Source organism: Pseudomonas sp. CFBP2511, assembly GCF_030209255.1.
GTDB lineage: Bacteria > Pseudomonadota > Gammaproteobacteria > Pseudomonadales > Pseudomonadaceae > Aquipseudomonas > Aquipseudomonas avellanae.
Genome location: NZ_JARVSI010000010.1, coordinates 115,344 through 170,496 on the forward strand (window position 1 = coordinate 115,344; position 55,153 = coordinate 170,496).

Below are 55,153 nucleotides of genomic sequence, written 5' to 3' on the forward strand. Positions count from 1 at the left end.
AGCGAAACGGAACTGACCTGCAGCGAAGCGGGTGTTATCGGGCCGCTGGTGGGGCTGGTTGGCAGCTTGCAGGCGCTGGAGGCGTTGAAACTGCTGGCCGGTTTTGGCGAGCCAATGGTCGGGCGCCTGCTGTTGATCGATGCCTTGAACACGCGTTTTCGTGAGCTGAAGGTCAAGCGTGACCCTGCCTGTAGCGTGTGTGGGCCCATAAACGGGCAGGGCGAACATGCCTGACGTTCCCGTGATTCAGCCTGTGCTTCAGAACTGCGATGCACCGGTCGGGGTTTTCGATTCCGGCGTTGGCGGCCTTTCTGTCCTCAATGAAATCCGCCAGACGCTGCCCAACGAGTCCCTGCTGTATCTGGCTGACTGTGGCCATATTCCCTACGGCGAGAAAACTCCTGAATTCATCATCGAGCGTTGCCTGATCATTGCCGATTTTTTTCACGGGCAGGGCGCCAAGGCGCTGGTTGTAGCATGTAACACCGCAACTGCTGCAGGCGTGGCGCACATACGGCAACGCTACCCCGACTGGCCCATCGTGGGCATGGAACCCGCAGTAAAACCTGCCGCCGAGGCCACTCGCAGTGGCGTCGTCGGTGTACTGGCAACCACCGGAACATTACAAAGCGCCAGGTTCGCGGCCTTGCTCGACCGGTTTGCCAGTGACGTAAGCGTCGTGACACAACCGTGCCCGGGGCTGGTCGAGCTGATCGAGACCGGCGATCTGGTCAGCCCTCAGATTCGTCAACTGTTACAGCGTTACGTCGAGCCTCTGCTGGCGGCGCGCTGCGACACCATCATTCTGGGCTGCACGCATTACCCCTTTCTCAAGCCATTGCTGCGCGAAATGCTCCCCGCGTCGGTCACCCTGATCGACACCGGGGCAGCGGTCGCGCGTCAATTGCAGCGTCTTTTGTCCCGTTCCGGCCTGCTTGCCAGCGGCCCCGCACGAGACACTTTGTATTGGTCTAGTGACATACCGGACAATTTCGGAAAAATCCTACCTTTTCTGTCGCAAATGTCTGGCAATGTGAGAAGCTTCCGTTTGTAAAAAAAATGTGAAAAAAAGGCGTTTAGGGGCTGAACTTACCTTGCGTCGCTGGCTTCTATAATTGCAGTTAATGAATTCCAACACTTTCTTACAAACTCATACATTTTAGGACGTTTCTCATGAAGAGACTCTTTTGTCTGGCCGTGCTTTCGGCCCTCATGGCAGGTCAGGCTTCCCTGGCGCAGGCCGACGGCGTTGAATTTTCGGTTGGACAGACCGGCGAATCCACCATGACTTATCGTCTTGGCGTGCAGTTCGACTGGGATAAAAGCTGGCTGCAAAGCGACATCGGCCGTCTGACCGGTTACTGGGACGGTGCCTACACCTACTGGGATGGCAAGGACTACAAGGATAACCACAGCCTGTCGTTCTCCCCGGTGCTGGTCTACGAGTTCGGCAACGGCAACGTCAAGCCTTACGTAGAAGCCGGTATCGGCGTCTCGGTGTTCTCCAACACTCAGGTTGAAGATCGCAAGTTCGGTTCGGCCTTCAACTTCGAAGACCGCGTTGGTTTCGGTCTGCGCTTTGCGGGCGGACATGAAGTCGGCATCCGTGCGACTCACTACTCCAACGCCGGCATCAAACAGCCGAACGACGGTGTAGAAAGCTACGCGCTGCATTACAAGATGCCGTTCTGATTTGACTGGCACTTGTGCCAACGCTCCGCGTCACATCTGTGCTGCAGCACCACGTCATGCGTTGCCCGCAGTTATTGCACATAAAAGAAAGCGCTCTTTTATCGCGATGGTACTGACGACGCAGAGTGCGACGTAAGTGACGGCTGAGTCCTGTCACTGATCCGGGGGCCCCCGGATCAGTGACAGGGCGCCGTAAGGGCGCAAAGGTGACCTGAGTCAGAAACAAACATCACTGGCATCGCAAAACCGCTGTGTGACGCAGAGCGTCACGAAATGCATTACCACGCGAGCGTGGGAACGATAATGATGGTCATCACAGATCAAAGATAAGCCGTCGCAATCCCTTTACGTTCTGTCAGGCAATCTTCCGCACCCGCTTCAAACTCGCGACAGATCAATGGCCGTTTTTCGTAGATGGTGCACATCATGGTGTTGCGATCCAGCGCTGCACACCAGCCGTCATCCAGGCGCAACATAACCTCGCCACCCCATTCGTCGGTATCGATGTAGCGCTCAGGCACGCCCGTGTCGGTGATAAGCATCACTTCCAGTTGGCAACAGCAGGCTGCGCAGGTCGAGCAGGTGACTTCCGTTTCGCTGTGAATTTCTGCGAGCGGAATAAGTGTGGCGTTCAGAGCGTGTCTCCCGGTTATCTGGCTGACGGGCCTGGTGCGCGGGCGGCCAGCCATTGCAGCAGCGGGAATACACCCGCCCAGACCAGCCCCAGCAGCACCATGCTTGGCCAAAATCCAAGAGGAAGATGAACCTGCGCCAGTTGCGAGCCGGCATAGTACGACATCGGCCCGCCAATAGCGCCCAGTACGGCAGCGCGCCAGATGGGCTTGGCGGTCCATGCCAGGCAGTGATTGAGCGTGGTGCCCATGACCGCCCACAATAACGCCAGCCACAACGGAAGCAGATAGCCGCCGGTCTCGAAGTCGAAAACACCGAGCACCATCAACAGGCTGTCGAGTACCACACCCACCAGCGTGACGCTCACAATCAGCTTGCCTTCAGCTGTCCATGAACTGACCCACGCAAAGTGCACCACCAGCACGCCCACGGCGATCAACAGCCAATAGCTGTTGCCACCCAGCACGCAGGCGAACCAGCCGATCTGGAACAACAGCGCATTGGCGATTGATTTAAGCATTGAAGCGCCCAAGCAGTGGCTCACGCAGTGCATCTGGTTTGGCCAGCAGCAATTGCGCGGTGCCAATCGTTCGCTCCAGAAAGCCACCTTCGCAGTAACACAGGTAGAACTCCCAGAGGCGCAGGAAGTAGTCGTCGTAACCCAGTTCGGTGAGTGTGCCGTGAGCGTGCTTGAAGTTGTCGTGCCACAAACGTAGCGTGCGCGCGTAATGCAGGCCGAAGTCTTCCATGTGCAGCAGGTTCATGTCGGTGTCGCTGCCGACGATGTCGAGCATCTTCGCCACCGAGGGCAGGGCGCCGCCCGGGAAAATGTAACGCTGGATGAAGTCCACATTGCGTTTGGCCTGTGCATAACGCTGCTCGCGAATGGTGATCGCCTGCAGCAGCATCATGCCGTTGCTTTTGAGCAGGCTGGCGCATTGCTTGAAGTAGGTCGGCAAAAACCGGTGGCCGACCGCTTCGATCATTTCGATGGACACCAGCTTGTCGTATTCACCGGTCAGGTCGCGATAATCGGTCAGCAGCAGCGTGACGCGGTCCTGCAGGCCCAGTTTGATCAGCCGTTGCTCGGTGTAGGCGAACTGTTCTCTGGACAGGGTAGTGGTGGTCACGCGGCAGCCATACTGCTGCGCGGCATAAATGGCCATGCTGCCCCAGCCTGTGCCGATTTCCAGCAGGTGATCAGTGGGTTTCAGGGCCAGCTTCTGGCAAATGCGCTCCAGTTTGTTTAACTGAGCCTGCTCCAGGGTGTCGTCATTGCTGAGGAACTGTGCGGCCGAGTACATCATGGTCGGGTCGAGAAACTGCTCGAACAGCGTGTTGCCAAGGTCGTAATGGGCCGCGATGTTTTTCTGCGAGCCTTTGCGCGTATTGCGATTGAGCCAGTGCAGGCTGTGAATCAGCGGCCGGGTCAGGCGCGCCATGCCGCCTTCCATCGCGTCCAGTACTTCCAGGTTGCTGACAAATACACGCACCACTGCCGTCAGGTCCGGCGTGGTCCAGTAGCCGTGGATAAACGCCTCACCAGCGCCGATTGAGCCGGTGCTGGCAATCATGCCCCAGGCGGCCGAGTCGAGAATATGCACTTCGGCGTGGATCTGCGCGCTGGCCTTGCCGAACACATGACGTTCGTCGCCTTCGATAACCACCAACTGGCCATTGCGCAGGCTGGCGAGCTGACGCAACACCCCTTTGCGCAGGATATTTGCAGTCAAACCATTGGTACCCAGATTGGCAGAAAAACTACTGCTACTGCTTTTCATGGCGTGAATCCTTCGGTTGCGCGGCGGCAGCACGGTAATCGCCGTCGGCGGCCTGATGGGAAAAAATGGGGATGCGTTTGACCAGCAGGCGCATGGCCTGCCAGTAAATCGCCAGACAGGTTTTTGCAGTCATCCACGGATAAGCAATCAGGTAGCGGTGCAGCGTCTTGCGGCTGAGCTGCTGGCGCGTGAGGTTGAGCGTGGCGTCAAACATCTTCAGCTCGCCTTGCCAGTCAGCCATGTGCACGCCGATACGCTCGGCGGGCTGGCTGAAACTCATGCGGTATTCAAGGTCACGCGGCAGGAACGGAGAAACGTGAAAGGCCTTGGCCACGGCAAAATGCTGATGGCCTTCGCCGGTGGCTGGCAGTACATAACTGTAACGCTCGCCCCACGGGGTGTTGGTGACTTCGCAAAGGATCGCCGCCAATGTGCCGTCGGCCTCGTGGCAGTAGAAAAAACTCACCGGGTTGAACGACAAGCCCCAGCTGCGCGCCTGGGTCAGCAGGCAGACGCGACCCAGTGGCATGTGCCCCAGCGCTTTACCGACCAGTTCGCGTGCCGCTTCTATCAGCGGCACGCCGCGCCCGGTCAGTTGCGGCAGGTAGTCGCGCTCACGGAATGAAAAGGGTGCGAAACGCTTGCTGCCCGCCAGCGGCGAAAGGCCCATCACGGCGTCCTGCTCATCCAGGTCCAGATAGAGCAGCCCGATTCGATAGGTGAACGCATGGGCGCGCGGTGAAAAGCGCCGATGGCTGATCCAGCCGCTGTAAAGGGCGCTGTTCACAGCGCTTCACCGAAGGCTTGGGCAACGCGCAAGCCGCTGACCACACCGTCTTCGTGAAAGCCGTTGGCCCAGTAAGCGCCGCAGTACCAGGTGTTATCGACACCGTTTATTTCCTGCCAGCGCGCCTGCGCCGCGATCGCCTCAAGGCTGTATTGCGGGTGCGCATAGCGGTAGCGACCGAGAATCTTCGTCGGGTCGATGGCATCGGTCTGGTTCAGGCTGACGCAGAACGTGGTATCGCTCTCGATCCCTTGCAGGATGTTCATGTCGTAGGTGACGGCGGCCAGTTGCTGCTCGCCGCCGCCAAGCCGGTAGTTCCAGCTGGCCCAGGCCAGGCGGCGGTCAGGCAGCAGGCGTGTATCGGTGTGCAATACCACATCGTTTTCGGCATAGCGCAGGGCACCGAGCACCGACTGCTCGGCACTGGACGGCTCTGCCAGCATGGCCAGCGCCTGATCGCTATGACAGGCGAACACCACTTGATCGAAACGCTCGCTGCCTTGGGCACTGTGCACCGTCACCCCTTCGCTGTCGCGTTCCACACGAGTGACCGGGCAGGACAGGCGAATGCGCTCTCGAAACGATGCCGTCAGCGGCTCGATATAGCTTCTGGAGCCACCTTCTATCACGCACCATTGCGGGCGGTGGGTGACGGAAAGCAGGCCGTGGTTCTTGAAGAAGCGCACGAAAAATTGCAGTGGAAATCCGAGCATGTCCGCCAGCGACATGGACCAGATCGCCGCACCCATCGGCACGATGTAGTGGTCAATGAAGCACTGGCCATAACCACCGTTTTTCAGGTATTCGCCCAGCGTGGTGTCGGCCGCGATACGCTGGTTTTCCAGGTCGTCTACCGATTGACGATTGAAGCGCATGATATCGCGCAGCATGCCCCAGAACCTGGGCGACAACAGGTTGCTGCGCTGGGCAAACAGGCTGTTGAGGTTGTTGCCGTTATATTCGACGCCAGTGCGTGGGTCGCGCACCGAAAAGCTCATTTCGGCAGGCTTGAAACCCACGTCCAGCTGGCCCAGCAATTTGATGAAGTTCGGGTAGGTCCAGTCGTTGAACACAATGAAGCCGGTATCGATGGCATAGGCGCGGCCTTCGACCTGCACATCAACCGTGTGGGTATGCCCGCCGATCCAGTCGGAGGACTCGAAGACTGTCACCTCATGCCCGCGATTGAGCAGATAGGCGCTGGTCAACCCGGCGATACCGCTGCCAATGACTGCAATTTTCATTGAGTGTCCTTATGGCCCGTTTCGCTACGGGCCATGCGCTTGCCGATGGCGAATCTGACGCGCACCGGAAGCAGGGCCAGCAGTTTCATACTGAGGATGAAAGCCGTCGGGAAGGCAATTTCAAGCGGTCGTCGCACACGCTTGAGGTTATCGGCAATGTAGCGGGCAGCTTTTTCAACGGGCCAGCGCATCGGCATAGGGAAATCGTTTTTCTGCGTCAGGGGTGTATCGACAAACCCTGGGCTGACAATGGTCACGTCAATATTTTCGCTGGCCAGATCAATGCGCAGGGCTTCAAACAGGTAACGCAGGCCAGCCTTCGAGGCACCGTAGGCTTCTGCGCGAGGCAGTGCCAGGAAGGTGACGGCGCTGGCCACGCCGACCAGATGCGGCTGATTGCCCTTGCGCAACAGCGGCAGGGCTTCCTGAATGCAGTAACTGCTGGCGAGCAGGTTGGTGCGCACGACGCGCTCGACCATCGCCGCCTCGAAGTGGCGGGTGTCGATGTATTCACAGGTGCCCGCATTGAGGATCGCGGTATCCAGCGCCCCCCATTCCTGGGCGATGCGGTCGGCCATGGCGGTCACTTGCAGGCCGTCGGTGATGTCGCCGGTGACCAGCAAGATCTGCTGCGGATGACTGGCGGCCAGGTTCTGCAGGGGCTCCAGGGTTCTGGCGGTCAAGGCCAACCGATGTCCGGCGGCGAGCAATTCCTTGGCCAGCGCCAGACCTATGCCGCTGCTTGCCCCGGTCAACCATATGCGTCGTGCAACGGGAGTGTTCATCCTAACCTCTTCTTCAGCCAGTGGATGGCTCGACCCATGATGGGCAAGTGTTCGTAGAGCAACGCACCGGCATCGAAGTAGTCCCGATGGCGGTAAACCTTGTCGCGCCATTTCAGGTGCGAACAGCCCTCTACACGAATCGTCCGGCCACCGGCCAGGCGCGGGTGCGAGTAGCTCATGGTCCAGACCAGATAGCCTTCACCCGGCCGGACCTCGTCAAAGGCATGAAAGTCGAAATGCAGATCGCGCACATTGGCGTACAGCTCGGCGAAGTAGCGCTGCATGGCGGCAAGGCCGTGGATATCGTGCATCGGGTCACTGAATGACACGTCTTCGCTGTACAGCTCGGCGACCTGATCAAGGTTGTCCTTGTTCAGCGCCGCAAAGCCTTGCGCAAAGCGATGCAGGAACTCAGCCATTGTCAGCTCCCGCAGCGGGTTGGCGAGTCGGGAGTGCCTTGAAGGCAGCCAGCGCGCGGGCGCGGCTTTTGCTCAGGTCGACGATCGGCTTCGGGTAATCGGCGACGCCGAACAGGCCGCCGACAGAAGCGGGATCGTGTATCTGTTTTTTGTTCAGGTCAGCCAGCTCCGGCAGCCAGCGTTTGATGAACACGCCTTCGGGGTCGAATCGTTCCGATTGCGACAGTGGGTTGAAGATACGGAAGTAGGGGGCCGAATCGGTGCCTGTGGACGAACTCCACTGCCAGCCGCCGTTATTGGCCGCCAAGTCGCCGTCGATCAGGTGGCGCATAAAAAAGCGCTCGCCTTCCCGCCAGTCGATCAACAGGTTTTTAGTGAGAAACATCGCCACGACCATCCTTAGCCGATTGTGCATCCATCCGGTTTCCAGCAACTGACGCATGGCCGCGTCAATGATCGGCAGCCCGGTGCGGGCTTCTTGCCACGCCAGCAGTTCTTCGGGGGCGTCGCGCCATTTCAGCGCTTCGGTCTCCGGCCGAAATGCACGGTGACGCGAAACGCGCGGGTAGCCTACCAGCGTGTGCTTATAGAACTCTCTCCACAGTAGCTCATTGATCCAGGTCACGGTTCCGACATCACCGGTTTCAAATTCGCCCTGATTGCTGGCCAGCGCGGCATGCAGGCACTGACGGGGCGAAATAACGCCTGCCGCCAGATAGGCCGACAACTGGCTGGTGCCGGGCCTGGCCGGGAAGTCGCGTTCGTCTTTGTAGTAACTGATCTGTTCGCCGGCGAACGCTTCGATCCGGCGGCTTGCCTCGACCTCACCTGCGGGCCACAGGTCACGCAGGGTTTTCGACGGTGTGGAAAAGCCCTTCACCTGATCCGGGATCGCGTCACTTTTTATCGACAGCGGTTGCTGCGCTTCGGGCGTGTGCACCGTCCGCGGCATGGCTTGGTGCAGGCGGGTGTAACAGACCTTCTTGAACTGGGTGAACACTTGGAAATAGTTGCCGGTCTTGGTCAGGATACTGCCCGGCTTGAACAGCAATTGATCAAGGTGGCTGGTGAAGTGAACACCGTCCGCCTGCATTGACTGCTGCACGGCCTGATCACGACGGGTTTCGTTGATGCCGTATTCTTCATTAAGGTGCAGCCCCTCGACCTTGAGCTGTTTGCACAGCGTCGACAGCACCTCAGGTGCCTGATCCCAGGTATCGGCTTCGCGAATCAGCAGCGGCACGTTCAGTTTGCCAAGGGCTTTTTCCAGCTCCACCAGATTGCGCAGCCAGAAGTCCACTTTGCAATCGGCGTCGTCGTGGTTGCGCCACTGCGTCGGGCTGAGCAGGTACACCGCCAGCGTCGGGCCGCGCTGCATGGCTGCCGTCAGGGCGGTATTATCGTGAACGCGCAGGTCACTACGCAGCCAGATCAGTTGCATGAGAAATCCTTAGATAAGTCCGAGCTTGCCCAGCTCGGTCTGAGCGCTGAGCGCATCATGGACGAGGGTCAAACCCGCTATCTCGTTTGCCTGTACGAGCAGCTCGGCGTTATGGATCTTCACCGTTGGTCCGCCGAGCACTACAGGGCAGGTAATATTGGCCAGCAAGCGGGGTAGCTGGCCGACGTTCAACGCTTTGCTGGAGTAGAGCAATATGCCACGTGGCTTGAGGTATTCAGCCGCCAGCGCCAGCTCGCCAACCGGCAGCGGCCAGTCGAACACTTCCACCGGGCAGTCGGCGCTGCTCACCAGCCAGGCGGCCAGCCACAGGTGCGGTTCAAGCGGCAGATCGGACTGATTGACCAGCAGCAACGGGCTGCCACTGAGCTGGCGGTTGTTGTGGTAAATGCGCGCGCCGAACTTGCTGCGTAACCACGAGTAGAAGAACGTGCGCTCCAGTTGCGCGCCGAACTTGCCCTGCCAGCGTTGCTCCAGTTCAGCGAGCAGCGGCAGCAGCAGTTGTTCGCACAAGGTGCGTGGCGGGTACAGCGCCATCGCCTGATTGAACACGTCGTCGACCCGGCGCTCGGCCAGTTCGCCGATGGCAATCAGCAGCGTCTGGCGCAGCGCGTCCCAGTCGCTGGTCGGCGGCAGGGCGTCCTGAAGGTTGTCATCGATCAGGCTTTTGACCTGGCTGACAGACACGCCCCGATTGAGCCACGTGAGGATCTTCATGACCCGCTGCACGTGCTCGTCCGAGTACAGCCGATGGCCTTTGGCCGTGCGGTGCGGGACGATCAGCCCGTAACGGCGTTCCCACGCGCGCAGGGTGACGGCATTGACGCCGGTCTGCCGCGCGACTTCCCGGATCGGCAGCCAGTCGCCCGGCAGCTCGGTATCTGTTTGTGCTTCATTCATGGGGATCAAATCGCATTTCGCAGGCTGAGGTTTTCCGGATGAGGCTGCATGTACACCTGCAGCGCTACATAAGGATCCGGGTGTTGGCGAAAATGATGCTTGAGCAGGGTCAGCGGTACGATCAGCGGCACGATGCCCTGATGATACTGGCCGATCACTTCCTGAATTTCCTGCTTGTCCTCGGCACTGATGGTTTGTTTCAGATAGCCGCACAGATGCTGCAGAACGTTGGTGTGGGTGCGCCGGGTCGCGCACTTTTTCAGGGCGGCCATCAGTTCGCTGAAATACAGCGGGGCGATTTCATTGGGGTCGCTGCGGCCCATGCTGCCCAGCATCTTGCCCAGCGCTTTGTACTGCACCGGGTCGTTGGCCATCAGTTGGTATTTGTAGCGCGAGTGAAATTCGGTCAACGCTCGACGGGTGATGCCGTCTTTCAACAATTGTTGCCAGGCCGCGTAGGCAAACACACGGGTCACGAAGTTTTCGCGCAGCACGGCATCGTTCAGACGCCCGTCTTCTTCGACCGGCAGGTTAGGGTGACGCTCGCAAAAGGCCTGCGCATAGATGCCGCGCCCCCCGCCGTCAACCGGCGCGCCGTTTTCACGGTAGACCTTGACCCGCTCCAGACCGCACGACGGGGACTTCTGCATGAAAATATAACCGCAGATATCACCCAGCTCGTCCGCCATCTGAATGCCGTAATCGGCCAGCGCCTGAGTAACATCCAGCTCACGGTTGACCGTGCCCAGCGCCTTGGGGTGTTCAGCGTCGCCCACCAGCCTGATCGGCTCACGGGGGATACCCAGGCCGATCGCGACTTCGGGGCACGCCTGAACAAAATCGAAATACTTGCTCAGCGCCTGCGTGCACAGATGAGACTCCTTATGCCCGCCATTGAAGCGAACCTCGGCCCCCATCAGACACGCACTGATCCCGAGTTTGGGTTTTTCGATTGCAGGCATTGGCATCCGTCACCTCTACAGAAGACTTGTACAGATTAACTGTGCTGTACAACTTATCCTCATCATAGGGGGATAGGTGTACAAGTCAAATTCTTTGTAGAGGGTTTTGAAGGCAGCGCCCAACTGGCTAGTGCCAATACTGCGTTAACATGCATTCAGAACTGCATGCGACGCGGAGCGTCGCACGATAGTTGATAATCAGAGGGCTTTTTGATCGCGATGGCACTGACGACGCAGAGTGCGACGTAAGTGACAGAGCATCGGCACGATTATCATCTGAATCCGCGCAAACCCGCTACTTCCAGCCCATCCGCCACGCATCCGCCTGCTGCAACACCTGCCAGGGCATGCGCTCACTGCGTTGAGTCAGCACGGCCTGCAGCTCTACCTCCAGCACCACGCCTTCTTCATCCTTGAACAGCTCGGTCACCAGAAAATGCTTTTCGCGGTTTTGCGGAGTGGCTGCCGTCCATTTTGACAGCAGCAGTTTACGTGGGTTGATCTGGTTCATTGAAGGTGTTCCAGCAGCCGGCGTGCCGCTTCCTGGCCGCTCAGCCATGCGCCTTCCACACGCCCCGACAGGCACCAGTCGCCGCACACGTAAATACCCAGATCGGCATCCGACAGCGCGCCCCATTCATGAGCGCCGGCAGGCCGCGCGTACAACCAGCGATGCGCCAGGCTGAACACCGGGGCGGGCATGGTGCAGTCGATCAGCTCTGCAAAAGCACCGTGCAAGTGCTCGATGACCTGTTCACGGGATGCATCAAGGTTTTGCCTGCTCCATTGACTGGTGGCGTGCAGAATCCAGGTATCGAGCGTGTCGTCGCGTTCCGGCTTGCTGCGGTTGCGGGCCAGCCAGTCGAGCGGACTGTCCTGCACGAAGCAACCCTGCATGGGGGTTTGCAACGGGGTTTCGAAGGCCAGTGCAACCGCCCAGGTCGGGTCCATCTTGACGCCCGCCACCACGCTGGCCAGCTTGGGTGCGGCAGCCAGCAGTGTGCTGGCCTGCGGGGCAGGGGTGGCGATGATGACATGGCTGAACGGGCCGTGATTTTGGCCCTCGGCGTCCAGCAGGTTCCAGTGCTCTTCGCCGCGAAACACCTCGGTGATGCGGCACGAGAATGACACCGGCATGTCGCCGCGCATGGCGCGGGTAATCGCGCTCATGCCGGGCTTGCCGACCCAGCGCACCTGTTCATCCGGCGACGGGCTGAGCCTGCCAGCGTGGAAGTTGTAAAGCAGGGGTGTCCACTCGGCAACGTGCCCCTGGGCTTGCCACTGCTTGACCGCAGTGGCGAAGCGTCGGTCACGCGCAGTGAAATACTGTGCACCCATGTCCAGCGCACCTGCGTCGCTGCGCTTGCTGGACATCCGACCGCCGCTGCCGCGGCTCTTGTCGAAAAGGTGCACCTGATGCCCGGCCGCTGTGAGCGCCTGAGCTGCTGAAAGTCCGGCGATACCGGTACCGATGATTGCGATAGGGACAGTCATAGGGGCCTCGTTACCTTGTCTGTACAGACTACGCCGTAGTTAAAACCTGTACAATCTTCTTGTTTGGTATAAGTTGCAGTGATTCAAGACACTGTGGGTTGAGTCACATTGCAACTTGCAGGGTCGAACCGGTCAGTCGCCTGAACAAGCGGTCAAAACTGCAGCTCATTCAGGTCTGGCCTATGGTTCTGGTGACAGTTTCGTTTTCCGGATAAACGTCACTGCCAGCGTCACTGGTAAAAATAAGACTACTCAATTGTCATGCACGCCACGCGAGGTTATCTGCCATGCACATATTGCTGACCGGTGGTACAGGTTTGATAGGACGAGCGCTCTGCCGTTTCTGGTCTGCTCAGGGGCATGAGCTGACTGTGTGGAGCCGAAAACCTGCTGACGTTGCCGAGCTGTGCGGCCCGTCCGTGCGTGGCATTGCCAGGCTGGATGAACTGGGTGAGCAGCCGGTGGATGCCATCGTCAACCTGGCCGGTGCACCGATTGCCGATCGCCCCTGGACCCGCAAGCGCCGTTTGTTGTTGTGGGAAAGCCGTGTCGGTCTGACCGAGCAGTTGCTCACATGGCTGGGCACCCGCACGCAAAAGCCTGCGCTGATGATTTCCGGTTCTGCGGTGGGCTGGTACGGCGACAGTGGCGAACGCGAAATCGATGAAGCCTCGCCCCCTGCCAAAGAAGATTTTGCCAGCCAGTTGTGCAACGCCTGGGAAGAAACCGCGCTGCGTGCCGAGTCGCTGGGCGTGCGTGTGGTGCTGATACGCACCGGTCTGGTGTTGTCGGATCGCGCGGGGTTTCTGCAGCGTTTGTTGCCGCCCTTCAAATTCGGCATGGGCGGGCCTATTGGTGATGGCCGGCAGTGGATGCCGTGGGTTCACATTCAGGATCAAATCGCGGCCATTGATTTTTTGCTGAATCTTAATGAAGCAAAGGGTCCTTATAATGTGTGTGCGCCATCACCGGTGCGCAATCGCCAGTTTGCCAAGACACTGGCAGGTATTCTGCATCGGCCTGCCTTCATGCCGATGCCGGCGCTGGCCCTGAAAGTGTTGCTGGGCGAGCTGTCGGTATTGCTGCTCGGTGGCCAGCGCGCCCGGCCGGAACGTTTGCAGGAAGCTGGCTTCACGTTTAAGTACACCGAACTCGACACCGCCCTGCAGGATTTGCTGGGTCGCCACTGAACGCTTTCGAAATAGGATGTTGCATGACCGATCACGCTTTGTTGCTGGTCAATCTGGGTTCGCCTGCCTCTACGCAAGTGGCAGACGTGCGCAGTTACCTGAACCAGTTCCTGATGGATCCTTATGTGATCGACATCCCGTGGCCTTTGCGCAGGCTGCTGGTGTCTCTGATTCTGATCAAACGGCCCGAGCAGTCTGCGCATGCCTATGCGTCTATCTGGTGGGACGAGGGCTCACCGCTGGTGGTATTGAGCAAGCGCTTGCAACAGGCCATGAAGAAAGAGTGGTCGCACGGGCCGGTCGAACTGGCGATGCGTTATGGCGAGCCTTCCATTGAAACCGTGCTGACGCGTTTGTCGGAACAGGGTTTCAAGAAGGTGACGCTTGCGCCGCTCTACCCGCAATTCGCCGACAGTACCGTGACGACGGTGATCGAAGAGGCCAAGCGCGTGGTGCGCGCCAAATCCTTGAAGATGCAGTTCTCGGTTTTGCAGCCGTTCTACGATCAGCCTGAATATGTGAGTGCTCTGGTAGAAAGCGTACGCCCTCACCTTGAGCAGCCCTACGATCATTTGTTATTGAGTTTTCATGGCTTGCCAGAGCGGCATTTGCACAAACGCGACCCGACGGGCAAGCATTGCCTCAAGGACGATTGCTGCATGACCGCACCTGCCCAAGTGGTTGCAACGTGCTATCGCGCTCAGTGCCTGCAGTCTGCGGCAGCTTTCGCCAAGCGCATGGGCATTCCCGATGGCAAGTGGTCGGTGTCATTCCAGTCGCGCCTCGGACGCGCCAAGTGGATCGAACCTTACACCGAAGCGCGTCTCGACGAGCTGGCGGCGCAAGGCGTGAAGAAACTGCTGGTCATGTGCCCGGCGTTCGTGGCTGATTGCATCGAGACACTGGAAGAGATCGGCGACCGCGGTGCCGAGCAGTTCAAGGAAGCGGGCGGTGAGGAACTGATACTGGTGCCGTGCCTGAACGACGACCCGAACTGGGCAAAAGAACTGAACCGACTGTGCGAGCGCGCACCGCTGATGCTGTAACGCGCTGCACATCACAACCGGACGCAGAGCGTCCAGAACGGCGTGCCCGCGCGGAGCATGGGCACGCTAGTGTTCCTCCAGACGCTTATCGTTCCTCACGCTCAAGGCGTTACAGCAACTGATCATCCGGCCTGTTGTGCTTCCAGCTGTCGTGCCCCGGCAGGATCAGGTTGAGGATGATCGCGGTGATGGCGCACAGGGCGATGCCTTTCAGGCCGAAATCGTTCGGGCCGTTGCCGGTGCCGATCAGCACGCCACCGATGCCGAACACCAGCGTCACGGAAACAATCACCAGGTTGCGTGCTTCGGACAGGTCAATCTTGTGGCGAATCAGTGTGTTCATCCCCACCGCAGCAATCGAGCCGAACAGAAGGCACAGAATTCCGCCCATGACCGGCACCGGAATGCTTTGCAGCAACGCACCGAATTTGCCGATGAACGCCAAAGTGATGGCGAAGAACGACGCCCAGATCATGATTTGCGGGTTGTAGTTCTTGGTCAGCATCACCGCGCCCGTAACTTCGGCGTAAGTGGTGTTGGGTGGGCCGCCAAACAGGCCCGCCGCCGTGGTGGCGATGCCATCGCCGAACAGCGTGCGATGCAGGCCTGGCTTTTTCAGGTAATCGCGCCCGGTCACACTGCCGACGGCAATCACGCCGCCTATGTGTTCGATGGCCGGGGCCAGTGCGACCGGAACGATGAACAGAATCGCCTGCCAGTTGAATTCCGGTGCGGTGAAATGCGGTATGGCCAGCCAGGCTGCGTCGGCAATCTTCTTGGTATCGACCACGCCGAAGTAGAACGACAGCGCGAAACCCACCAGTACGCCCGAAATGATCGGCACCAGACGAAAAATCCCCTTGCCGAACACCGCCACGATCAACGTGGTCAGCAGCGCAGGCATCGAAATCAGCATGGCGGTCTGATAGGGGATCAGCACAGCGCCATCCCCGGTCTTGCCCATCGCCATGTTGGCCGCAATCGGCGCCATCGCCAGACCGATCGAGATGATCACCGGCCCGATCACCACCGGAGGCAGCAGACGGTCGATGAACCCGGTGCCCTTGATCTTCACCGCCAGGCCAAGAAAGGTATAAACGAAGCCCGCCGCCATGACACCGCCCATCGTCGCGGCCAGGCCGAACTGGCCTTTGGCGAGGATGATCGGGGTAATGAAAGCAAAGCTTGATGCCAGGAAAACCGGCACCTGGCGGCCCGTGACAATCTGGAACAACAACGTGCCAAGGCCTGCCGTGAACAGCGCCACGTTAGGGTCGAGCCCGGTGATCAGCGGCATCAATACCAGCGCGCCAAAGGCCACAAAGAGCATTTGCGCACCGGAAAGGATCGTGCGCCACAGTGGATCGTTGAACTCCTGCTGCGTCATCGGGTTACGCGTCCTTTTGCTTGGTGCCGAAAATCTTGTCACCGGCATCGCCCAGGCCCGGAATGATGTAGCCGTGTTCGTTCAGACGCTCATCGATGGACGCGGTGTAGATCATCACATCCGGGTGCGCCCGTTCCACTGCCGCAATACCTTCCGGTGCAGCGACCAGGACCATGGCTCGGATTTCCTTGCAGCCGGCCTTTTTCAGCAGGTCGATGGTCGCGACCATCGAGCTGCCAGTGGCCAGCATCGGGTCGATGATCATGGCCAGGCGCTCGTCGATTTCCGGCACCAGTTTTTCCAGATACGTGTGCGCCTGCAGGGTTTCTTCGTTGCGGGCGACGCCCACGGCACTGACCTTGGCACCCGGAATCAGGCTGAGCACGCCGTCGAGCATGCCGATACCGGCGCGCAGGATCGGGACAACAGTGATTTTCTTGCCGGCGATTTTCTCCACCGAGACGGTTCCAGCCCAGCCCTGAATATCGTAGCTTTCCAGAGTGAGGTCGGCGGTCGCTTCGTACGTCAGCAGGGCACCGACTTCCTGAGCCAGCTCACGGAAATTCTTGGTGCTGATGTCGGCGCGGCGCATCAGGCCGAGTTTGTGGCGGATCAGCGGATGACGGATCTCACGAATGGGCATTGGCAAAGGCTCCAGCGGGCAAAAAATCGGTCTAGATTAATCTATTCAACTGTTACTGTCTTACCGCGCGTGCAGTATTGTCTCAAGGCCAGGACGTTCGCGGCTTTTAGAAGACACTCGCAACGTTAGTCCAGAATCGCTTGCTCTGGCTTGAGCGGATGCGTACCTTTGCCCGCTTTTCTTCAACTGCCCTACCTGGAGAGCGTCATGTCCGCTGATCTCGAGCACATCCGTCAAATCATGCGCGAAGCTGACTGCCTGTACACCGAGGCTGAAGTGGATGCTGCCATTGCCCGCGTCGGCGCGCAGATCAATGCCGAACTGGCCGACCGCAACCCGGTTGTGTTCTGCGTGATGAACGGCGGCCTGATTTTCTCGGGCAAGCTGCTGACTCACCTGAACTTCCCGCTGGAAGCGTCTTACCTGCACGCGACGCGCTACCGCAACGAAACCACGGGCGGCGATCTGTTCTGGAAAGCCAAGCCTGAAGTCTCGTTCATCGACCGTGACGTGCTGATCATCGACGACATCCTCGATGAGGGTCACACCCTGGGCGCGATCATCGACTTCTGCAAACACGCCGGCGCGCGCGCTGTGCACACCGCTGTGCTAATCGACAAAGACCACGACCGCAAGGCCCGACCGGACCTGAAAGCCGATTACGTCGGTCTGCCGTGCATCGACCGTTACATCTTCGGTTTCGGCATGGACTACAAAGGCTACTGGCGTAATGCTGCGGGCATCTATGCGGTCAAGGGGATGTGAGGCATTCTGACGGCCGCTTCTGCAAAAGGGGCGGTCGTCAATTCGCAATTATCTGGAAACCCTCAATGAAGTTACTGATCCCCGGCGCTCTGGCGTTGGTGCTGTTGTCTGGCCTGACCGTCGCTGCACCGGTATCGGTAGGCCCCATGCACGACCAATACCTGCCGCCTGACGACCTGAACCTGCGTGAGGGGGTGCCGGAACAGCAACAGTTGATGCAGGTGACCGAGTACACCATCGTTGCCGGTAATCAGAGGCAATCCAGCCAGCAGCCGATTCCGGTCACTTCCCCCCTGTCGTTGCGCCTCAAAGGCAAGTCGCTGAACAAGGGCGCGTCGATTGCTCAGGTGCTTGTGCACTTTGATGGCGGCGAAAGCAAAAGCCTGAAAAAGCCGACCTACGACGAGGCGTCCCGGACCCTGATGCTGTATTACCCGTTGTCTCAATACCGGGTGCTGGTGGATTTGCTGCGCAATGAAAAAGTCTATTGCCAGTTCCTCAGCTACGCCAACGGCCACATCTGGGCTGATCTGCACACCACCTCTGCACATGCGCGTTGAGCCCTGCGCTCGCTGGAGGGTAAACTGCCCGCCCGTGAAAGTGTCTGCGACAAGTTGGAGCCTGTAATGCGTAAAGATAAGAAGCAGTTGATTGGGGACGAGATTGGCGATGAGCAGATCAAGTTGTTCCTCGACTTCGAGCCGTACGATGCCACCTCGCCGTCGCTGCACAAACTGATCAAGGCCTACCGTGGCCTGCGCATCAATGATTTCGAGCGCTTTCTGGTGTTCTTCAAGGAAGCAGGCCATGACTTCGATGGCAAGGACGAGCAGGGCAACGACTTCATCGCCCTGATCAAGGACCAGCGCAATGCAGATGAATACATCGAACTGATCGAAAAAGCCCGCGGTTGAAACCTGAATTTGGCTGAAACGCTTTTCAGGTGGGAGCGAACTTGTTCGCGAAGACGGTGTTTTAGTCGATGCATTTTCGGCGATTATACGACCCCCTTCGCGGACAAGTCCGCTCCCACGGCCTTTGGCCGGAATCAAGAGCGAACTTGTGTGTATCACGGAGCGTAGGGACAATAGTTGCAGTCATTTGCGCGCCTGATACGCCTTGCCGTAATGCTTTTCCAGCCGCGACTGCAACAACTCCAGACCGATCGACATGATCCAGTACAGCACCGCTGCGGTGGTCAGCATTTCGATGTATCGATAGCTGGAGCGGCCGTAGGACTGTGCCAGGAACATCACTTCCCAGACGCCCATCACCGAGATCAGTGACGAATCCTTGAGCATGGAGATGAACTGGTTGGTGGTCGGCGGGATAATCGTGCGCATTGCCTGGGGCAGGGTGACGCGCCAGAAGATCTGCGTCGGGCGCAGCGCCAGAGCCAGGGCTGCCTCACGCTGGCCGGCCGCAACGCCGATGATGCCTGCCCGAAAGATCTCGCTCAGGTAGGCGCCGTAGTTGAGCGACAGCGCAATAACCCCCGCCGCGATTGCGCCGGGCACGATGCCCAGTTGCGGCAAGCCGAGATAAATCAGCAGAATCTGGATCAGCAGCGGCGTTCCGCGAAAAAACGACGCATAAAAACTGGCGATACCAAACGCTACGGCGCTGCTGGACAGCCTCGCCAGCGCGGTGACAAAACCCAGCAGCACTGAAACCACAATCGAGCACACCGACACAAACAGCGTCAGCGCCGCGCCTTGCAGGAAACCGTTGGGTGCCAGATGCAGGCCGATCAGATTGGGCAGTTTGTCGAGAATGATCGCAAGCTTCAGATCGAAACTCAGGAAGAACCCGGCGAATAGCACAAACATGACCAGCCAGGTCAGGTACAGCCGCGTGCGAAAACCGAAGACACGCTGGAGCAGGCCTTGATCAGCCTGCTCGGGTGGGCGTTGGGGCTCGAAAGAAGTCATTTGCTGATGTCAGCGCCAATCCACTTTTGCGACAGCGTGCTCAGGGTGCCGTCTTTCTTGAGCTCGGCGAACACCTCGCGAACCTTGGCGTCCCATTCCGGGTCGTTCTTTTCGATGGCCACGGAGTTGGGTTCTTCGTACAGCGTTTCGCCCGCCAGTTTGAAGCGCTTGTCCTGATCCAGGCGCGGTTTTGCCGTCACCAGATTGGTCAGTATCGCGTCCAGCCGCTTGCCAGCGCCAAGCCCCAAGTCTTGAAACGCCACATTGTCGTTGTCGTACGGGGCAATCTGCACGTCGTCGAACGGGTACTGCAGCGGCTTGTCTTCCGCGCCGTCGATGACCAGGTTCTTGTTCAGGTAGCTCTCGTAACTCGACGCGCTGGTCAGGCCGACTTTCTTGCCGCTCAGGTCCTTGGCTGAATGGATACGGTCATCGCTGGCATTGACCACGATCACCGCAGGCGACGCGTAATACTCGACCGGGAAGTTGAAGACTTCAGCACGAGCCTTGCTTGGGGTCATCGAGCAGACGCAGATGTCGTAACGGCCGCTCCAGTGACCTGCGGCGATGACGTCCCATGATGGTGTTTCGAGGCGCAACTTGACGCCCAGCTTCTGCGCCACGGCCTTGGCGACATCCACGTCGAAACCGTCCAGTTCGTTCTTGTCATTCAGGAAAGAGAAGGGCGGGTAACTTTCCATCAGGACGTTGACCAGCTCTTTGTTTTTCTGCACGCGATCCAGCGTGGCACCGGCCAGGGCTTGAGTGGAGGCAGCCAGAGTGACCAGGCCAATGCCCAGCAGCGCGCGATAATTCACAGATATCCCCTGAAAAAAGGTTTGTAGTTTGATTAAAGGAACGTATTAAATACGTTATATAAGGCCGACTCATAATGAGTTTTTTTCATATACATATAAGTAGATCATATATGACCCAGCGCTCAACTGTGATTCTCGATGGCGGCATGGGCCGCGAGCTACAGCGTCGCGGCGCGCCCTTTCGCCAGCCCGAATGGTCGGCGCTGGCTTTGAGCGAAGCACCTGACGCCGTCAGTGCGGTACATGCCGCTTATATCGAAAGTGGCGCTCAGGTCATTACCAGCAACAGCTATGCCGTGGTGCCCTTTCATATCGGCGAAGAGCGTTTCGCCCGTGAAGGTCAGGCGCTGGCTGCACTGGCCGGGCAATTGGCGCGTGGTTCAGCCGACGCCTCGGGTGGGCGTGCTTTGGTCGCAGGTTCCATCCCGCCGTTGTTCGGTTCCTATCGCCCTGACCTGTACCAGCCGGAACTGGCCGCTGATGTCTTGAAGCCGCTGGTGGCCGGTCTGTCGCCGTATGTCGATCTGTGGCTGGCCGAGACGCAGAGCTGCATTCTTGAGGCGCAAACGATCCGCGCCGGTCTGCCCACTGACGGCAAGCCGTTCTGGCTATCGTTTACCCTCCAGGATGAAGACACCGACGACGTCCCGCGCCTGCGTTCCGGCGAACCGGTGGCCGATGCGGCAAAGGCTGCCGCCGAAATGGGCGTGGCAACGCTACTGTTCAATTGCAGCCAGCCAGAAGTGATCGGCGCTGCGATTGATGCGGCGCGTGAGGTGTTCAACGCCCTGAACGTTGACATCGCCATTGGTGCATACGCCAATGCGTTCCCGCCGCAGCCCAAGGACGCCAAGGCCAACGATGGCCTGGATGAACTGCGCGAAGACCTTGACCCGCAGGGTTATCAGCAGTGGGCTGCGGACTGGGTCAAGCGCGGTGCCACGCATATCGGCGGTTGCTGCGGGATTGGCCCGGAGCACATTGCGGTGCTGTCGCAAAAGCTCTGACGGCAGCAACCAAAAAGCCCCGTGGCTCGGAAGAGCTCACGGGGCTTTTTGTTTACATCGCTTTCACGCGGCAATGAGCAAGTCAGGCGAAGCTCTGCTCCTGACTTTTTTTCTCGACCAGCTCCAACGCTTCGTCGTTCTGGGTGCTGACGCGTTCGTACAACTGCGCATCGGTCTCCAGAATCTTTTCCCGCGCCGGGAAAATCTCGTTGAGCTTGCTCGCCCACTCGGTGCGGGTTTTTTCCGGGAAGCAGCGTTCAATCAGCTCCAGCATGATCGACACCGTAACCGAAGCGCCGGGCGATGCGCCGAGCAGTGCGGCAAGCGAGCCATCTTGCGCAGAAACCAGCTCGGTGCCAAATTGCAGCACGCCGCCTTTTTTCGCATCTTTCTTGATGATTTGCACCCGTTGCCCCGCCACTTCCAGGCGCCAGTCCTCGGCTTTTGCCTCTGGATAGAAGCGACGCAGCGATTCCAGGCGTTGCTCCATCGATTGCATCACTTCGCTGACCAGGTACTTGGTCAGGTCCATGTTGTCACGAGCGACGGCCAGCATCGGTTTGATGTTGGCGACACGTACCGAGAGGGGCAGGTCGAGGAACGAGCCATGCTTGAGGAACTTGGTGGTGAAACCGGCATATGGCCCGAACAACAGGGACTTATTGCCATCGACCACGCGAGTGTCCAGGTGCGGCACCGACATCGGCGGCGAACCCACGGCGGCCTGGCTGTAGACCTTGGCCTGGTGATGCTTTACCACTTCCGGGTTATCGCAACGCAGCCACTGGCCACTGACCGGAAAACCGCCAAAGCCCTTGCTCTCTTCGATGCCCGACATCTGCAGCAGCGGCAATGCCGCACCGCCTGCGCCGAGGAACACGAATTTGGCGTCGATCTCACGCGTGCCGCCGCCGTTCACGTCCTTGACCATCACGGTCCAGCCTGCGCCCTTGCGGGTCAGGCCGGTGACACGGCTGCGGTACTTGATCTGCGTATCTGGCGCGCTGGACAGGTGGTTGAGCAGTTGATTGGTCAGCGCGCCAAAGTTGACGTCAGTGCCGTTCAACATGCGCGTTGCGGCGATTTTCTCGTCTGCAGCGCGGCCGGACATCATCAGCGGCATCCACTCGGCCAGCGTTGCCTTGTCTTCGGTGTATTCCATCGAAGAAAACGCATGGTGCTTGCTCATGGCTTCAAAACGGGTCTTGAGGAACGAGATGCCGTTTTCGCCCTGCACGAAACTCAGGTGCGGGACCGGATTGATGAACGACTTTGCCGAACCGAAAGTGCCTTTGCGCGCCAGAAAGGCCCAGAACTGCTTCGAGACCTCGAACTGGGTATTGATGTGCACGGCTTTCTTGATGTCGATGGAGCCATCAGCCGCAGGCGGCGTGTAATTGAGCTCGCACAGACCGGCATGACCGGTGCCGGCGTTGTTCCACGGATTGGAACTCTCCGCAGCACCGGAATCCATAAGCTCAACGACTTCCAGCTTGAGGCCGGGGTCGAGCTCCTTGAGCAATACCGCCAGCGTGGCACTCATGATGCCCGCTCCGACCAGTACTACATCAACTGCTTCGTTATGCGCCATTAACGCGTCTCCAAAATCTGCAGCACCAAATTGACGGCATACGATCCTGAGGCTGGATGCCAGGTGGGCGGGGACCGATCAAAAGGTTGCCCTCGTTTTCCTGGCCAGGATCGCCTGACCGATTCTTCGCAATTTTTCGCATCTAAAGCGCAGGTCCCGGTCAGGCTTGGGGAGGGTTCATTAGCTAAGCATGAACGCATTTTCAAGCCCGCGAGGCCATTCGACCATCGTCAGGGAGCCCGGCAACGGACTGCACCTGTCGATGGCGTCAGGCTCCGGTTGTGGAGGCGCAGTCGCGGTCAGCCCTGTTCAAAGGGGCCGGTTCAGACGCTGATGGTGCATTTACAAACGCGTACCTATTCATTTGCTCGCCACACTCTTGTGAAGTAGTGAAACCCGTTTTTCACGTCCTTTTGGGAACGTGAACCAAACCTCAAAATGGCTGCGATGACAGCGCTGGCAAGTCAGGAGCATAAAGAGTGAGGCGCTGGCAGGCGAGAAAGGTTCGATACGATTCGAGCATTCTTCACCTTTCATCGAGCACACTCGTGCGCAAATGACCTGTGTGGGCGGCTCTCTGTGGGCAGTACGAAGGAGCTAATACGGCGATTAGCGATGCTGCGAGGCCCGATCAGGAGACGTCCTTATAATCGGGGGAAGATTATAGCGATGAAATGACAGGAATTGATCGCTTTAAATGACTTTTATTCGCTATCGGGTCAGGCGGTGAGCAACTGGCCGCGCGTTGAGCGTGCGCTACGCTGCGTCGCGCGTGCGCTGGCGGGCAGTGGCTGATTCAGCCAGCCCAGTCGTTGCTCGGTCACTTCGACCCACTCGACGCCGGAGGGGCGTTGCGCGCAATGCTTGAACGCGCGGCAGATGCCGGCCTGGTCGATGCGGGCATAGTGGCGGTGCTGATGGCGTGCAGTGAACAAGGACCGGAACAGATTCATGGCGCAGCTCCTGTGACGTGAATGAACGTCTGTGCGATGAAGACGAGTCTGCCGCGAGGATGTGACGCCCTGATTACATTGCGCCGCCTGAATCATTGCAGGAGCGGCTGCCTGAACCCTGCTGCGCGGCCAATGTCCGACGCTTAACGGTCGGCGGCCTCTGGTGAGCGGCTGTTACAGGCCGCTATACTGCGGCACATTCAGTGTCTGGCCCATGGAGAAATGAGCATGCTGCGTCGCATTTTGTTCGGTTTGCTTGCTGTAAGCAGTTTGACCCTGGTGGGCTGTGCCCACAGTCCGCAACAACTCAGCCCCACGCCCAAGCTCAACGCACAGCTTGCGGCAGTAGGCCGTGGTCAGCCGGTGGTCGTGCGCGTAGTCGATGGCCGTCCTGGTCCGACGCTGGGCACTCGCGGAGGCATGTACCCGGAAACCAGCGCCATCAGCGTCACCGGTGCCGACATCGTTCCCAAGCTTCAGGCTCAGGCAGAGGCCGCCGTGCGCCTGCTGGGCTTCACGCCTACTCAGGGTGGCAATGCTCCGCAACTGACCGTGACCCTGGCGGACTTGAAATATCAGTCGCCAAAAGAAGGCCTGTACGTGACTGAAGCCACCATCAGCTCGACGTTCCGTGCTGACGTGCGTAATAACGGTCGCAGCTACAGCGGTCGCTATGCAGCGTCGCTGGATCAACGCTTCGGCATGGCGCCGAATCAGGAAACCAACACCAAGCTGGTGAGTGACGTGCTGAGCGACGCACTGACTCGCGTGTTCCAGGATCCGACCATCGGTTCGACCCTGGCGCAGTAAGCTTCAGCGCTAAACAAAAAGCCCGGCCCTTGTTGAAGGGGCCGGGCTTTTTGTTTTCTGGTATGTGGCTGAGGTAGGCCTCAAGCCGCCTGCTGATAAAAATCCAGAAAACTGAAACCGGTGTCCTGATCCAGATCCGGCAGGTCATGGTGAACATGCCCGCCGAGGGCGCAATAGACCAGCCAGTGGCGGTCCTGCACGTTGAAGGCCAAGCCGTCGATCAACTCCTGCTGCTCATCGCTCTGGGCAATGAGATAAAGGCGATCCTGATTTTTTGCGTGCAGCATGACAAGCTCCAAAAAGAGTGAAGTCCGTTTCTCGAGGAGCCACACAATGCGGGTGCCACGTTACGCTTGAGTGACAACGGCAGCGAATTGTCATGCAGGATGTTTCCGCGGCTGCATGTTTCTCGCGCATCTTGTGGGAGCGAGCCAAACGACGCTTCGCTTGCTCGCGAAGGCGGTGTTCGAGTCAATGCATGTTGGGTGAAGCTCTGTGTCACCACGCGCTGAGGCGCTCAAGACCGGACGCAGAGCGCCCAGAACGGCGTACCCACGCGGAGCATGGGTACGACAGGCATTCTGGCGCGGTTCTTAGAGTGCCAACCCCGCCTTGACGCGGTACTGGTTGCGCACCGGTGTCGCGTATTGCTGAATCAGGTAAGGGCGGTGCTCGGCCGGCACGCCCGCCAGGCGACCTTCCCATTCATCTCTGGCGCGCTCGAGTTCGTCGGCCGCAAACACTTCAGACGCTGGCGGTACTTCAAGGCTGGGGTCAGCGTCGCTCCATTGCGCGTACGCCAGGTAGTGCACCGGGAACAAGCGATAGCCACCGAGGATCTGCCGGTCCATTTCAATGGCCAGTTGCTTGGTGTCATCGAACTGTTCGGTGATCGGCGGCGCAAAATTCACGTGCACGCGGCCTTTGTAGCCGGTGATCCCCAGAGCGATGCTCACATCATCTTCGCCAGGCGTCTTGATGTAAGAGCCCGTCGTGGCGCGGATATACAGCTCGCGGGCCTTGGCGCTGTCGCACGGGTCGTACTCATAGCTGATCGAGACCGGAATCAGGTTCAGAGAGCGAATCACGTCGCCAAACGGCTCGTCTTTGCGGCTCATGTGGAACATCTTGAGGATTGCCGACTCGGTGCGATCATCACCGTCCTTGGCGCGGCCTTCGGCCTGGGCGATCCAGATGGATTGGCAATCCTTGGTAATCGAGTGATTGATGTACGCCGACAGCAACTGGTAAGCCGCCATTTTTTCGCGACGTCCGATGATCGAACGGTGCACGATGAAGCTCTTGTTCAGGCGCATCAGGTCGCTGACAAACGGCTTTTGCAGCAGGTTGTCGCCAATGGCGATACGCGGAGTGGGCAAGCCTGCGTGGTACACGGCATAGTTGACGAACGCCGGGTCCATCACGATATCGCGGTGGTTGGCCAGAAACAGATAGGCACAACCGGACCTGAGCTGCTCGACGCCGGTGTACGTCACCCCGTCGGTCGCGCGCTCGATGGTGTGATCGACGTAATATTCGACCTTGTCCTGCAACGTGGCGACCGAGTCGATGCCGGCAAACTCACGGCGCAGCTTGCGTGCCAGGGTGGGTTGCAGGATCCATCCGAGCGTGCCTGCCAGGCGAGGAAAACGGAATTTGGTCAGGATGGCGAGAAAGGCTTTGTCGCTCAGCAGGCGTGCCAGGACGGCCGGGACTTCTGCGTCGTTGTAAGGTCGGATGGCATCGAATTCGCCCATCATGCTCTCTTGTTTGAAACGGATAGGGTAAAAAGAAGACAGTTTTGTTAAAACTGCCGTCTGAAGAATAGGGCAATTATACGCACAACTGATCCCGGAGGCCGTGATGCAGGAATTACAGAGCTACGACTGCCCTTATTGTGGCGAACCTGTGGAGGCTGTGCTGGACTTGTCCGGTGGCGATCAACAGTACATCGAGGACTGCCCGGTCTGCTGTCGCCCGATCGTTTTCGATCTGCAGACCGACGGCGAAGACTGGAATCTGGACGTTCGCAGCGAGAACGAGTGATGCAGAAAGTCTACGAGCCCGAAAACCTCATGGAAGCCGAGTTGCTGCAGGCGATGCTTGCCAGCGAGGGCATCAAGGCTCACCTGGCCGGTCGTGACCTGCTCGGTGCGATGGGTGAGCTGCCGGGTTTAGGGCTTCTGGCGCTCAAGGTCGAAGATGCGCAGGTCGCACGGGCACGTGAGCTGATCACTGCGTACAATAGCGCCTTGCCCTTGTTCGGTGATGAGCCGGATGACTTTCCCGATGTACTCGTGTGCTGAGCACGATCAAAGAGTCTGATTAACCCCCATGTGTGGACGCTACGCCCTGTTTCGCTGGACCCCTGCCTTTGCCGCCTTGCCCGGTTTTCCTGCCGATCAGCAGGCACAATGGAATATTTCGCCAGCCGACTGGGTATTGATCATGCGTGCCGCCGAAAACAAGGACGGTATTGAACTGGTGCGTGCCCGCTGGGGGCTGACGCCGGCCTGGCTCACTGATCTTTCGAAAACACCCGCCCATGCGCGAGCCGAAACCGTTGCCGAGCAACCGATGTTTCGCGACGCGTTTGCGCACCGTCGCTGCCTGCTTCCGGCCAATGGCTTTTACGAGTGGCGTGGCAACCTGCGCAAACGCCCGTTCTGGTTGACGCCGGGGGAGGGCGCCGCCCTGTTTTTTGCAGCCATATGGGAAGCGTACCCGGTGCAGGGGCATACGTACCTTAGCGTGGCGGTGGTCACGCAGGCGGCAGCGACGCAACGTCGCCCGCTGATTCTGGATGCCCGGGGCCAGAAAGACTGGCTGGCGGCCGACACACCGCTTTCGACCCTGCAAGCCTTGCTGGCAGCGCCGCAGACAGCCCTGAGGGAGCGGCCGCTGGCCAATCTGGTCAACGACCCGAAACTCAATGCGCCCGAGTGCCTGACCCCATTGAGTTAGGCGTGCAGCGTTAAAAGTAGCGAATCAGACAAATCCGATATCCGCCTTGCGGCACATCTGATACAAACTGCACACGTTTGCGGGCACCATTTAGCTTTATCAACGCCCAGGCTGCCGGTTATCGGGTATCTGGCGCAGAGATCTGCCCCGAGAATGATCGTTTCACAATCAAGGAGATTCACCATGCGTCAGTCATTTGCCTTCTGTGCTTTGAGCGCCGCGTTGCTGCTCGGCGGGTGTCAGGCAATCAATACCACGAGTGGCGATTCTGTCGGTGTCGAGCGCAAGCAGTACATGTTCAGCATGCTCTCCACCGATGAAGTCAACAAAATGTACGCCCAGTCCTATCAGCAGACGGTCACTGAAGCGACCAGCAAAGGCGTCCTGGACACCACCAGTGCGAACGCCAAACGTGTTCGTGCGATCGCTGATCGACTGATTGCCCAAGCCCCGAAACTGCGGCCTGACTCGGCCCAATGGCAGTGGGAAGTCAATCTGATCAAGAGTGACGAACTGAACGCCAATTGCGGCCCTGGCGGCAAGATTTTCGTTTACAGCGGTCTGATCGACACCCTCAAACTGACCGACGATGAACTCGCTGCGGTCATGGGCCACGAGATCGCCCATGCCCTGCGCGAGCATGGTCGTGAAGCGATGTCCAAGGCCTACGGTGTGTCCATGGCCAAGCAGGGTGCTGGCGCCTTGTTGGGTCTAGGGCAGGACAGCCTGGCGCTGGCCGATACCGTCGTGAATTACAGCCTGACGCTGCCCAACAGCCGCAGCAATGAAAACGAAGCGGATTTGCTCGGTCTGGAACTGGCCGCCCGCGCCGGTTACAACCCTAATGCAGCCATTACCCTGTGGCAGAAAATGACCCGGAATTCCGGTGGTTCGCAGCCCGAATTCATGAGCACTCACCCTGCTTCGGAAAATCGCATCTCCTCCTTGCAGGCTGCCATTCCAAAAGTCATGCCGCTGTATCAGCAAGCCTCCAAATCCTGATCAACGTTCATTGCCATAGCGCTGCGGCATTCACCGCAGCGCTATGACAGGCATCGTCACACCCAGCCGCTGACCTGCATTGCCTTGTAGACCGCCACCAATGCCAGGACGAAAAACGCGCAGGCTGCCAGACGGCGGATCAGCGTCAATGGCAACTTGTCTGCGGCAAAATTACCTGCCAGCACTACCGGCACGTTGGCCAGCAGCATGCCCAGCGTCGTGCCGATAATGACCAGCCACAGATGAGAATACTGCGCCGCCAGCATAACGGTGGCGATTTGCGTCTTGTCGCCGATTTCAGCGATGAAGAAGGTGATCAGGGTGGTCATGAACGGGCCGAATTTACGCGCGGTGCTGGCCTCGTCGTCGTCCATCTTGTCTGGCACCAGGGTCCACAGCGCGGTGGCCGTGAAACTGGCGGCGAGAATCCAGTGCAGCACTGCGTCAGAGAGGAAGGTGCTGAACCAGGCGCCTACCGCGCCGGCTGCCGCATGGTTGGCCAGGGTGGCGGCGACGATGCCCGCGATGATCGGCCATGGCTTGCGAAAGCGTGCGGCGAGGATGAGCGCGAGCAATTGCGTCTTGTCACCGATTTCGGCGAGCGCAACCACTGCGGTAGGGACTAAGAATGATTCCAGCATCAGGTTTCCTAAGGGGCGGGTCGACACGGCTATGACACGTACGACCTCCCCGCCCCGGGTAAGGTGTTCGTGTCATAGGTCTTGTCAAACCACCGATCCGTCTGAGCGGATTCCGGGTCGCACGTACCATGGTCTGAGGACCAAGTATGTTGATACGTGCCGGACGAGCATGGCGCTCGTGGGAGACTACTCCCCTAGGACGGAGCGGATTCTGCCTCCGTAAAAACGTTTCGGCAAGCGCTTATTTCAAGAGCGTTTGGCGCTGTAGATTTTGAAACCGTTGCCCTGAGCCTTGACGTGGCAGTAGCCCACATGCTCTTCGATCAGTGGTTGGTAACGCAGAAAGTTATTCGCCACCAGGCGCAGTTCGCCGCCTGATTTCAGATGTTGGCGTGCTTTTTTCAGCAAGTTCTCTGTTGCCATGTAGTCGGTGTGAACCCCGACATGGAACGGCGGGTTGCTCAGAATGGTGTTCAGGCCCATCGGTGCGGCGTCGATTCCGTCACCGGTCACAACCTGTGCTTCCAGGCCATTGGCGGCCAGGGTCAGGCGCGAGCTTGCGGTAGCAAAGGCATCCACATCCAGCATCACCACGTCGTTGTGCGGGTAGCGACGTTTGACCGCTGCGCCGAGCACACCGGCACCACAACCGAAGTCGAGCAGGTTGCCACTGGGCAGCTTGTCGATGTTTTCCAGCAGAAGCGCCGAGCCGCGATCCAGACGCCCGTGACTGAACACGCCGGGCAGGCTGATGACGGTGAGCGGGCCGTCCTGCAGTTCGATTTGATAAGGCCGGGCGAGGCTTTCCAGGGTGACGGCTTGCGGGGCGTTTTCGACAGTGACCTGCCAGAGCTGGCAATGGCGGGCGCTGTCGAGCTTGCGCGCGCGGCCGAACGGGCTCAGTTGTTTGGCCGCGGCTTCGATCCCGCCACGTTTTTCGCCGACCAGAAACAACTCGCGCCCGGCAAGTCGGGACGCCAGCGCATTGAGCAGGTAATCAGTCAGGTCGCGGGCTTTGGGCAGGAACAGCACGGCGGCCTCAAAGGTGGCCTCTGGCGCTTCAACGCCGAAATCCACGCGCCCTTCAAACCGCGCATCCAGTGCGGCCTGATCACCGGCATGCCAGCACCAACCACGCGCGTTCGGCAGTTTTCCGAGCAGGTCATCGGCAGGCAGCCCGACCAGCAACAGCGAGCCTTGAAACAGCTCGGGTTGGCGGAGTAACACTTCACTGCGCGGGTCCATGGAATGGCTCCTGAAAAAGCGCGGAGTTTAACAGGATATGAGTCAGGAGGACGCGGAGCGTCTGGAACGGCATGCCGACGCAGAGCGTCGCACGATAGTTACGATTATCGTTCTGCACGCTCTGGCGTGGTGATGCAGTTCTCGACGCTCTGCGTCGCAAAATGCTGGCACCTGTCGCGAAGGCATCAGACGGCGTAATCTTGCGCGTCTGACGTCAACCCTCCAGGAGGCCTCGCATGTACTGGGCAGAATTTCTTACCGTCGCACTGATTCACCTGCTGGCCGTCGCCAGTCCCGGGCCTGATTTTGCGGTGGTGGTGCGTGAAAGCGTGACTCATGGCCGCAAGGCCGGCACTTGGGCGGCGCTGGGGGTTGGCTCGGCGATCTTTGTGCATGTGGGCTATTCGCTGTTGGGCATCGGGATTATCGTTTCCCAATCCATCGTGCTGTTCAATGCCTTGAAATGGGCGGCCGCGGCCTACCTGCTGTACATCGGCATCAAGGCCCTGCGCGCCAAACCGGCCGCGGCGACGGACGATGCCGCCATCAAGGCCGTTGCCGGTGAGCGCAGCGCACGGGGTGCCTACATCAGCGGCTTTGTCACCAATGGCCTGAACCCCAAGGCAACGCTGTTTTTCCTGTCGTTGTTCACGGTCGTGATCAACCCGCACACACCCTTGCTGGTGCAGGGAGGCTATGGCGTCTACCTTGCGGTTGCGACGGCGGCCTGGTTCTGTCTGGTGGCGCGGTTGTTCAGTCAGGCGCGGGTGCGCGCCGGTTTTGCACGCATGGGGCACTGGTTCGATAGGGCCATGGGCGGCGTGCTGGTAGCCTTGGGGATCAAGCTCGCGCTCACCGAAGTGCGCTGATTGGCGAGTATGGGGGCTGTCGACTCAGCATGTGCAGCGTCGAATCCCCCTTTCAAAAATAGCTGGCAAATAGCTGACCTGGCTGCCGGTACACCTTCCCAAATCATTCCTTTGACCGATTTCACTGGCAGCCGAGGGCCCTAGAGTCCATATTTCCAGCCTCGCCTGTGGACTTTGAAAAGGGACCCATATGTTACAGACTCGCGTTCTTCCGCCTGCCGATGGCGCTTACCAGTACCCTCTGCTGATCAAAAGCCTGCTGTTATCCGGCAGTCGCTATGAAAAGACGCGTGAGATTATTTACCGTGACTTCGTCCGCTACAGCTACCCGACCCTTAAAGAGCGCATCTGCCGTCTGGCCAATGTGCTGACGGCTGCCGGTGTAAAGGCCGGTGACGCGGTGGCGGTCATGGACTGGGACAGTCACCGTTATCTGGAATGCATGTTTGCCATCCCGATGATTGGCGCGGTGATTCACACCGTGAACGTCCGGCTTTCCCCCGAGCAGATCGCTTACACCATCAATCATGCCGATGACCGCCTGGTGCTGGTCAACAGCGATTTCACAGGCCTTTATCAGGCCATGGCCGGACACCTGACCACTGTCGAAAAGACCCTGTTGCTGACGGACCTGCCCGACAAGACCGCTGACTTGCCCAACCTTGTCGGCGAGTATGAGACGCTGCTGGCGGCAGCCAGCCCCGAATACGAATTCGAGGATTTCGACGAAAACTCGGTCGCCACCATGTTTTACACCACCGGCACCACCGGCAACCCCAAAGGGGTCTATTTCACCCACCGCCAGCTGGTGCTGCACACCCTTGGCCTGTCGGCCATCATGGGCTGCATCGACAGCACGCGTCTGCTCGGCACTAATGACGTCTACATGCCCATCACGCCGATGTTCCATGTGCACGCCTGGGGCATTCCGTATGCCGCGACCATGCTGGGGCTCAAGCAGGTCTATCCCGGTCGCTACGAGCCCGAACTGCTGGTGGAGTTGTGGCGCCGGGAGAAGGTCACGTTCTCGCATTGCGTACCGACCATCCTGCAAATGCTGCTCAACGCCAAGTCGGCTCAGGATGTCGATTTTGGCGGCTGGAAAATCGTCATTGGCGGCAGCGCACTGAATCGCAGCCTGTATCAGGCGGCAAAAGCCAAGGGCATCCAGCTCACCGCCGCCTATGGCATGTCGGAAACCGGACCGCTGATTTCGGTTGCGCACATCAACGAAGAGCTGAAAGCCGGCAGCGAAGACGAGCAGATCACCTACCGGATCAAGGCCGGCGTGCCAGGAATGCTGGTAGACGCCGCGATCATCGATCAGCAGGGCAACTTTTTGCCGGCCGATGGCGAAACCCAGGGCGAACTGGTCTTGCGCGCACCCTGGCTGACTGAAAGCTACTACCGTGAGCCGGAAAAAGGTGCCGAACTGTGGGCGGGCGGCTGGCTGCGCACCGGCGATGTAGCGACGCTGGACGACATGGGGTTCATCGATATTCGTGACCGCATCAAGGACGTGATCAAGACCGGTGGCGAGTGGATTTCTTCGCTGGAACTCGAAGACCTGTGCAGCAGGCACCCGGCCGTTCGCGAAGTGGCGGTGGTCGGCATTGCTGATCCGCAATGGGGCGAGCGGCCGTTTGCCTTGCTGGTGATCCGCGAAGGTCATCCGTTCGATGCAAAGGAATTGAAGGAGCATCTCAAGCCATTCGTCGAGCAAGGTCACATCAATAAGTGGGCGATTCCCAGCCAGATCGCGCTTGTTACCGAAATTCCCAAGACCAGCGTCGGCAAACTCGACAAGAAGCGCATGCGTCTGGACATCGTGGAATGGCAAAACAGCAACAGCACGTTCCTTTCCACGCTTTGACCCCCTCTGCTTGCCGTGCCCGCCGGGCGCGGCAAGTGTCTGCGCCGCAGGTCCTGTTCTGCGACTTGCCAAATTTCCAATTTAAGCCATTCTCCTCGCCGGGCGCTTTCGCTTGCCTTCCCGGAAACGGGCGGGCCAGAGGCGTTGGTTCTGCAAATCACACTTTAGAGGGATCTAGCGTAGCAGCCTGCTGGCTATAGTCGGCACAGGGAATGAGCAAGAGCGGACCTGGCTGTGTGTGGATTCGATGACCGAGTCGTTTTTGGATTTTCCCACTGCCATAACAATAAAACACACGGAGTAGCATCGATGACAACCACAACCCCATTCTGGCGTCGGGCCAAGCTGCCCCTGGCCGTCAGCCTCGCGTCTTCACTGGCCGGCCCGGCTTTTGGCGTGACCTTCAACGTCGGTGAAATCGAAGGCAGTTTCGACTCCTCGTTGTCGGTGGGCGCGAGCTGGTCGACCGAGAAAGCCAACAAAAACCTGATCGGGGCCAACAATGGCGGGCGTGGGTTGTCGCAGACCTCTGATGATGGCCACTTGAACTTCAAGCGTGGGGAGACGTTTTCGAAGATTTTCAAGGGCATTCATGATCTGGAGCTCAAGTACGGCGATACCGGTGTGTTTGTACGTGGCAAATACTGGTACGACTTCGAACTCAAGGATGAAAACCGCGAGTTCAAGGACATCAGCGATTCGGGCCGTAAAGAGGGCGCCAAATCCTCCGGGTTCCAGTTGCTTGATGCCTTCGTCTATCACAACTATTCGATCGCAGATCAACCGGGCGCTGTGCGCTTCGGCAAGCAGGTCATCAGTTGGGGTGAAAGTACCTTTATTCAGGGCGGCATCAACAGCGTGAACCCGGTCGATGTCTCGGCCTTTCGGCGTCCAGGCTCGGAAATCAAGGAAGGCCTGATTCCGGTCAACATGTTCTACCTGTCGCAAAGCCTGACCGACAATCTGTCTGCCGAAGGCTTCTACCAGCTGGAATGGGACCAGACGGTGGTCGACAACTGCGGCACCTTCTTCTCGCAGCCAGACGTGATCGCCGACGGTTGCAACAATAACCTTGCAGTACTGCGCAGTCGCAGCGGCCTGAACAGTTCGCTGACGGCGGCCGGTTTGCCAGCGGGGGCGCGCGGGGCGGTGTTCAACTCGCTGTCGCAGCAGGGCGTGGTGTTCGGCAACCCGGACGAGGGCGCTGTGGTGCGCCGTGGTCCTGATCGTGATGCGCGTGACAGCGGCCAGTTCGGGTTTGCCATGCGCTACAACTTCGAGCCGCTGGACACCGAGTTCGGTGCCTACATGATGAATTACCACAGCCGCGCACCGATTTTCAGCGGTCGCGGTGGTTCGGCGGCTTCGTTCAGCCCGCAAGGGCTGGTTGGCTCGCTGGTTCGTAACGGCTTGCCGGCCGGCACCGCTGCAGCGTTGGCGCCGACCTTGCTGCCCGTCGTGGTGGCTGGCAACTCCAGTTATTACGTCGAATACCCCGAAGACATTCGCCTGTACGGTTTGAGCTTCTCGACCACATTGCCTACCGGCACCGCGTGGAGCGGCGAGATCAGCTACCGTCCGAATGCGCCGGTTCAGGTCAACACCACCGACATCCTGTATTCAGGTATTTCGCCGCTCAACCCCAACGTATCGCTGCTGAGCGGGCGGCCGAACACTGATCAGCCCGGTTATCGCCGCAAAGAAATCACCCAGATGCAGACCACGTTCACCCAGTTCTTCGATCAGGTCATGGGCGCCGAGCGTCTGACCGTGGTGGGTGAAGTGGGCTGGACCCACGTCGGTGGTCTGGAAAGCACCTCGAAAATCCGTTACGGCCGCGACCCGGTGTACGGTCCGGGTCCATTGCCAGGCGGTCAATGCGCAACGCTGAACGCCGGCACATTGACCGGTGCCGAGCAAAACAACCTGACCCGCTATTGCGAAGACGATGGCTTTACCACGGCCAACTCCTGGGGTTATCGCGCACGCGCCATCTGGGATTACAACAGCGTGTTCGCCGGGGTCAACCTGCGTCCAAGCGTGGCCTGGTCGCATGACGTGAAGGGTTATTCACCCGGCCCTGGCGGTAACTTCGAAGAAGGCCGCAAAGCGGTCAGCCTGGGCCTGGATGCCGAGTACCAGAACACCTACACCGCGAACCTTTCCTACACCAACTTTTTTGACGGGAAATACACCACGGTCGATGACCGGGACTTCGTGGCGCTCAGCTTCGGCATGAACTTCTAAGAACATGGTTTTCAGGATGACGATGAACATGAAAATAACAAAAAGTCTGTTGCAGGCCGGTGTGTTGGGCCTGTCGTTGCTGGCAACCGGTGTCATGGCGGCAGTCTCCGCTTCCGACGCGGCAAAGCTTGGGACCACCCTGACGCCGATGGGCGCGGAAAAGGCCGGCAATGCCGCCAATACCATTTCGGCCTGGAGCCCGATGCCGAAAAGCGCCGGCGCGGTGGACAGCAAGGGCTTCCTTGCCAACCCGTACGCCAGCGAAAAGCCGTTGTTCATCATCACGGCCGCCAACGTGGAGCAGTACAAGGACAAGCTGGCACCGGGCCAATACGCAATGTTCAAGCGTTACCCGGACAGCTACCGGATTCCGGTCTACCCGACCCATCGCGGCGCTACCGTGCCCGATAGCGTGTTTGCCGCCATCAAGAAAAACGCCACGACCTCCAGGCTGGTCAGCGGCGGCAGCGGTCTGGAAAACTTCGACACGGCCATCCCATTCCCGATTCCGGCCAGCGGTGTGGAAGTCATCTGGAACCACATCACCCGTTATCGCGGCGGCAGCGTGAAACGTCTGGTCACTCAGGCCACGCCGCAGGCCAACGGCTCCTACAGCCTGGTGTACTTCTCCGACCAGTTCGTGTTTCGCGACAAATTGCGGGATTTCGACCCGAAAAACCCGGGTAACATCCTGTTCTACTTCAAGCAGGAAGTGACGGCTCCGGCACGCTTGGCGGGCGGTGTGTTGCTGGTGCACGAAACCCTGGATCAGGTCGCCGAACCGCGCTCGGCATGGCTGTACAACGCCGGTCAGCGCCGGGTACGACGCGCACCTCAGGTGTCGTATGACGGCCCTGGTACCGCTTCGGATGGTCTGCGCACCTCCGATAACCTCGACATGTACAACGGCGCGCCGGATCGCTATGACTGGAAACTGATCGGCAAGCAGGAAATGTACATCGCCTCCAACAGCCACAAGCTGGACGACCCGACGCTCAAGTACGCCGACATCATCAAGGCCGGTCACATCAATCAGGACTTGACCCGCTATGAGCTGCGCCGCGTCTGGCATGTCACTGCCACACTCAAGGAAGGCCAGCGCCACATCTACGCCAAGCGCGACTTCTTCTTTGACGAAGACACCTGGCAGGCAGCCGTTATCGACCACTACGACGGGCGTGGGCAGCTGTGGCGTGTGGCCGAGGCTCACTCGGAAAACTACTACGACCAGCAAGTGCCGTGGTATGCGATCGAAACCCTGTATGACCTGCAATCGGGTCGCTATGTGGCGCTGGGCATGAAAAACGAGGAAAAAAGAGCGTACGAGTTCGGTTTCACGGCCGGTGCCAGTGACTTCACACCCAACGCACTGCGTCAGGAAGGGGTGCGTTAAGCGGCTGAGTCGAGTTGAACCTGGGGTTGTATCGCCTGTTGATACAACCCCCCAGCCTCATAAATGGCTCGTGTGCGTGAAAGCCCCGTTATCGGGGCTTTTTTGTGTGTAGGCAATTGCCTCATAAGCTGTAGGAATTTTGTTACAGTCTTTTTCGTGATGACCTTCAAAAGCAGCGATTTACCCGCTAGTCTCCGAACACCGCGACGCCGTACCAATGATTCCCACACGGATTCCCACACGAGCCGGCCATGACTGATCTGTCCCGAATGCAAGGGTTCGCAGACAGCGCGATTCCTGCGTTGGAAGGACGATTTTTCCGTCCGCCCCTGCCTGAAGGTTACGTTCCCCGTTCCCGCCTGTGTCAGCGCCTCAATGAGGGGCTGGGCGGGCGTCTGCTGCTGGTGTGCGCGCCGGCCGGGTTTGGCAAGAGTTCGCTGGCGGTCGAGTTCTGCCAGGGCTTGCCGGACCAATGGCAGAACGTATGGCTGGGGCTAAGTGCGCGGGACAGTGAGCCGGGGCGCTTCCTTGAACGTTTGCTCGGCAGCCTGCAGCAGTTCTTTCCGCAACTGGGCGCGCAGGCGATGGGCCTGCTGAAGATGCGTCAGCGTCATCAGCCGTTCGCGTTCGAAGAATGGCTCGACAGCCTGCTTGATGAACTGGCCATGCACCTGATGTTGAGCAAGCCGCTGTTGCTGGTGCTCGACGACTATCATCTGGCGCAAGGGCCGGTGCTCGATCGCTGTTTGCAGTTTTTCCTCAATCATCTGCCGGCCGGGCTGGTGGTCATGGTCACCAGCCGGCAACGGCCTGACTGGCACCTGGCGCGTTTGCGTCTGACCCGTCAGTTGCTTGAAATCAACGAGCAGGACCTGCGCCTCACCCAGGCTGAATCCATGGCGGTGCTGGACCGGCACAGCCGTTCGCTCGACAGTGAAGCGCTACAAAGCCTGATTCTGCGCAGCGAAGGCTGGGTGGCCGGGTTGCGCTTCTGGTTGCTGGCGGCCACTGAAGCCGGCGATGAAAGTGCCCTGTCGCAAGCGCTGCGCGGCAGTGAAGTGCTGATTCGCGAGTACCTGCTTGAAGAAGTGATCGACTGCCTGCCTGCCGATGTTCAGGCATTTCTCTATGACACCGCGTGCCTGGAGCGTTTTTGCGCCGAGTTGTGCAACGCCGCGCGAGACAGTCATGACAGTGTCGAGATGCTCCGTTATCTGCAGGCGCATCAGGTGTTTCTGGTGCCGCTGGACGAGCAGGGCCGCTGGTTTCGTTATCACCACCTGTTTTCCGATCTGTTGCGCGCCCGCCAGACGGCCGATGCGCAAACCACCCGTCTGCACCTCAACGCCTGCCGCTGGTTCAGCGCTCAGGGCCAACTGGACGAGGCGGTCGAACAGGCGTTGCGCGCCGGGCATCTGGATGTGGCGGCCAATCTGGTGCAGAACCTTTCCGAAGAGCAACTGCTGGCCGAACAGAATGTCGGCATGCTGCTGCGTTGGAAAATGGACCTGCCGGACGACCTGCTGACCAGTACGCCACGCCTGATCGTACTGTACGCATGGGCACTGGGGCTGGCCTGCCAGCTGGACGCCGCCGAAGAGCTGGCCAATCAGTTGAGCCGTTTCCTGCCGGCGCCCTCGGCGACCGCGCAGAAGTCCATGCTTGCGCAGTGGCTGGCGCTCAGCGGTATCATCGCGCGTGGGCGAGGTGACAGCGAGAAGACCGAACGCTATTGCCGTGAAGCCCTGCTGACCTTGCCGCAAAGGCGCTACGGCCAGCGGCTGGTCTGCCTGTCGACGCTGGCCAACCTTGCGGTGGCCGAGGGCGACCTGTGGCAAGCGCGCGTGCTCAATCGCGATGCACTGGAACTGGCGCAACGGGTTGCAAACCCGCTGTTCGAGGCCCTGGCGCATTACGACCGCGCCAGAGTCCTGCAGGCGCGAGGCGAAATCATCCGTGCCCTTGAGGAAGTGCGCCAGGGGCAGCAGCGCCTCAAGGGTTTGTCCACCGTGCGCTTGTACGCTGTTCGCGCGCGTCTGACGTTGTACGAAGGGTACCTGCTGGCCCTGCGTCTGCAAGTGGACGAAGGGCGGGCCTTGTTGCTGGCCGGTCTGGCCGAGGCACGCGCCTGCCGTGACATCAGTGTGCTGATCGGCCACTGCGTGATCGCAACGATGGAAGGCTGTGCCGGACGCTTTGCCGAAGCCTTCGCCGAACTTGCCGAAGCCGAACGCCTGATGCACATCTGGGACGTGCCGCCCATCTACTACCTGGCGATGATCACCCTGGTCAAATGCGAGCTGTGGCTGATACAGGGGCGCATCGATCTGGCTGAAGCCTGGCTGCTGCGCCTGACCCAGACCTACAATGGCGGGCTCGGTGCCGCAGCGCCGGAGTGTCATCCGCCGTTGTCGCAACATATCGAATTGCAACGTGCCGTGCTGGAGCGGATACAGGGTGATGAGGTTGCCAGCGAGCAGCGTTTGCAGGCACTTGAGCAACGGGCGCAGGAGGTGGGCGCGCAACTGCTGAGGCTGATCGCCATGACCCAGCAAATAGCGCTGTTGCTCAATCAGGGGCGACAGGATGAAGCCCGGACGCTGCTGATACGCAGCGTTCAAGCCTCGGCGGGTGGCGCGCTGTTGCCCTTCAGGGTTTTGCTGGCCGAACATTCCCAATGGTTGCACGAGCAACTGCAACTGGCACCGTCCTGCAAACTGTGCAATGCCCTGCGGGAAAAATTCCCGGCCTGCTTCAAACCGGCGGCGCCTGAGCCTGCGCATGGCAGCGACTGCCTGAGTGTGCGTGAGCTGGGTGTGCTGCGATTGATTGCGCAGGGGTGTTCCAATCAGGAAATCAGCGAGCAGTTGTTCATTTCCCTGCACACCGTCAAGACTCACGCCAGCCACATCAACAGCAAACTGGGCGTCGAGCGGCGTACTCAGGCGGTGGCGAGGGCGAAGATTCTGGGCTTGCTGGGCTGATAAAAAGGCAGGCGCTATCAGGCAGGCGTGCCGGCCCACAGCGTATCGACCTCTGCCAGGCCCCAATCACCGGGCAGCTCGATTTTCACAATCGCGTCCGGGTCGGCAGAACAGCCCAGGTCGATGATCTGTGCGGCGAAAGTCTTGCCGGTACGCGCCGACATGAACACCTTCACCCGGGGTTTGAGCAAAGATTCCTCGCTCTGCTCGACCACCACGCCCAGGCGACCGCTTTCCAGACGCACCAGCGTGCCGATCGGATAAATACCGACGGTTTTGACGAAACTCTGAAACACCCGCTCGTCAAAATGACCTTTCCACGACGCCATCTCGCGAATCGAATGCGCCACCCCCCAGCCTTTTTTGTAAGGCCGGTCGGAGGTAATGGCGTCATACACGTCACAGACCGCGCCCATGCGGGCAAAGATGCTGATCTGCTCGCCCTGCAGGCCATGAGGGTAGCCAGAGCCGTCGATCTTCTCGTGGTGATGCAGGCAGACGTCCATAACCATTGCCGCCACGGGTTGGTTTTCCTTGAGGATCTTCAGGCCCAGTTCCGGGTGAGCCTTCATGGTCTCGAATTCTTCATGGGTCAGGCGGCCGGGTTTGTTGAGCACATCCGGGGCGATCATCATTTTTCCCACATCGTGCATCAACCCGGCGACGCCTGCTTCGCGCACCTGTTCGTCAGGCATGCCCATGCGTCTGGCCAGCGCGACCATCAACGCGCAGACCGCCACCGAGTGCATGTAGGTGTACTCGTCGGAGGTTTTGAGCCTTGAAAGGCTGATCAGCGCATGGGGATGGCGCAGAATCGAATTGGAGATTTCTTCCACCAGCAACTGCACGTTGTCGACATCCATGGCCTGACCCATACGGGCCTCGGTAAACATGGCCATGACGGCATTCCTGGCTCTGCCGCAGATAGCCCGGGCACGCAGCACCTCTTTGTCCAGACTGGCCGGGGCGGTGTCGTTTGAAACCGGGGAGGTTCTCGCCTGTGGTGCCAGCACACGACTTTTACCGGTTTCAATCCAGACTTCCCGGGTGCCTGATTGCTGGATGCGCTTGAGTACATCGGCATCTTCAAGCATGACTTCGACCAGACTGATCCAGAACGGATCATCGGTCCAGCGACGACAGATTTTGTGGATGTGCATGCCGAGGGCAAGGTCGGCGACCGGAATTTTTTTCAGCATGCTCAGTTACCCATGTGCGTTGGCACAGTGGGCAATGAGCAAGAGCGACACGTGGGCGACCGATTGCTGACTGATACCAGAGCAGCGCGGGGACTGCTGATCGACATGATTTCACCTCATTGACGGCAAGGATCATCCTGATCTCGAAATGCCAGTATACGGGGCGGCCAGCAAAAAAATCATGTCTATTTATTGCCCGTCAACAAGCCGTCAGGCAGGTGCCCCCTTGCTGCCTGAAAGGCAAGGCCTGCGGGTTTTCTGACGCCGTCAGCGCCCAGTTAAAAAGACGCCGGGTACGTTCAGACAGCGGCCGCTGCGCCCGGCAGGTGATGGTATTGGCGGCCAAAATACAGCAGCGCGTCCGACGCATCCTGATGCCTGATATCCACCACTTGGCAAAAAAGGATGTCGTGGGTGCCGACGCTGACTGACTGGGTCACTTTGCAGTCCAGGGCCAGTTTGGCGCCTTCCAGCAGCGGCGCGCCGGTCACGCCGCTTTCCCAGTGGCCAGCGGCAAAGCGCTCCTCTTGTGAGGTCTTGCCGCCAAACAGGTTAGACAGCGCCTGCTGGCTGTTGCACAGCGTATTGACACACAGCGTGCCGTTGCCGATGAAGGTTTCATACACCGACGCGCTGCGGTTGATGCAGACCAGCAGGGTTGGCGGCTGGTCGGTCACGCTGCACACCGCGGTTGCGGTAAAGCCGGCGCGGCCGCTCTGGCCGTCGGTGGTGATGACGTTGACCGCCGCTGCAAGGCTGGACATCGCGTCGCGGAAGGCCAACTGGCTGACCGGGATAACGTCGGCGGATAACGTGGTATGGGCTTCAGTTGTGGCTTGCATGAGTGAGTCCTTTCAGGTTTGTGCGCTGAGAAAATCGAGCAAGGCTCGCTGGAACGGCAGGGCGTCGCTGATGCTGGAGGCGTGGCCGCCGTATTCCAGCAACACCAGTCTGGCATTCGGCAGCACTTCTGCCAGGTGCCGGGATTGTTGCCACGGCACGAGCATGTCATCGCGGTTGGCAATCAGCAGGGTCGGGGTCTGAATGCGCACAAGCTCCGCTTCGATGTTGAATGTTTCCAGTGCATGGATGCGCCGCAGGAGGTTTTCGGTGTCAGGAAAATGCGCCAGCGCGTGGGCTTCATCGTCGGCCAGCCGCGCACTGTTGGCAGCGATCCAGTCAGCCGGGTACAGAAACAACGCCTGCGCCTGAACATAAGCCTGCGGCCCGCTGTTCAACAGCAGTTGCTTGCGTACCGAAAAACAGCGCGCGCTGTGCGGGTTCGGACTGCTCCAGGCGTTGATCAGCACCTGGCTTTGCAGCAATTGAGGGCGTAACAGCGCCAGTTCCAGCCCGACCAGCCCGCCCAGCGCATGCCCCATGAAGTGGCAACGCTGAATGCCGAGCGAGTCGAGCAGGGCCAGCAATTCGACGGCCATGTGCCGGATCGAGTAATCCGACGGCAGGGCCGCAGGGCTGCGCCCGGTTCCGGCGTGGTCGTAGACCAGCACGTCATGGTCGCGAGTCAGCATCGCCAGGTCATCGGCCCAGTAACGGCTGGACCCGCCCAACCCGGAGCTGAGCACCAACAACGGCGCATCGGCGAGCTGACAACGATGGATTTCATGGAACATGCGCGTTCTCCGGGGCGGGCTTCAGGCCGGTTTCGAGACCGTTTGTGAGACCAGTGCTCAGCCGATGTGGGCGATGCTGGCGATTTCGATCAGGGCTTCGGGTTTCACCAGCCCGCACTGGATGCAGTAACGGGCCGGTTTCTCCCCTGCGAAGTACTCGGCGTACACCTCGTTGACCTTGGCGTAGTCGGCCCAGTCACGAATCATGATCATGTTGAAGGTGACGTCATCCATCGTGCCGCCCGCGGTTTCGACCACGCTTTTGATGGTTTCCAGTACGTGCCGAGTCTGTGCGGTCGCGTCGCCGACGTGCACCACATTGTTGTCCTTGTCGAACGGCAAGGTGCCGGAGACATACAGCACGCCGTCGGCCATCGAACCCGGCACAAACGGGGCAATGGGCTTGGTGGTGCCGGCAGGAATAATCGCTTTCTTGGTCATGCAAAGGTCCTCACAAAGGTTGCCCGAAAGGGCTGAAAGTGGTGCAGAAGTCATCGACGCTGGATACCCAGCCGAAGAACGTTTCGATGTTGAACAGGGCGGCCTGCTGGGCGAATTCCGGACCTGCCTGATGGGTGGCATCTGCCAGCACCACACCGAAATACTCCAGGTGGAAGCCGTCACGCAGGGTCGATTCGACGCAGACATTGGTCGCGATGCCGGTGAACACCAGGTTGCGAATACCGCGACTGCGCAACACGCTGTCGAAACTGGAATTGAAAAAGCCGCTGTAACGGATTTTCGGCACCACGATGTCGCCTGGCTCGGGCTTCAGCTCGTCGACCAGTTGATAGTCCCAGCCGCCCTTGGCCAGCAATTGCCCTTCGAGTTCCGGGCGTTTGCGCATGGTTTTCAAGGCGTTGGACTTGTGCCAGTTCGGCGAACCGGGGCCACCGGCCTCGACGTAGTCCGGGTCCCAGCCGTTCTGGAAAAAGATCACCGGCATGCCAGCGGCTCGTGCAGCTGCGCAGGCCCGCTTGATGTTGGCGATGACCGGCCCGGTGCTGCTGACATCGAACCCGGCCAGGTCCAGATAACCGCCGAGCGATGCGTAGGCATTCTGCATGTCAACCACCACCAGCGCCGTTTCGCCGAGCTTCATACGCAGCGCTTCGGGCCGCGCCGGCAGCACACGGGCAGGCTGATCATCCTGCGGCAGGTCGACGCCTGCGACGCTTACCGGAGCGGTCATCAAACCACCTCCTTGAGCTGGGTGATGTGCGTGCGGCTGGTCATCAATGGCTGGATTTTCTGCCCGAAATCTTCGACGCCTTTCACAAAATCATCGAAGGTCAGCATCACGCCTTGAGTACCCGGCACACTGGCGACTTCGTCGAGCATCTTCGCCACGTTGGCCCACGAGCCCACCAGCGTGCCCATATTGATATTGACCGCTGAGGTCGGGTCGGCCATCTGCCGCAGGTTCGATCCTGCGCTCTTGTCCGCCGCGCCTTTTTCGCTCAACCAGGCGATGGCTTCTTCATCGGCGCCTGCTTTTATGTGGTCCCAGCGAGCCCGTGCGGCCTCATCGGTGTCGTCGGCGATGATCATGAACAGCACGCAGGAAGTCACGTTACGCCCGGTTTTTTCGTTGGCTTCGATCAGTTTCTGTGCGGTCGGCGCGAAAGCGGTGGGGGTATTCACGCCTTTGCCGAAGCAGAAGTTGTAGTCGGCGTATTGCGCCGAGAATGCCATGCCGGCTTCGCTCTGACCGGCGCAGATCAGCTTCATGTCGGCCTGCGGGCGCGGGCTCACGCGGCAGTCCTGCATGCTGAAATGCTCGCCCTTGAAGTCGCTGCTGCCGTTGGCCCACAGGTCGCGCAGGACCTGGGCGTATTCGGCGAGGTATTGGTAACGGGTGTGGAAAAACTCGTCGCCGGGCCACAGGCCCATCTGCTCGTACTCAGGCTTTTGCCAGCCGGTGACCAGGTTGATCCCGAAGCGCCCGTTGGAGATCGAATCGATGGTCGAGGCCATGCGCGCTGCGATGGCAGGCGGAATGGTCAAAGTGGCCACGGTGGCGAACAGCTGGATTTTGCTGGTCACTGCCGCCAGCCCCGCCATCAGCGTGAAAGACTCCAGGTTGTGCTCCCAGAACTCGGTCTTGCCGCCAAAGCCGCGCAGTTTGATCATCGATAACGCAAAGTCGAAACCGTAGCTTTCGGCTGTCTGCACGATCTGTTTGTTCAGCTCGAACGTCGGCATGTACTGCGGTGCGTTGCTGGAAATCAGCCAGCCGTTGTTGCCGATGGGGATGAAGATACCGATGTCCATATGAGGCCTCTCTGCGTTGATCGATGCGTGCCAGAGCACTTGATCGATCGTTTGCATTAAGCGGGCCAATAATTTTTATTGTTTTTATTCAATCAGTTACAAATAAAAATCGTTTTTAGTAGACCATTTGGTCTGAATCAGAGCACTTGGTTTGTGCAGGGCGCACGCAGATGGGGCAGGGTTGATCGGGCAGGGAATCCATATCGACAAAATAGCTGCGCCCGTTAAGATGCCCGCTCATTTCGGCATCACTGGATGGATGTGCGTGAACAAGAAACCTCCCGTGACGGAGCCCGCGAGCAAGCGCGGACGCAAGGTCAAGCCCGAAACCGTGGTCAAGACCACCCGCGAGCCCAGCGCCACGTCTCTGAAGCGGCGCATGCGCCTGATGGAAGGCAAGCGCACCCTGATTCTCGATGCCGCGCTGGAGATCTTTTCCCGCTACGGCGTGCACGGCAGCAGCCTGGATCAGGTCGCGAGCCTGGCGGATGTGTCCAAGACCAACCTGCTGTATTACTTCAGCAGCAAGGATGACCTTTACCTGAACGTGCTGCGTCAGTTGCTTGAAGTCTGGCTCAGCCCGCTGGTGCATTTCACCGCCGACAAAGAGCCGGTGCAGGCCATCGGTGCCTATATCAAGGCCAAGCTCGAGATGTCCCGCGATCATCCGGCTGAGTCACGGTTGTTCTGCATGGAAGTGATGCAGGGCGCGCCGCTGATTCAGGGCGAACTGCAGCACCCGTTGCGCGATACGGTGCAGGCCAAGGTGGCGGTGATCCAGCACTGGATCGACAGCGGCCAGTTGGCCCCGATCAACCCGCATCACCTGATTTTCACCCTGTGGGCGACCACTCAGCATTACGCTGACTTTCGCACCCAGGTCGAGGCCGTGACCGGAAAAACGCTGGATGATCCGGTGTTTTTCGAGGAAGTGCTGGCCAGCCTGCGCAGCATGGTCCTGGATGGCATCCTGCCGCGTACGGCCTGAAAAATTGCGCGTGCCCAGACACGCGCACCCCGGACGCGCAGCAAATGGGCGGCATGCACAAACCAAGTGCTCTGATTCAGACCATTTGATCTGTTTTCGGCTGGGCGATCGCGTCAGCTCGTTGTTCCATAGCGTTTTTCCGGTAGTGGCATGGATGCTGCTAAAGCCTGAGAGTCGGCCTCGTATTGTCCTCATCGGCCATTACCCTCAGGAAAACGTCTATGTACAAGAAACTGTTGCCCGGGACATTGTGTGCGGCTGTCGCGTTCGGGGCCGCCGGCTTCGCTCAGGCCGAGGGTTTGACCCTCAAGGGGCCTGCGAAAATCGTCATGGTGTACATCAGCCCGCGCAATGACGGCGGCTGGACTCAGGCATTCGATGAGGCGCGGCTCAAGCTTGAAAAGGATCTGGACACAAAAATCCAGTTCGTGGAAAGCGTGCCCGAAAACGCTGCAGCCATTACGCCCGTTGTTGATCGTCTGATCGCGCGGGGTGCCAATGTGATTGTCGGCACCGCATTCGGTTATTCCGACACCTTCCTTGCGCTGGCGAAAAAATACCCGGACGTGGCCTTTCTGAACGGCTCGGGCACCACCAACGCCGCCAACCTCGAATCGTTTTATGGCCGTACCTACGAGAGCCAGTACCTGTGCGGCATGGCGGCAGGCGCTGCGTCGAAAACCGGCAAGCTGGGCTTCGTCGCCGCCAACCCGTTTGGCCAGGTCAACTGGACCATCAATGCCTACGAGCTGGGCGCGCGGCAGACCAACCCGAAAGCCACGGTCACGGTGATCTACACCGGGGCCTGGAACGACCCGGTCAAAGAGCGCGCCGCGACCATGGCGTTGATCGACAACGGTGTGGATGTGGTCGGCCAGCACGTCGACAGCCCGACACCACAGATCGTCGCCCAGGAGCGCGGTATTCATGGCACCGGTCACCATCGCGACCTGAGCGAATTTGCCCCCAAAGCCACTGTCTGTTCGTCGGTCTGGGTCTGGGACCGTTTTCTCGGCCCTGAGCTGAAGAAAATCATCGCTGGCAACTGGACCCCGGCCGCCAACGGCGCGCTGTTGTCGATGCAGCAGGGCGGCACTGATATCACCTTGACCGGCGACCCGATCATTTCCGCTGAAAACCGCAAGAAGATCGAAGCCGAGCGCGCCGAACTGCTGGCGGGCAAGAAAATCGTCTACAGCGGCCCGTTGGCGGACCGTGACGGCAAAGAGCGGGTTGCAGCCGGGAAGCAGTTGTCCGACCCGGATCTATGGAAAATGGACTGGTTTGTCGAAGGCGTGAAGACTCAACAATGAGTCAGGTCAATGCGCTGCAACTGACCGGCATCAGCAAGTCGTTCGATGGTTTCAAGGCGCTGATCGATGCCGACTTCACCGCGTGTTGGGGCGAAGTGCACGCGCTGCTGGGCGAGAATGGTGCAGGCAAGTCCTCGCTGATGAACATCGCTGCGGGGCTGTATGCGCCAGAGACCGGCACGCTGATGCTCGACGACAACCCGGTTCAGCTTCAGGGCCCCAAGGACGCCAGCCGCTACCGGATCGGCATGGTTCACCAGCATTTCAAGCTGGTGAAGCCTTTTACGGTGGCGCAGAACATCCTGTTGGCTCTGCCTGAGCAACCCGGCGAAGGCAGTTATCGCAAGCGTCTGCGCATGCTGGAGCAGGACATCGTCCGCAAGGCTGAAGAACTGGGCTTTGCGATTGACCCAAGCCGGGTTGTCGACAGCCTGTCGGTCGCCGAGCAACAGCGCGTCGAGATTCTCAAAGTGCTGCTGGCCGGTGCCCGTATCCTGATTCTCGATGAGCCCACCGCTGTGCTGACCGACCAGGAGGCCGAGCGCTTGTTGTTGACCGTGCAAGCCTTTGCCCGGCAGGGCGCGGCGGTAATTCTGGTGACGCACAAGATGGCCGACGTCAAACGCTATGCCGACCGGGTCACTGTCATGCGCGGCGGGCGCACGATCCAGACGCTTGATCCGCAGCGTGTCAGCGTCGAGCAACTGGTGCAGTTGACGGTGGGCGAGTCGGTGCCGGTCGCGGCCCATCATCCGGCGGTGCCTGGCGAGGTGCGCTTGCAGGTGAAGGATTTGCGCAGCGTCGGCGGCAGCGCGCTGAACGGCGTGAACATGACCCTGCGCGCCGGGCAGATCTACGGCATCGCCGGTGTGGGCGGCAATGGTCAGGCGGAACTGGCCAACGCATTAATGGGGCTGCCGCAGGCGACCGAGGGTGACATTCATCTGGCGCCCTTCGGCGACCTGCGCAACGCCTCGGCCGAACAGCGTCGGCAATTGCGCATTGCTTCTATTCCAGCGGATCGCTACGGCGCAGCGCTGGCCGGTTCGCTGTCGGTGGCGGAGAACTTCGGCATCGGCAACATTCACAGCGGCCAGTACGGTTCGTTCTGGCGGCTGGGTTACAAACGTTTGAAGCAGGACGCGCAGCGTGCGGTCGAGTCGTTCGATGTGCAGGGCGTGCGTTCTCTCGATCAGAAAGCTGCACTGTTGTCGGGCGGCAACGCACAGAAACTGGTGATTGCCCGGGAATTCAGCCGCGACCCGCAACTGGTGCTGGTGCACAGCCCGAGCCGTGGCCTGGACGTACGCGCCACGCAAGCTGTGCACGACCGACTGCGGGCCGCACGAGACGCAGGTGCTGCAGTGCTGTTGATCAGCGAAGACCTTGATGAAGTACTGGCCCTGGCTGACCGTATCGGTGTGATGAACGGCGGGCGCATCGTCGCCGAGTTCGATCATCCCGCCGACCGTCAGGCCATCGGCAAAGCGATGGTGAGCCATGACTGAACTCGCGCAACCCCCTCTGACGGCTCCGATAACAGCACGGCAACCGTTGCTGGCAAGGCGTTACACGCTGGAACTCCGGCAGCAGACCGGTTGGCCCTTGCAGGCCCTGATTATTGCTCTGGCGTTGGTCGTCGGCCTGGCGATCTGTACCGTAATCCTGATTCTGGCGGGTGTGCCTGCGAACGAACTGCTCAATGAATTCGTGGTTCAGACGGTATTCGATGCGCAAAACTTCAAGGCCGTGCTGTTTCAGGCCTCACCGATGATCATGGTCGGCCTGGCCGGTTGCATGGCATTTCGTGCGCGTTTCTGGAACCTGGGGCTGGAAGGCCAGATGATCTGGGGCGCGATTGGCGCCACGGCGATTTCACTGTTTCAAGTAGGACCGGAGTTTTTGCGTCTGCCGCTGATGATGGCGGCAGCGGTAGTCTGCGGGTTGCTGTGGAGCCTGGGGCCGGTGCTGTTGAAGCTCAAATGGCAGGTCAACGAGATCATCTCGACCCTGATGCTCAACTACATTGCCGCTAACTTCCTGCTGCATCTGGTGTATGGCAGCTGGAAAGACCCGCGAGACAACTTCCCATACTCGCCTGCATTCCAGAGCTTCGAGCGTTTGCCCGATCTGTTTGCCGGGTACAACGCCGCAATTGTGCTGGCATTGCTGGTCACCGGTCTGACCCTGTGGTTCGTCGGCATCTCCCGCGCCGGCTTGTACCTGCGCTTTGTCGATGCCAACCCCAGGGTCGCCGGGGCCGTCGGCGTGCCGGTGCGCAAGATGATCATCGGCACTGTGTTGCTGTCCGGCGGCCTGGCGGGGTTGGCGGGTTTTGTTGTGACCTCGGGGCAGGAAGGCCGGCTGACTCAATCGTTCTATCAGGGCTACGGCTTTTCCGGGATTCTGATCGCCTTTCTGGCCCGCAACAACCCGGTCGCCGCGACGATTGTTGCGCTGCTGATCGCCATGTTGTTCGTCGCCGGGCGCAACTTGCAGGTGTTTTATCAGATTCCGTTTTCGATGGTGCAATTGATCCAGGCGATCCTGGTGATCTGCGTTGCGTCATCTGACTTTTTCATCCGCCATCGCCTGCGGCGCATTCAGGCAGGAGAACGTTGATGGAGCTTATTTCCCACTGGCTGGGCAGCGCGCCGGATTTCGCCGTGCCATTTGCGCTGGCCGCGCTGGGCCTGATCCTTATCGAACGCAGCGGTGTGCTGGCACTCGGGGTCGAGGGGCTGATGCTGGTCGGCGCGCTGGCGGGCATCGGCATGCAGTTGAGCGTGGGGTCGCCGGGGCTTTCGCTGTTGGCGTCGATGGCGGCGGCGGGTGTGGTGTCGTTGCTGTTCGCGCTGATGGTGCTGGTGCTGCGCATCAATCAGGTGATCGCCGGGCTGGCGCTGGTGTTCTTTTGTCAGGGGCTGACCGGGTTGCTGGGCACGTTGCTCGGCTGGACCAATCGCCCGGTCAATGGCTTGCAGGCGGTCGAGCTGTGGCCGTTGTCCGAGTTGCCGGTGGTGGGCAAGTTGTTCGTCCAGAACCCGTTGGTGTACCTGACCGTGGTGATCTTCATTGCGGTGGTCTGGCTGCTTGATCGCACCCGCACCGGGTTGCGCTTGCGTGCGGTCGGCGAAAACCCTCAGGCCGCCGATGCGGCGGGTATCTCGGTGTTGGGCTATCGCCTGGCGGCGATTGTGGCGGGGTCGGCGCTGATGGGGCTGGCTGGGGGATTTATTGCCGTGCTGAGCACCAAGATGTGGATCGCGGACATGACTGGCGGGCGCGGCTGGATTGCGGTGTCGCTGGTAATCTTCGCGCGCTGGTCGCCGTGGCGTGCGCTGGCCGGTGCCTTGCTGTTCGGCGGTATCGAAGCGCTGATTCCGCAACTGGCGGCGATGGGTGTGCGTCTGCCTCAGTATTTCGTGCTGATGACGCCGTACGCGGTCACGTTGCTGGTCATGGTCTGGGTGGCGAGCGGCAAGCGTCAATCCATGAGCCAGCCGGGCGCTTTGGGCGAGCCTTTCATTCGCGAGGAGCGACGCTGACCAACAGGCCCGCGAGCCTGCACAGCGGGCGGTTCAGCCGGGGTTAAGGAATTTTTGACAGTCGGCATGCTCTAATCGGCTTACCAGCGTTCGTCAAAACCAGGAGCTCCTGAATGTTTACCTCGCGTCGTTTGATCATTGTTGCCACTGCCGTCGCCTTGCTTTCCGGCTGTGCGACCTCCAATCCGTATGACAATCAAGGCCAGGCGCAAAGCTCCGGTGGCATGAGCAAAACGGCCAAATACGGCGGGCTCGGCGCTCTGGCCGGTGCGGTAGCCGGTGCGGCTATCGACCATAACAACCGTGGCAAAGGCGCACTGATCGGCGCAGCCGTTGCGGGCGCTGCGTCGGCAGGTTATGGTTACTACGCTGACAAACAGGAAGCCGCGCTGCGCGCGAGCATGGCCAACACCGGCGTCGAAGTGCAGCGTCAGGGTGATCAGATCAAGTTGATCATGCCGGGCAACATCACCTTCGCGACCGATTCCTCAGCCATTGCCAGCAGCTTCTATTCGCCGCTGAACAACCTGGCGAACTCGCTCAAGCAGTTCAACCAGAACAACATTGAAATCATTGGCTACACCGACAGCACCGGCAGCCGTCAGCACAACATGGACCTGTCGCAACAACGTGCTCAAAGCGTAGCGACCTACCTGACTTCCCAGGGTGTCGACCAATCTCACCTGTCAGTCCGTGGCGCAGGCCCTGACCAGCCTATCGCCAGCAACGCCGACGCCAACGGCCGCGCCCAGAATCGTCGCGTAGAGGTCAACCTCAAGCCGATTCCGGGCCAGCAGTACTGATCGATGCCGCTGCGCCCGCAGACTGGTTGAATGCGGGCAACGTGGGAGCGAGCTTGCTCGCGAAGGCGATGACCTCTTCGCGAGCAAGCTCGCTACCACACGTCAATATCAGTGCTGCGCCGGATACTGCTCATGCAGTCTGTCCAGCAGCCGGTCTTTCTCTTCCCATAACGCGTTGATCCACTGCTGGAATTCCAGACGGTATTCGCCGTCCTGGTCGTAGTTCTTGCCGAGGAACTGCGGTGGGATTCTGATTTCTTCAAAGTGGGCGACCACCTCTTTCACGTTGCCGCACAGCAGGTCCCAGTAACCAGGTTGCCCGCCTGGATAGTGGATGGTCACATTGATGATCGACTCCAGCTGTTCACCCATCGCGTCCAGCACGAAGGCGATGCCGCCCGCCTTGGGTTTGAGCAGGTGGCGAAAGGGCGACTGCTGTTGCGCATGCTTGCCGGCGGTGAAGCGTGTGCCCTCTGCGAAATTGAAAATCCCCACTGGGTTGTGGCGAAATTTTGCGCAGGTGCGGCGGGTGGTTTCCAGGTCCTTGCCTTTCTTTTCCGGGTGTTTCGCCAGGTAGGCCTTGGAGTAGCGCTTCATGAACGGAAAGCCCAAGGCCCACCACGCCAGACCAATCACCGGGACCCAGATCAGCTCCTGCTTGAGGAAGAATTTCAGCGGACGAATGCGCCGGTTGAGCACGTATTGCAGCACCATGATGTCGACCCAGCTCTGATGGTTACTGGTGACCAGGTACGAATGTTTGTAATCGAGCCCCTCCAGCCCGCTCAACTGCCAACGGGTGTGGCACAGCAGCCTGATCCAGGCGTTGTTGGTGCCGATCCAGGTTTCATGGATATGGCTCATCAGCCAGTCGGTGAAACGTTGGGCGGCGGAAAAGGGCAGGCAGATCTTGAGGAGGGTGACCGCGAACAGCACCGTGCAACAGACGATGGTGTTAAGCGCCAACAGCAGCGAGGCAATGACGCCGCGCAATGGGGCAGGCAGGAAATCCATGAACGACAAGGCTCCGCAAAGTGGTCGGACGCCTCAGGCGGGCCTGTGGCGTCGTCAGGTTGTATCAGGAAAGTGTGTCGGCCTGTATCGCCGTCAGTGCGATGGTGTAGACGATGTCATCGACCTGCGCGCCACGTGGCAGGTCGTTCACCGGTTTGCGCAGGCCTTGCAGCATCGGGCCCAGGCTTACACAGTCGGCGCTGCGTTGCACCGCCTTGTACGTGGTGTTGCCAGTGTTGAGGTCTGGAAACACGAACACATTGGCGCGTCCTGCCACCTGACTGTCCGGGGCCAGTTGCCGGGCGACGTGTTCGTTGGCGGCGGCATCATACTGCAGCGGTCCGTCGATCAATAGATCGCGGCGGGTTTCGCGTGCCAGTTGCGTTGCCTCGCGAACTTTCTCGACTTCTTCACCGCTGGCCGAATTGCCGCTGGAATAACTAATCATCGCCACGCGGGGCGAGATGCCGAACGCAGTGGCCGAATCGGCGCTTTGCAGGGCGATCTCGGACAGTTCGCTGGCGCTTGGGTGAGGATTCATGATGCAGTCGCTATACATCAGCACCTGCTCGGGAAACAGCATGAAAAACACCGACGACACCAGCGTGCAGCCCGGCGCGGTCTTGATCAGTTGCAGGGCCGGGCGGATGGTGTTGGCCGTGGAATGAACCACGCCGGACACCAGCCCGTCTACCTCATCGAGTGCCAGCATCACCGTGCCGATCACTACGGGGTCTTCAAGCTGTTGCTCGGCCATCGGCGCGTTCAGGCTTTTGCTCTTGCGCAGTTCGACCATCGGCGCGACATAGCGCTCGCGAATCAGGTCCGGGTCGAGAATCTCCAGCCCCGGTGGCAGCTCGATGCCATGTGCCTGCGCAACCGCCTGCACCTCTTCGGGCCTGGCCAGTAACACACAGCGAGCGATACCGCGCGCCTGACAGATCGCCGCGGCCTGAATGGTCAGCGGTTCGTTGCCTTCGGGTAGCACGATGCGTTTATTGGCCGCCTGGGCGCGCTGAATCAACTGATAGCGGAACACCGCAGGTGACAGGCGCAGCTCTCGTGGGGTGCCGCAGCGCTGGTGCAGCCAGCTGGCGTCCAGATGACTGGCGACGAAATCGGTGATGATTTCCGCGCGCTCTCGGTCATCGATGGGGATTTCCTTGTTCAACTGATTGAGGCGGTTGGCCGTGTCATAGGAGCCAGTGCTCACCGACAGCACCGGCAGGCCGGCCTGAAGCGCGCCCCGGCACAGTTCCATGATGCGCGGGTCGGGCACGGTATCGCTGGTCAACAGCAGGCCTGCCAGCGGTACGCCATTGATCGCTGCCAGGCTCACGGCGAGGATGATGTCGTCGCGGTCGCCCGGGGTTACGACCAATACGCCGGGCTTGAGCAGCGGCACGGTATTGAGCACCGTGCGCGCACAGATGATGATTCTCGACATGCGCCGTTGATCGTAGTCGCCCGCATTCAGCACCTGAGCGCCCAGCAACTCGGCCACATCACGGGTACGCGGCGCATTGAGTTCGGCGCGGTAGGGAATGCAGCCCAACAGCCGGAAATCGCCGTTGCGCAGCAGCGGCGAATGTTCTTTAAGGCGCGCAGCAAAGACTTCAATGCTCTCTTCGGTGCGCACTTTATTGAGGATGACGCCCAATACTTTTGGGTCCTTGGGGCCGCCAAACAGCTGCGCCTGCAGCTCGACCCTTCCCGACAGCTCGGTCAGGACCTCGTTTTCCGGCGCGGAAACCAGTATCACTTCGGCGTCCAGGCTCTTGGCCAGGTGCAGGTTGACCCGTGCGGCATAGCTCGCGCTGCGGGTCGGGACCATGCCTTCGACCACCAGCACATCCTTGCCGACGGCTGCCTGCTGATAAAGATTGATGATTTCTTCGAGCAGTTCGTCCAGCTGGCCATCGCCCAGCATGCGTTCGACGTGCGCCAGACCCAGCGGTTTGGGCGGTTTCAGGCCGTGAGTACGGGCCATCAGCTCGGTCGAGCGTTCAGGGCCGAGATCGCCGGGGTGCGGTTGCGCTATCGGTTTGAAGAAACCTACCTTCAAGCCCGCACGCTCAAGCGTGCGCACCAGGCCCAGGCTAATGGAGGTCAACCCCACACCAAAATCCGTGGGGGCAATGAAAAACGTCTGCATACGGGGTTCTCGATTGGGCAGTGCAAGGGGCGCAGCAGATATGGAACAGCGGCCGGCCAAAAAAGTCAGGAAATCGTCTAACGCGAGTTCTCGGTGCCAAGACTATCGTTATCTGCGGCGTTCGCACACCAGCCGCAACAAAACACCTGACCTGTCATCCGTTGACGCTGTACAGGGTCCAGAACCCAGGCGCGCGACTGCCATGGCGGCTGATGGCGCAGGTGCTGAGTGTGGCCACAGGACAGCAGCACAAACCAGTGTCCTTCTTCATCCTGGCTCAAGCCAATAACCGTTGAACTTTCCAATCCGGGCCGTCTGTCAGAGTTGCGTTCGCTTTCGGGCGATTGCTTGGTTAAACTTGCTCGTTCTTCAATCTTAAGCAAAAGGTCTTGTCCCCATGCCGATCGCCGCCAATAAGGCTGTCTCCATTGACTATACCCTGACCAACGACGCTGGTGAGGTCATCGACAGCTCTGCCGGTGGTGCGCCGCTGGTTTACCTGCAAGGTGCAGGCAACATCATTCCGGGCCTGGAAAAAGCTCTGGAAGGCAAGGAAATCGGCGACGAGCTCAAAGTTGCCGTCGAGCCGGAAGACGCCTACGGTGAATACTCGGCCGAGCTGGTCAGCACCCTGAGCGCCAGCATGTTCGAAGGTGTCGACAAGCTTGAAGTCGGCATGCAGTTCCACGCTTCGGGTCCGGACGGCGGCA

57 protein-coding genes and 1 riboswitch (2 of these 58 only partly in view) are annotated in these 55,153 nt (G+C 59.7%); of the genes, 26 read left to right on the top strand and 31 right to left on the bottom strand.

The features are described from left to right. From QRN38_RS09050 to QRN38_RS09060, 3 genes are all read left to right on the top strand, one after another. On the top strand, window positions 1-234 hold the 3' portion of the coding sequence (locus QRN38_RS09050; protein WP_183140586.1) for a molybdopterin-synthase adenylyltransferase MoeB. It extends 537 nt beyond the left edge of the window; only the last 234 of its 771 coding nucleotides appear in the window; its start codon lies beyond the left edge, outside the window; the stop codon is at window positions 232-234. After that, window positions 227-1,054 (top strand): glutamate racemase, encoded by an 828-nt coding sequence (murI, locus tag QRN38_RS09055; protein WP_024665940.1) that lies wholly within the window; start codon window positions 227-229, stop codon window positions 1,052-1,054. The genes QRN38_RS09050 and murI overlap by 8 nt, the downstream gene beginning before the upstream one ends. 119 nt (window positions 1,055-1,173) lie before the next feature. Beyond that, window positions 1,174-1,692: an acyloxyacyl hydrolase gene (locus QRN38_RS09060; RefSeq protein ID WP_003382556.1), complete on the top strand. Its 519-nt coding sequence runs from the start codon at window positions 1,174-1,176 to the stop codon at window positions 1,690-1,692. A 320-nt stretch (window positions 1,693-2,012) separates the two neighbouring features. On the opposite strand, the gene QRN38_RS09065 is transcribed toward QRN38_RS09060, so the two are convergent. The 12 genes from QRN38_RS09065 to QRN38_RS09120 all read right to left on the bottom strand — a co-directional run bounded on the left by QRN38_RS09065 (window position 2,013) and on the right by QRN38_RS09120 (window position 12,156). Then, the gene (locus QRN38_RS09065; protein WP_032621386.1) at window positions 2,013-2,327 is read right to left on the bottom strand and encodes a YkgJ family cysteine cluster protein; all 315 of its coding nucleotides are present in this window, start codon (window positions 2,325-2,327) and stop codon (window positions 2,013-2,015) included. A gap of 14 nt (window positions 2,328-2,341) precedes the next feature. Continuing rightward, window positions 2,342-2,845, bottom strand: a complete 504-nt coding sequence (locus tag QRN38_RS09070; protein WP_057417458.1) for a DUF2878 domain-containing protein — start codon at window positions 2,843-2,845, stop codon at window positions 2,342-2,344. After that, a complete protein-coding gene (locus QRN38_RS09075) occupies window positions 2,838-4,106 on the bottom strand; it encodes an SAM-dependent methyltransferase (RefSeq protein ID WP_005768844.1) in 1,269 nt (422 codons plus the stop codon). The genes QRN38_RS09070 and QRN38_RS09075 overlap by 8 nt, the downstream gene beginning before the upstream one ends. Further along, window positions 4,093-4,893 carry a DUF1365 domain-containing protein gene (locus QRN38_RS09080; RefSeq protein WP_003379208.1) on the bottom strand — a complete coding sequence of 267 codons (801 nt, stop codon included), beginning with the start codon at window positions 4,891-4,893 and terminating at the stop codon, window positions 4,093-4,095. The genes QRN38_RS09075 and QRN38_RS09080 overlap by 14 nt, the downstream gene beginning before the upstream one ends. Further along, window positions 4,890-6,137: an NAD(P)/FAD-dependent oxidoreductase gene (locus tag QRN38_RS09085; protein ID WP_057417459.1), complete on the bottom strand. Its 1,248-nt coding sequence runs from the start codon at window positions 6,135-6,137 to the stop codon at window positions 4,890-4,892. The genes QRN38_RS09080 and QRN38_RS09085 overlap by 4 nt, the downstream gene beginning before the upstream one ends. Beyond that, window positions 6,134-6,922 carry an SDR family NAD(P)-dependent oxidoreductase gene (locus QRN38_RS09090; RefSeq protein ID WP_007244116.1) on the bottom strand — a complete coding sequence of 263 codons (789 nt, stop codon included), beginning with the start codon at window positions 6,920-6,922 and terminating at the stop codon, window positions 6,134-6,136. Before QRN38_RS09090 ends, QRN38_RS09085 begins: the two co-directional genes overlap by 4 nt. After that, window positions 6,919-7,341, bottom strand: a complete 423-nt coding sequence (locus QRN38_RS09095; RefSeq protein WP_005736559.1) for a nuclear transport factor 2 family protein — start codon at window positions 7,339-7,341, stop codon at window positions 6,919-6,921. The genes QRN38_RS09090 and QRN38_RS09095 overlap by 4 nt, the downstream gene beginning before the upstream one ends. Next, the gene (gene phrB, locus QRN38_RS09100) at window positions 7,334-8,782 is read right to left on the bottom strand and encodes a deoxyribodipyrimidine photo-lyase (protein WP_057417460.1); all 1,449 of its coding nucleotides are present in this window, start codon (window positions 8,780-8,782) and stop codon (window positions 7,334-7,336) included. Before phrB ends, QRN38_RS09095 begins: the two co-directional genes overlap by 8 nt. Before the next feature lie 9 nt (window positions 8,783-8,791). Then, window positions 8,792-9,700 carry a MerR family transcriptional regulator gene (locus QRN38_RS09105; RefSeq protein ID WP_005768834.1) on the bottom strand — a complete coding sequence of 303 codons (909 nt, stop codon included), beginning with the start codon at window positions 9,698-9,700 and terminating at the stop codon, window positions 8,792-8,794. A 5-nt stretch (window positions 9,701-9,705) separates the two neighbouring features. Continuing rightward, on the bottom strand, window positions 9,706-10,662 hold the full coding sequence (locus tag QRN38_RS09110; protein WP_005768832.1) for a YbgA family protein: 957 nt from the start codon (window positions 10,660-10,662) through the stop codon (window positions 9,706-9,708). A gap of 295 nt (window positions 10,663-10,957) precedes the next feature. Then, window positions 10,958-11,173 (bottom strand): TIGR02450 family Trp-rich protein, encoded by a 216-nt coding sequence (locus QRN38_RS09115; protein ID WP_005768830.1) that lies wholly within the window; start codon window positions 11,171-11,173, stop codon window positions 10,958-10,960. Next, the gene (locus QRN38_RS09120) at window positions 11,170-12,156 is read right to left on the bottom strand and encodes an NAD(P)/FAD-dependent oxidoreductase (RefSeq protein WP_005768828.1); all 987 of its coding nucleotides are present in this window, start codon (window positions 12,154-12,156) and stop codon (window positions 11,170-11,172) included. Before QRN38_RS09120 ends, QRN38_RS09115 begins: the two co-directional genes overlap by 4 nt. Before the next feature lie 287 nt (window positions 12,157-12,443). Between QRN38_RS09120 and QRN38_RS09125 the strand changes: the two genes are divergently transcribed. Further along, window positions 12,444-13,346, top strand: coding sequence for a TIGR01777 family oxidoreductase (locus tag QRN38_RS09125; protein WP_005768826.1), 903 nt, complete (start codon window positions 12,444-12,446; stop codon window positions 13,344-13,346). 23 nt (window positions 13,347-13,369) lie between these two features. Next, window positions 13,370-14,392 carry a ferrochelatase gene (hemH, locus tag QRN38_RS09130; protein WP_005768824.1) on the top strand — a complete coding sequence of 341 codons (1,023 nt, stop codon included), beginning with the start codon at window positions 13,370-13,372 and terminating at the stop codon, window positions 14,390-14,392. Window positions 14,393-14,501: 109 nt separating this feature from the next. Here the strand turns inward: hemH and QRN38_RS09135 are convergent, their stop codons facing one another. After that, complete coding sequence (locus tag QRN38_RS09135) at window positions 14,502-15,779, bottom strand: uracil-xanthine permease family protein (protein WP_044393200.1); 1,278 nt, start codon at window positions 15,777-15,779, stop codon at window positions 14,502-14,504. A gap of 4 nt (window positions 15,780-15,783) precedes the next feature. Next, on the bottom strand, window positions 15,784-16,422 hold the full coding sequence (gene upp, locus QRN38_RS09140) for a uracil phosphoribosyltransferase (RefSeq protein WP_005736551.1): 639 nt from the start codon (window positions 16,420-16,422) through the stop codon (window positions 15,784-15,786). A gap of 207 nt (window positions 16,423-16,629) precedes the next feature. On the opposite strand from upp, the gene QRN38_RS09145 reads away from it, so the two are divergent. The 3 genes from QRN38_RS09145 (at window position 16,630) to QRN38_RS09155 (ending at window position 18,101) form a co-directional block, all read left to right on the top strand. Beyond that, complete coding sequence (locus tag QRN38_RS09145) at window positions 16,630-17,187, top strand: hypoxanthine-guanine phosphoribosyltransferase (RefSeq protein WP_005615224.1); 558 nt, start codon at window positions 16,630-16,632, stop codon at window positions 17,185-17,187. Window positions 17,188-17,252: 65 nt separating this feature from the next. Next, window positions 17,253-17,747 (top strand): hypothetical protein, encoded by a 495-nt coding sequence (locus tag QRN38_RS09150; protein WP_005768818.1) that lies wholly within the window; start codon window positions 17,253-17,255, stop codon window positions 17,745-17,747. Between the two features lie 66 nt (window positions 17,748-17,813). Beyond that, the gene (locus QRN38_RS09155; RefSeq protein WP_005768817.1) at window positions 17,814-18,101 is read left to right on the top strand and encodes a PA4642 family protein; all 288 of its coding nucleotides are present in this window, start codon (window positions 17,814-17,816) and stop codon (window positions 18,099-18,101) included. A gap of 183 nt (window positions 18,102-18,284) precedes the next feature. On the opposite strand, the gene QRN38_RS09160 is transcribed toward QRN38_RS09155, so the two are convergent. Next, window positions 18,285-19,118, bottom strand: coding sequence for an amino acid ABC transporter permease (locus QRN38_RS09160; protein ID WP_005768815.1), 834 nt, complete (start codon window positions 19,116-19,118; stop codon window positions 18,285-18,287). After that, window positions 19,115-19,936 (bottom strand): ABC transporter substrate-binding protein, encoded by an 822-nt coding sequence (locus tag QRN38_RS09165; RefSeq protein WP_007244110.1) that lies wholly within the window; start codon window positions 19,934-19,936, stop codon window positions 19,115-19,117. Before QRN38_RS09165 ends, QRN38_RS09160 begins: the two co-directional genes overlap by 4 nt. Before the next feature lie 110 nt (window positions 19,937-20,046). On the opposite strand from QRN38_RS09165, the gene QRN38_RS09170 reads away from it, so the two are divergent. After that, complete coding sequence (locus QRN38_RS09170; RefSeq protein WP_057415408.1) at window positions 20,047-20,943, top strand: homocysteine S-methyltransferase family protein; 897 nt, start codon at window positions 20,047-20,049, stop codon at window positions 20,941-20,943. 82 nt (window positions 20,944-21,025) lie between these two features. Here QRN38_RS09170 and mqo read toward each other — a convergent pair whose 3' ends face one another. Both mqo and QRN38_RS09180 read right to left on the bottom strand, forming a co-directional pair. Further along, the gene (mqo, locus tag QRN38_RS09175) at window positions 21,026-22,534 is read right to left on the bottom strand and encodes a malate dehydrogenase (quinone) (protein WP_005768808.1); all 1,509 of its coding nucleotides are present in this window, start codon (window positions 22,532-22,534) and stop codon (window positions 21,026-21,028) included. Between the two features lie 719 nt (window positions 22,535-23,253). Further along, window positions 23,254-23,487 (bottom strand): hypothetical protein, encoded by a 234-nt coding sequence (locus tag QRN38_RS09180; protein ID WP_005736543.1) that lies wholly within the window; start codon window positions 23,485-23,487, stop codon window positions 23,254-23,256. A gap of 228 nt (window positions 23,488-23,715) precedes the next feature. Between QRN38_RS09180 and QRN38_RS09185 the strand changes: the two genes are divergently transcribed. Beyond that, window positions 23,716-24,297: a YajG family lipoprotein gene (locus QRN38_RS09185; protein ID WP_003379235.1), complete on the top strand. Its 582-nt coding sequence runs from the start codon at window positions 23,716-23,718 to the stop codon at window positions 24,295-24,297. A gap of 80 nt (window positions 24,298-24,377) precedes the next feature. Here the strand turns inward: QRN38_RS09185 and QRN38_RS09190 are convergent, their stop codons facing one another. Both QRN38_RS09190 and QRN38_RS09195 read right to left on the bottom strand, forming a co-directional pair. Next, window positions 24,378-24,584 (bottom strand): hypothetical protein, encoded by a 207-nt coding sequence (locus tag QRN38_RS09190; RefSeq protein WP_003379241.1) that lies wholly within the window; start codon window positions 24,582-24,584, stop codon window positions 24,378-24,380. 306 nt (window positions 24,585-24,890) lie between these two features. After that, the gene (locus QRN38_RS09195) at window positions 24,891-26,054 is read right to left on the bottom strand and encodes a 1-acyl-sn-glycerol-3-phosphate acyltransferase (protein ID WP_005768804.1); all 1,164 of its coding nucleotides are present in this window, start codon (window positions 26,052-26,054) and stop codon (window positions 24,891-24,893) included. Between the two features lie 106 nt (window positions 26,055-26,160). Here QRN38_RS09195 and QRN38_RS09200 point away from each other — a divergent pair, with 106 nt between their 5' ends. The 4 genes from QRN38_RS09200 to QRN38_RS09215 all read left to right on the top strand — a co-directional run bounded on the left by QRN38_RS09200 (window position 26,161) and on the right by QRN38_RS09215 (window position 28,263). After that, window positions 26,161-26,343, top strand: a complete 183-nt coding sequence (locus QRN38_RS09200; RefSeq protein ID WP_003318204.1) for a CPXCG motif-containing cysteine-rich protein — start codon at window positions 26,161-26,163, stop codon at window positions 26,341-26,343. After that, the gene (locus tag QRN38_RS09205; protein WP_003379244.1) at window positions 26,343-26,603 is read left to right on the top strand and encodes a putative signal transducing protein; all 261 of its coding nucleotides are present in this window, start codon (window positions 26,343-26,345) and stop codon (window positions 26,601-26,603) included. Before QRN38_RS09200 ends, QRN38_RS09205 begins: the two co-directional genes overlap by 1 nt. Window positions 26,604-26,631: 28 nt before the next feature. Continuing rightward, complete coding sequence (locus QRN38_RS09210) at window positions 26,632-27,261, top strand: SOS response-associated peptidase (protein ID WP_044391438.1); 630 nt, start codon at window positions 26,632-26,634, stop codon at window positions 27,259-27,261. A 183-nt stretch (window positions 27,262-27,444) separates the two neighbouring features. Beyond that, window positions 27,445-28,263: a M48 family metallopeptidase gene (locus QRN38_RS09215; protein ID WP_007244107.1), complete on the top strand. Its 819-nt coding sequence runs from the start codon at window positions 27,445-27,447 to the stop codon at window positions 28,261-28,263. A gap of 56 nt (window positions 28,264-28,319) precedes the next feature. On the opposite strand, the gene QRN38_RS09220 is transcribed toward QRN38_RS09215, so the two are convergent. Together QRN38_RS09220 and QRN38_RS09225 are read right to left on the bottom strand one after the other, a co-directional pair. Beyond that, window positions 28,320-28,904, bottom strand: coding sequence for a TMEM165/GDT1 family protein (locus QRN38_RS09220; protein WP_005768799.1), 585 nt, complete (start codon window positions 28,902-28,904; stop codon window positions 28,320-28,322). Between the two features lie 69 nt (window positions 28,905-28,973). Beyond that, window positions 28,974-29,112, bottom strand: a riboswitch (yybP-ykoY riboswitch). A 38-nt stretch (window positions 29,113-29,150) separates the two neighbouring features. After that, the gene (locus QRN38_RS09225) at window positions 29,151-30,149 is read right to left on the bottom strand and encodes a methyltransferase (RefSeq protein ID WP_005768797.1); all 999 of its coding nucleotides are present in this window, start codon (window positions 30,147-30,149) and stop codon (window positions 29,151-29,153) included. 236 nt (window positions 30,150-30,385) lie between these two features. Here QRN38_RS09225 and QRN38_RS09230 point away from each other — a divergent pair, with 236 nt between their 5' ends. The 5 genes from QRN38_RS09230 to QRN38_RS09250 all read left to right on the top strand — a co-directional run bounded on the left by QRN38_RS09230 (window position 30,386) and on the right by QRN38_RS09250 (window position 39,515). Next, on the top strand, window positions 30,386-31,018 hold the full coding sequence (locus tag QRN38_RS09230) for a LysE family translocator (RefSeq protein WP_007244105.1): 633 nt from the start codon (window positions 30,386-30,388) through the stop codon (window positions 31,016-31,018). A 190-nt stretch (window positions 31,019-31,208) separates the two neighbouring features. Then, window positions 31,209-32,891: a fatty acid--CoA ligase gene (locus QRN38_RS09235; RefSeq protein WP_054090856.1), complete on the top strand. Its 1,683-nt coding sequence runs from the start codon at window positions 31,209-31,211 to the stop codon at window positions 32,889-32,891. Window positions 32,892-33,200: 309 nt separating this feature from the next. Further along, window positions 33,201-35,138, top strand: coding sequence for a DUF1302 domain-containing protein (locus tag QRN38_RS09240; RefSeq protein ID WP_005768793.1), 1,938 nt, complete (start codon window positions 33,201-33,203; stop codon window positions 35,136-35,138). Window positions 35,139-35,166: 28 nt separating this feature from the next. After that, complete coding sequence (locus QRN38_RS09245) at window positions 35,167-36,531, top strand: DUF1329 domain-containing protein (RefSeq protein WP_057417975.1); 1,365 nt, start codon at window positions 35,167-35,169, stop codon at window positions 36,529-36,531. A 251-nt stretch (window positions 36,532-36,782) separates the two neighbouring features. Next, window positions 36,783-39,515, top strand: coding sequence for a winged helix-turn-helix domain-containing protein (locus tag QRN38_RS09250; protein WP_057417973.1), 2,733 nt, complete (start codon window positions 36,783-36,785; stop codon window positions 39,513-39,515). 17 nt (window positions 39,516-39,532) lie between these two features. Here the strand turns inward: QRN38_RS09250 and QRN38_RS09255 are convergent, their stop codons facing one another. The 6 genes from QRN38_RS09255 to rutA form a co-directional block, all read right to left on the bottom strand. Continuing rightward, a complete protein-coding gene (locus tag QRN38_RS09255; protein ID WP_057417972.1) occupies window positions 39,533-40,714 on the bottom strand; it encodes an HD-GYP domain-containing protein in 1,182 nt (393 codons plus the stop codon). 299 nt (window positions 40,715-41,013) lie between these two features. Next, window positions 41,014-41,556 carry an NADH-dependent FMN reductase RutF gene (gene rutF, locus QRN38_RS09260; protein ID WP_011103444.1) on the bottom strand — a complete coding sequence of 181 codons (543 nt, stop codon included), beginning with the start codon at window positions 41,554-41,556 and terminating at the stop codon, window positions 41,014-41,016. 12 nt (window positions 41,557-41,568) lie between these two features. Further along, the gene (gene rutD, locus QRN38_RS09265; RefSeq protein WP_057417971.1) at window positions 41,569-42,348 is read right to left on the bottom strand and encodes a pyrimidine utilization protein D; all 780 of its coding nucleotides are present in this window, start codon (window positions 42,346-42,348) and stop codon (window positions 41,569-41,571) included. 57 nt (window positions 42,349-42,405) lie between these two features. Beyond that, a complete protein-coding gene (gene rutC, locus QRN38_RS09270) occupies window positions 42,406-42,789 on the bottom strand; it encodes a pyrimidine utilization protein C (RefSeq protein ID WP_002552194.1) in 384 nt (127 codons plus the stop codon). 10 nt (window positions 42,790-42,799) lie between these two features. Then, the gene (gene rutB / locus QRN38_RS09275) at window positions 42,800-43,540 is read right to left on the bottom strand and encodes a pyrimidine utilization protein B (protein WP_057417970.1); all 741 of its coding nucleotides are present in this window, start codon (window positions 43,538-43,540) and stop codon (window positions 42,800-42,802) included. Continuing rightward, a complete protein-coding gene (gene rutA / locus QRN38_RS09280) occupies window positions 43,540-44,622 on the bottom strand; it encodes a pyrimidine utilization protein A (protein ID WP_003379266.1) in 1,083 nt (360 codons plus the stop codon). Before rutA ends, rutB begins: the two co-directional genes overlap by 1 nt. Window positions 44,623-44,881: 259 nt before the next feature. On the opposite strand from rutA, the gene rutR reads away from it, so the two are divergent. The 6 genes from rutR (at window position 44,882) to QRN38_RS09310 (ending at window position 51,274) form a co-directional block, all read left to right on the top strand. Further along, entirely contained in the window at window positions 44,882-45,610 is a 729-nt protein-coding gene (gene rutR / locus QRN38_RS09285) for a pyrimidine utilization regulatory protein R (RefSeq protein ID WP_007244096.1), read from the top strand. Between the two features lie 221 nt (window positions 45,611-45,831). Continuing rightward, on the top strand, window positions 45,832-46,923 hold the full coding sequence (locus tag QRN38_RS09290; RefSeq protein WP_057417969.1) for a BMP family ABC transporter substrate-binding protein: 1,092 nt from the start codon (window positions 45,832-45,834) through the stop codon (window positions 46,921-46,923). Then, window positions 46,920-48,431, top strand: coding sequence for an ABC transporter ATP-binding protein (locus QRN38_RS09295; protein ID WP_054090858.1), 1,512 nt, complete (start codon window positions 46,920-46,922; stop codon window positions 48,429-48,431). The genes QRN38_RS09290 and QRN38_RS09295 overlap by 4 nt, the downstream gene beginning before the upstream one ends. Then, window positions 48,424-49,545: an ABC transporter permease gene (locus QRN38_RS09300; RefSeq protein ID WP_057417968.1), complete on the top strand. Its 1,122-nt coding sequence runs from the start codon at window positions 48,424-48,426 to the stop codon at window positions 49,543-49,545. Before QRN38_RS09295 ends, QRN38_RS09300 begins: the two co-directional genes overlap by 8 nt. After that, entirely contained in the window at window positions 49,545-50,471 is a 927-nt protein-coding gene (locus QRN38_RS09305; RefSeq protein ID WP_007244092.1) for an ABC transporter permease, read from the top strand. Before QRN38_RS09300 ends, QRN38_RS09305 begins: the two co-directional genes overlap by 1 nt. A gap of 113 nt (window positions 50,472-50,584) precedes the next feature. Further along, window positions 50,585-51,274 (top strand): YiaD family glycine zipper/OmpA-like lipoprotein, encoded by a 690-nt coding sequence (locus QRN38_RS09310; RefSeq protein WP_003379278.1) that lies wholly within the window; start codon window positions 50,585-50,587, stop codon window positions 51,272-51,274. Window positions 51,275-51,382: 108 nt separating this feature from the next. Here the strand turns inward: QRN38_RS09310 and yihG are convergent, their stop codons facing one another. The 3 genes from yihG to QRN38_RS09325 form a co-directional block, all read right to left on the bottom strand. Then, entirely contained in the window at window positions 51,383-52,288 is a 906-nt protein-coding gene (gene yihG, locus QRN38_RS09315) for a 1-acylglycerol-3-phosphate O-acyltransferase, YihG family (RefSeq protein WP_007244091.1), read from the bottom strand. Window positions 52,289-52,352: 64 nt separating this feature from the next. Continuing rightward, complete coding sequence (gene pta, locus QRN38_RS09320; RefSeq protein WP_005768767.1) at window positions 52,353-54,443, bottom strand: phosphate acetyltransferase; 2,091 nt, start codon at window positions 54,441-54,443, stop codon at window positions 52,353-52,355. 77 nt (window positions 54,444-54,520) lie between these two features. Continuing rightward, the gene (locus tag QRN38_RS09325; protein WP_007244089.1) at window positions 54,521-54,826 is read right to left on the bottom strand and encodes a DUF3565 domain-containing protein; all 306 of its coding nucleotides are present in this window, start codon (window positions 54,824-54,826) and stop codon (window positions 54,521-54,523) included. Between the two features lie 14 nt (window positions 54,827-54,840). Here QRN38_RS09325 and QRN38_RS09330 point away from each other — a divergent pair, with 14 nt between their 5' ends. Beyond that, on the top strand, window positions 54,841-55,153 hold the 5' portion of the coding sequence (locus tag QRN38_RS09330) for an FKBP-type peptidyl-prolyl cis-trans isomerase (protein WP_005736521.1). Its footprint extends 173 nt past the window's final position; 313 of the gene's 486 nt are visible here — the first part of the coding sequence; its start codon is at window positions 54,841-54,843; its stop codon lies beyond the right edge, outside the window.

Bases quoted from the DNA above. Each gene is read 5' to 3' on its own strand.
- QRN38_RS09190 (WP_003379241.1), bottom strand. From the start codon at position 24,584: ATGCTGCACGCAAAAAATCAGGATCGCCTTTATCTCATTGCCCAGAGC.
- QRN38_RS09120 (WP_005768828.1), bottom strand. From the start codon at position 12,156: ATGACTGTCCCTATCGCAATCATCGGTACCGGTATCGCCGGACTTTCA.
- murI (WP_024665940.1), top strand. From the start codon at position 227: ATGCCTGACGTTCCCGTGATTCAGCCTGTGCTTCAGAACTGCGATGCA.
- upp (WP_005736551.1), bottom strand. From the start codon at position 16,422: ATGCCCATTCGTGAGATCCGTCATCCGCTGATCCGCCACAAACTCGGC.
- pta (WP_005768767.1), bottom strand. From the start codon at position 54,443: ATGCAGACGTTTTTCATTGCCCCCACGGATTTTGGTGTGGGGTTGACC.
- QRN38_RS09295 (WP_054090858.1), top strand. From the start codon at position 46,920: ATGAGTCAGGTCAATGCGCTGCAACTGACCGGCATCAGCAAGTCGTTC.
- QRN38_RS09200 (WP_003318204.1), top strand. From the start codon at position 26,161: ATGCAGGAATTACAGAGCTACGACTGCCCTTATTGTGGCGAACCTGTG.
- QRN38_RS09085 (WP_057417459.1), bottom strand. From the start codon at position 6,137: ATGAAAATTGCAGTCATTGGCAGCGGTATCGCCGGGTTGACCAGCGCC.
- QRN38_RS09070 (WP_057417458.1), bottom strand. From the start codon at position 2,845: ATGCTTAAATCAATCGCCAATGCGCTGTTGTTCCAGATCGGCTGGTTC.
- QRN38_RS09195 (WP_005768804.1), bottom strand. From the start codon at position 26,054: ATGGGCGAATTCGATGCCATCCGACCTTACAACGACGCAGAAGTCCCG.
- rutR (WP_007244096.1), top strand. From the start codon at position 44,882: ATGTGCGTGAACAAGAAACCTCCCGTGACGGAGCCCGCGAGCAAGCGC.
- QRN38_RS09105 (WP_005768834.1), bottom strand. From the start codon at position 9,700: ATGAATGAAGCACAAACAGATACCGAGCTGCCGGGCGACTGGCTGCCG.
- yihG (WP_007244091.1), bottom strand. From the start codon at position 52,288: ATGGATTTCCTGCCTGCCCCATTGCGCGGCGTCATTGCCTCGCTGCTG.
- rutC (WP_002552194.1), bottom strand. From the start codon at position 42,789: ATGACCAAGAAAGCGATTATTCCTGCCGGCACCACCAAGCCCATTGCC.
- QRN38_RS09155 (WP_005768817.1), top strand. From the start codon at position 17,814: ATGCGTAAAGATAAGAAGCAGTTGATTGGGGACGAGATTGGCGATGAG.
- rutA (WP_003379266.1), bottom strand. From the start codon at position 44,622: ATGGACATCGGTATCTTCATCCCCATCGGCAACAACGGCTGGCTGATT.
- rutB (WP_057417970.1), bottom strand. From the start codon at position 43,540: ATGACCGCTCCGGTAAGCGTCGCAGGCGTCGACCTGCCGCAGGATGAT.
- QRN38_RS09185 (WP_003379235.1), top strand. From the start codon at position 23,716: ATGCTGCGTCGCATTTTGTTCGGTTTGCTTGCTGTAAGCAGTTTGACC.
- QRN38_RS09160 (WP_005768815.1), bottom strand. From the start codon at position 19,118: ATGACTTCTTTCGAGCCCCAACGCCCACCCGAGCAGGCTGATCAAGGC.
- QRN38_RS09135 (WP_044393200.1), bottom strand. From the start codon at position 15,779: ATGACGCAGCAGGAGTTCAACGATCCACTGTGGCGCACGATCCTTTCC.
- QRN38_RS09250 (WP_057417973.1), top strand. From the start codon at position 36,783: ATGACTGATCTGTCCCGAATGCAAGGGTTCGCAGACAGCGCGATTCCT.
- rutF (WP_011103444.1), bottom strand. From the start codon at position 41,556: ATGCAAGCCACAACTGAAGCCCATACCACGTTATCCGCCGACGTTATC.
- QRN38_RS09245 (WP_057417975.1), top strand. From the start codon at position 35,167: ATGAAAATAACAAAAAGTCTGTTGCAGGCCGGTGTGTTGGGCCTGTCG.
- QRN38_RS09060 (WP_003382556.1), top strand. From the start codon at position 1,174: ATGAAGAGACTCTTTTGTCTGGCCGTGCTTTCGGCCCTCATGGCAGGT.
- QRN38_RS09225 (WP_005768797.1), bottom strand. From the start codon at position 30,149: ATGGACCCGCGCAGTGAAGTGTTACTCCGCCAACCCGAGCTGTTTCAA.
- QRN38_RS09150 (WP_005768818.1), top strand. From the start codon at position 17,253: ATGAAGTTACTGATCCCCGGCGCTCTGGCGTTGGTGCTGTTGTCTGGC.
- QRN38_RS09215 (WP_007244107.1), top strand. From the start codon at position 27,445: ATGCGTCAGTCATTTGCCTTCTGTGCTTTGAGCGCCGCGTTGCTGCTC.
- QRN38_RS09125 (WP_005768826.1), top strand. From the start codon at position 12,444: ATGCACATATTGCTGACCGGTGGTACAGGTTTGATAGGACGAGCGCTC.
- QRN38_RS09240 (WP_005768793.1), top strand. From the start codon at position 33,201: ATGACAACCACAACCCCATTCTGGCGTCGGGCCAAGCTGCCCCTGGCC.
- QRN38_RS09230 (WP_007244105.1), top strand. From the start codon at position 30,386: ATGTACTGGGCAGAATTTCTTACCGTCGCACTGATTCACCTGCTGGCC.
- QRN38_RS09220 (WP_005768799.1), bottom strand. From the start codon at position 28,904: ATGCTGGAATCATTCTTAGTCCCTACCGCAGTGGTTGCGCTCGCCGAA.
- QRN38_RS09110 (WP_005768832.1), bottom strand. From the start codon at position 10,662: ATGCCTGCAATCGAAAAACCCAAACTCGGGATCAGTGCGTGTCTGATG.
- QRN38_RS09255 (WP_057417972.1), bottom strand. From the start codon at position 40,714: ATGCTGAAAAAAATTCCGGTCGCCGACCTTGCCCTCGGCATGCACATC.
- QRN38_RS09095 (WP_005736559.1), bottom strand. From the start codon at position 7,341: ATGGCTGAGTTCCTGCATCGCTTTGCGCAAGGCTTTGCGGCGCTGAAC.
- QRN38_RS09310 (WP_003379278.1), top strand. From the start codon at position 50,585: ATGTTTACCTCGCGTCGTTTGATCATTGTTGCCACTGCCGTCGCCTTG.
- QRN38_RS09290 (WP_057417969.1), top strand. From the start codon at position 45,832: ATGTACAAGAAACTGTTGCCCGGGACATTGTGTGCGGCTGTCGCGTTC.
- QRN38_RS09170 (WP_057415408.1), top strand. From the start codon at position 20,047: ATGACCCAGCGCTCAACTGTGATTCTCGATGGCGGCATGGGCCGCGAG.
- rutD (WP_057417971.1), bottom strand. From the start codon at position 42,348: ATGTTCCATGAAATCCATCGTTGTCAGCTCGCCGATGCGCCGTTGTTG.
- QRN38_RS09235 (WP_054090856.1), top strand. From the start codon at position 31,209: ATGTTACAGACTCGCGTTCTTCCGCCTGCCGATGGCGCTTACCAGTAC.
- hemH (WP_005768824.1), top strand. From the start codon at position 13,370: ATGACCGATCACGCTTTGTTGCTGGTCAATCTGGGTTCGCCTGCCTCT.
- QRN38_RS09180 (WP_005736543.1), bottom strand. From the start codon at position 23,487: ATGAATCTGTTCCGGTCCTTGTTCACTGCACGCCATCAGCACCGCCAC.
- QRN38_RS09300 (WP_057417968.1), top strand. From the start codon at position 48,424: ATGACTGAACTCGCGCAACCCCCTCTGACGGCTCCGATAACAGCACGG.
- QRN38_RS09210 (WP_044391438.1), top strand. From the start codon at position 26,632: ATGTGTGGACGCTACGCCCTGTTTCGCTGGACCCCTGCCTTTGCCGCC.
- QRN38_RS09305 (WP_007244092.1), top strand. From the start codon at position 49,545: ATGGAGCTTATTTCCCACTGGCTGGGCAGCGCGCCGGATTTCGCCGTG.
- QRN38_RS09145 (WP_005615224.1), top strand. From the start codon at position 16,630: ATGTCCGCTGATCTCGAGCACATCCGTCAAATCATGCGCGAAGCTGAC.
- phrB (WP_057417460.1), bottom strand. From the start codon at position 8,782: ATGCAACTGATCTGGCTGCGTAGTGACCTGCGCGTTCACGATAATACC.
- QRN38_RS09075 (WP_005768844.1), bottom strand. From the start codon at position 4,106: ATGAAAAGCAGTAGCAGTAGTTTTTCTGCCAATCTGGGTACCAATGGT.
- QRN38_RS09115 (WP_005768830.1), bottom strand. From the start codon at position 11,173: ATGAACCAGATCAACCCACGTAAACTGCTGCTGTCAAAATGGACGGCA.
- mqo (WP_005768808.1), bottom strand. From the start codon at position 22,534: ATGGCGCATAACGAAGCAGTTGATGTAGTACTGGTCGGAGCGGGCATC.
- QRN38_RS09090 (WP_007244116.1), bottom strand. From the start codon at position 6,922: ATGAACACTCCCGTTGCACGACGCATATGGTTGACCGGGGCAAGCAGC.
- QRN38_RS09205 (WP_003379244.1), top strand. From the start codon at position 26,343: ATGCAGAAAGTCTACGAGCCCGAAAACCTCATGGAAGCCGAGTTGCTG.